Source organism: Marinobacter sp. MBR-99, from assembly GCF_040547575.1.
GTDB lineage: Bacteria > Pseudomonadota > Gammaproteobacteria > Pseudomonadales > Oleiphilaceae > Marinobacter.
Genome location: NZ_JBEPPY010000020.1, coordinates 1 through 56436 on the forward strand (window position 1 = coordinate 1; position 56436 = coordinate 56436).

Sequence of the window (56436 nt, forward strand, 5' to 3'; positions counted from 1 at the left end):
ACGCCCTTGCCATTCGGATTGTCTTCCCCTCAGTCGGGGTGACTCCGCCCTCTTTCAGGCGGACGGGTTTGCCGGCTTCGCCGGGCAAACAAAAAGGCAGGATGGGTGTTGCCCATCCTGCCTTCCGATAATACAAATCGCTAATTAGGCGAACCGATTAGATAAGACCCAGTAGATCACCAAGTAATGGAATGTCGCCAAACAGATCCTCGCTACCCTCATTCAACTCTACCAGTGCTGATAAGAGGTCAATAACTACAGGGACCTCGCTCAAGTCAAAACCAGGAAGCCCAGTATGTGGTGCCTCGCCGGCAATAACGCCAACTAATTCTGATAACACCGGGACAGATTGCAGCTCATCAACCCCAGGAAAATCATCGAAACCTGGCAGCCCCTCCCCACCATCTGGAAAATTCGCAATGAGATCGAGTAAGACAGAAAGCGGGTTGTCACTCTCGAACGGTAGGCCGTTCAGCAGATCTCCTACCGGCAAAGCCCCAAGCACGTCATTGCCGTTCACAGACATTAAAGCATCATCTCGAATCAAGCTTAGCTGGGCCTTGGATTCAAGACTATTTGTGCCAACGACCATCCCGCCAGAACTGCCCAAGGTCCAGCCCACGGGCGATAACTTCCTCCTCTACACACTCACGCATGGCCCGGTAGATTGGTTCCCCTTTCTGCTTTTGCTGCCAGAAAACCGTGGCAAGGCGGCGGGCGAAGAATGGACAAGCGGCCTCTGGCTCCGCAAATTCATAGCTCATTACCCTGGATGCCCCGAACAAAGGCGCCAGCTGGCTCAGCTTGAAGTCCGGATCTTCCTGCTGGATGGCATCGAAAATGTCACGACCAGAGGCCGGTACCGGCATGAACAGATCGATATCGTCCGGGTAGCGGAACAGATAACGCAGGAGAATAGAGGTAGGGGCATCGATACGCTGGTTCGCCCGCTGGCGGAATCGATAGAAGGCTTTTACCTGAATACCAAATACCCAGTATGCCTCGGCACTGGTGAGGCCAAAGCTTTCCCGGAACAATGAGAAGGGGCTGTCACTGCGACCCAGAATCGGGCGTTGGGCGCGGCTATAGGAGGCCAGTTTCTGGTCAGACACCTCTTCGGTGTTGGTCCATTTACCTTTCTCGATCGCCTGCTCAGGACTGGTATCCCGTGAGGCGGCCTCGTCTTTCAGAATGCCAAGGTATTGATCGTTGAACCAGACCTGAAAGCGCTGATTCACGTCGTTTTCGAAGTTCAGCAGCAGTTCATCATTCATCCAGTCCGTTAGTGAATCCCGCTCGCGGAGCAGGGCCCAGACATTCAGGTTCTTTGCGGTGGCCAGGACATCAGCGGGCACCTCTGGGGTTTTGCTGGCCAATGCCGCGAGTGCGTCTGCGAATGCACGGGCATACTTTGCCACCACCAGTCGCTGCAGGCGAATGATGGGCAAACCGGCCCCTTGGGAGCCGTCAGCGCTCTCTGACAGCAGTTTGTAGGAAGAAATATACGAGCGGCCAAACAAAGGCGCAAAGCCCGCCTTGTTGGGTGTTCTGCCATCCGCCCCCGGCATAAACGGCTGCAGCAGGGAAAACACTTCCGGGTGGGAGGGGCGCAACGGAATGGGCACCCACTCCGGGTGTTTCAGCAGCAACCGCACCAAAATGGCCTGGCTTGGCCGCAATCCGGGAAGTTCGGCCACCGCGTCGTCGTCATCGGCCAGGCCCAGGGTTTCATCGGGCGTTACGTCTCGCCCGACCGTTTCGATAGAGCTTTTCGCTCGCTTAAGCTGGCTCAACCGATTCAACGGGACGTTCATCAGCATGGCCAGATCAAGATCACGGACTTCGCCGCCACCAAGGTAGCTCTCCAGCACTGCTTTGAGGCTCATCAGGGATTGGCCGTTGATCGGTTTTGACGGGTGAGTGAGTTCGCTTCTTGCCATGCTTTGCCTTTATCCTTTAATACTCATTGATAATATCCACACTGAATCACAAATGGCACGCTTTCGTTTTTGTATAATATTTTTCAATGTTACCATACGAAGCTGAACAGTCTGGGTGCTTCTGATGGACATTGAGCAAACGCTCTGAGGTGCAGAAAATAGTGCGCTGACCATTACCCAGGCTTTCATCATGCTGATTTTCCGGAGTGTAAAGCCACCGTGTCTGCCATTGGTACCAAAACGTTCTTCTTCTACGAGGGCGAACAGCAACCTGCAGAATACACCATCTGCCAACCTGACTATTTTCAGGGGCCGGATTTTCAGCTTCCCCGTAAAGGCATTACCCTCCTCTATGGCAACAAGGGCCCTGGCAGTCTGATCGGCGCTGCCGTTCGTGAAAGCGCATCGACAGGCTTGGGCGTCTGCTTTGCCGATATCAAAGTCGATATTGGCGATTGGGACAGCAATAAGCAGAAGCTGTCTACCTTCAACGCTTGCCGCTTCCTCAACTTGCCCCTGCGGGCCAACCGGGAAGTGCTGGACGACGTTAACCGGTTATGGAACCAGTGGCTGGACGCAGAATGCGCTCCCCGTGAGGATTTCCCCCGCAAGCCTTCCAACCGGATGGACCTGCTGGACAAACTGGTGGAGCTGGCCCCATATCGGGAGTTAACGGCCATTGCCTATGACGCCGTCACCCGCTTCGGTACCGCCAAGTTCGTCACCATCTACAACCTGGACGCCATTCTGGACGACCAGATTACCGTGATCCCACCGCAGACAACGCTTCGCTTCTCCCTGCCCGAAAACGCCTGACCCAATTGTTTATTTTTTCAAGCAAACCCTCCAAATTCTTTCTATAACTGTACTTGAACACTTCCTTACAACTTGATCTCAGATAAATCGGAGGCAGCGCCGACATTGTTTGATGGACATTCCCTATAACAAAATCGCGGAGTGCTTATGCGAAAGAACCTTCCTGTTACCAACACCGAGCGCACCTTCTCGCCCAGCCAGAAGTTGATTTCTTCCACCGACCTGAAAGGCAAGATCCGGCACTGTAATAAAGCATTCGTTGACGTCAGTGGCTTCAACCGTGAAGAGCTGATTGGCCAGCCCCACAATATTGTTCGCCACCCGGATATGCCGCCGGAGGCCTATGCCGAGATGTGGGGGTGTCTGAAAGCCGGTAAGCCCTGGATGGGATTGGTCAAGAACCGGTGCAAGAACGGCGATTTTTACTGGGTGAGCGCCTACGTCACACCAGTGACCGAAAACGGGGAGATCATCGGGTACGAGTCGGTTCGCTCCTGCCCTGCCCGGGAGGATGTGGCGCGGGCAGAGAAACTGTACGCGGGCATTCGGGCGGGTAAGCCAGCACTGAAACTTCGGGGTTATGCATCCGCTATTCCGCATATCCTTGTGGGCATTGTACTGGTCGCGGCAGGTCTCCTTTACGGTGCTGGGCAGGTTGCCGGGGCCACGGGCTTACTGGCATTCGTCTTTGTTGGGCGGCATGTCTGGGCAACGGTGTCACAATCGAATCTGATCACCTCCGTAATGGAACAAATGGGCAAGACCTTCACCAGCGATCTGGCGGCCCGGAGTTACACCGATGAAATGCTTGGCCTTGGCCGGCTGAAAGTGGCGGTGATGGCGCAGAAGGCGCACCTGGACGCGGTGCTAACCCGGCTTGAAGATTCATCTGCTGCGATGAGGTCGCACACCACGCGGGACCTCGAGATTGCCTACGACACGCAGCACACCATGCAGAAACAGCAGCAGGAAACCGAACAGGTGGCGGCTGCCATTCATGAGATGTCGGTGACCATCGGTGAGGTTTCACAGAACGTGCAACTGACTGCCGACAAGGCGGACAACGCCCGCCAGGCGTCTGATCAGGGTGTTGCCACCATCAACTCTACCCGGGCCGCCATCGAGAATTTGAAGCAGACCGTACACAACATCGGCCAATCGGTTAACGATCTGGCCCAGCAAACCCACCGGATTGCCTCTGCCGCGAAAATTATCGAAGACATCGCCGAACAGACCAACCTGCTTGCCCTGAATGCCGCCATCGAGGCAGCACGGGCTGGTGAACACGGCCGGGGCTTTGCGGTGGTGGCCGATGAAGTGCGCAACCTGGCCCGCCGAACCCGGGAATCGACCAAGGAGATTCATGGTGTGGTTTCCGAACTCATTGGCAAATCCGAGCAATCGGTGCAGGTCGCCGAAACCGGCGTGACAGCCGCTGATAATGGCCTGGAAAAGATGCTCGAAGCCCAGGCAAGCCTGTCAGACATAGCCGAGTATGTGGTCACTATCGCTGAAATGGCCCTGCAGATGGCTACCGCCGTTGAAGAACAGGCGCAGGTGTCTGATCAGATCAACGAACAGGTAGAACGCATCTCAAATATGGCGGAACAGAACCTGGTCAAGGGCGAGGAATCCACCCAAAGCGTGCGCGAGATGGGCGACATCGCTAAAGACCTGCACGAGCTGGTCGTCCGCTTCAAGTAAGAGTTGAACTTAAACTCATTAGCCTATCGCACTTCTTCAGCCCACTGCCTGATTCAGTATGGTTTATGTAATGATAAAAAGAGAAATGTGAATTCGCGTAATAGCGCACACTTTACGTTGGAAAGTTAGCTGCGAATAACAGAAACCGGCACCTTTACCTGCTGCTGTTTCTGCATGAAAGTGATAAGAACGATGGCCCGCTCCTCCCCATCGTAGGCCTGGAAGATAGCGCTGATACCCTTGAACGGCCCTTCGTCCAGCTCAACCGGCTGGCCCGGCTTGATACCGCCCTGCTCCGCAACTTTATCCAGGCTGACTTTGATGTGTTCAATCACCTCATCGGCGATGGCGGCCGGCTTGTTGGCAAACCCCACGATACGAGCAACACCCCGCGTGGAGCGAAGCTTCGACCACATGGGATCGGTCTGCTCCAGATTCACAAACAGATAACCGGGGAACAACGGCTCCAGCTTCCTGATCCGTCTACCCGCCTTGATCTTCTCCACTTCGACCTTCGGGTAGAAGCAGGCCACCTCCTGATTCTGCAAATGCTGCAGCGCCCGATCCCCTTGGGCCGGTTTGTGTTGTAAAGCATACCAAGTCATGAAAAATCCATCTTTGCATCTTTGGGGTCAGACCCCAGAACATTTGATCAGGTGAAATGTCTTGGGGTCTGACCCCAATTTCAAAAATACCAGCTACCCGCCGCAATGAAATGCGGATTCAGCACATCTTCCTTGCCGTATTTCAGGGGTTCGCCCTGGGGAGTTTGCACGCTGCCGCCAGCGGCCAGGAGGATGGCGTGAGCGGCGGCGGTGTCCCATTCGCTGGTGGGCCCCATGCGGGGATAGATGTCGGCATGGCCCTCCGCTATGCGGCAGAACTTCAGGGAGCTGCCCGCCTGCACGGTTTCGTGGGGGCCGAGGGTATCAATGAAGGCGCGGGTTTCATCGTTCAGGTGGTTCTTGCTGGCCACCACTCGCAGGGTCTCTCTGGGTTCGGCCACGCGAATGCGGTGTATGCGGCCAGTGCGATCACGCATGCTGGCGCCCTCGCCTTTGATGCCCCAGAAGGCTTCTTTCAGTGCCGGCGCGGTAACCACGCCCATCACCGGCTCGCCGTCTTCGATCATGGCGATGTTGACGGTGAACTCCCCTGTGCGCTGGGTGAAATCCTTGGTGCCGTCGATGGGGTCAATCAACCAGAAGCGACGCCAGTGTTTGCGCTCTTCCCAGGGAATCTCTGCGCCTTCTTCCGACAAGATCGGTATATCCCGCGTGAGGTTACGCAGCCCCTTCACGATAATGTCGTGGCTGGCCGTGTCAGCAGCGGTGATGGGTGACTGATCTTCCTTGTAATTCACCTTGAAGTCAGACTGGTAGATATGCAAAGCCTTCTCGCTGGCTTCATCTGCAATTCTGATCACTTCCGGAAGAATCGAGCTGTAATACATGTTTGCATCCCGCTGGCCGTATCTATCGCAATAATAGCAAATTTTGGGGTCAGACCCCCGGACATTTGATGGGGCGAAATGTCTTGGGGTCTGACCCCAACTTGAATTTTTGGGCCGGTTGCGGCAGATTGTTGCGGTTACAAATCAATTCACAAGGACTGTGAGATGCCCCGCCGACCACGGATTTGCCCGGCCGGGATGCCCCAGCATGTAATTCAGCGGGGGAATAACCGGCAGGAATGTTTTCAGGATTTGGCCGATCGCGCCACTTATGCGACCTATCTTTCCCGCTATCAACGGGAATTTCAGGTGGATATTCACGCCTGGGTACTGATGAGCAACCATACCCATCTGTTAGTGACGCCCAACGTTGAGGGCGCGCTTTCGAGCCTTATGAAGGCGGTTGGTCAGCGCTATGCCCAGTATTACAACCACAAATATGACCGTACCGGAACCTTGTGGGAGGGGCGGTTCAAGTCTTGCCTGGTGGATACCGACCAGTACTTTCTGCAATGCCAGCGCTATATCGAACTGAACCCGGTGAAGGCGGGCATGGTGGAGTATGCCGGGGACTATCAATGGTCCAGCTATAACTGCCATGCCTATGGGATGCGCTCGGGCATGCATACGCCGCACGACTGCTATCTGAACTTTCAACCCGATGCCGAGAGGCGCTTCATCAGCTACCGCTCGTTCGTCGCCAGTCCCAGCCCTGACGGAATGGATGAGCAGATTCACTATGCGGCGATCTCCGGCAAGCCGCTCGGTTCTGAAGAATTTCGGGAGCGGATCAAGGCGAAATTCGGAGAGTTCTAATTTGGGGTCAGACCCCAGGACATTTGAGGAGGTGAAATGTCCGGGGGTCTGACCCCAAATGGAATACGGTGCCTTTTTTGGCAAAGATTGCCATAATGGCTGTAATGGAGGATTTGATTATGGCAACCATGAACATATCTCTGCCCGATGCGATGAAAACCTGGGCGGAACAACAAGCGGAATCCGGCAGGTATTCCAATACCAGCGATTACGTTCGGGATTTGATTCGCAAGGACCAGGACCGGCGACAAAAGATCGAGCAGTTGCAGGCTCTTGTTTCGGCCGGAATTGCTAGCGGCGAGGGGACTCGTTCGATGGATGAACTCAAGGCTGCTGCAAGGCAACTCGCCATGGATGGAAAAATCGATGAACTACATTCTCAGCAGGAAAGCTGAAGAAGATATTATCTCTATATACCTCCACGGACTGGAAAACTTTGGCGACATTCAGGCCGACGCCTACCACACTAAATTACAGGCGTGCTTTGAGTCCCTTGCTCAAAACCCGCTGTCTGCAAATGAACGCCTGGAGTTGTCTCCACCGGTGAGGATTCACCCGGTTGGCGTGCATATCGTGATTTACCAACTCATTGACGCCCACAATATTTTTATTATCAGGGTGCGTCACGAGCGCGAAGACTGGCTATAGCAATTTGGGGTCAGACCCCAGGACATTTGATGAGGTGAAATGTCCGGGGGTCTGACCCCAATTTTATATTTCGACTTCTTCGAAGAGTTCGGGGACTTCGGCGGGCCAGCCGAATTTCTCGGTGATGCGTTTGCGCATGGTGTCGCTGGCGACGGGTTCGCCGTGGGTGACGTAGACTTTTTCTGGTTTCAGGGTGCCCTGCTCCAGCCAGGCCAGGATTTCGTTGTAGTCGCCGTGGGCGCTCATGGAATCGAGGTTGTGGATTTCAGCTTTCACTGGCCAGTATTCGCCGTGGATCTTGACGGATTCGACACCGCGTACGAGTGCATCACCACGGGTACCCGGCGCCTGGAAGCCGGCAAATACGACGCTGTTGCGGGGATTGGGCAACAGGGTTTTCAGGTGGTGCAGCACGCGGCCACCGGAGGCCATGCCACTGGCGGAGACAATCACGCAGGGGTAGCGCACGGCGTCCAGCTCGATGGATTCCTCAACGGTGCGGACGAATTCGGTTTTCTCATCCATCAGCTCACATTGGGCGCGGTTGAGTTTGTGCTCTTTGTGGTGCTGGCAGAATATTTCTGTGGCTTTGATGGCCATCGGGCTGTTCAGATACACCGGCAGTTTCGGGATCTTGCCCTGCCCCATGAGTTTGTGGATAACGTACAGAAGCATCTGAGCGCGGCCCACCGCGAATGCGGGCATTAGTACGATGCCACCGCGGCCGGCGGTTTTGGTGATGATGTCGGCCAGGTCGCCTTCCGGGTCTGATTCTCCGTGGGTACGGTCGCCGTAGGTGGATTCGCACACCAGGACGTCCGCATGCTGCAGGGGCTCGGGCGGCCGCATGATGAGATCATCCTGACGCCCCACATCACCGCTGAACACCACCGTGCGGGCGGCACCTTTGTGGTGAACGTGCACGCAGGATGAGCCCAGGATGTGCCCCGCCGGAGTGAAGCTCACTTCAAAGCCTTTCACGGGTTCGAACTTCTCGTGGTAGTGCATCGACTCGAAATGTTTGAGGGCTTCCCGGGCGTCTTTTTCGGTGAACAACGGCTCGGGTTTTTCGTGCTTGGAGAATTTCTTCCGGAACGCGTACTTGGCGTCTTCTTCCTGCAGGAAGCCGGCATCTGGCAGCAGCACTTTGCACAACTCGTGAGTTGCCTTGGTGCAGTAGATTTTGCCCTTGAATCCGTTTTTTACCAGTGCCGGCAGGTAGCCGGAGTGGTCAATGTGGGCGTGGGTGAGCACCACGGCATCGATGGTTGACGGATCTACCGGAAACGTGGCCCAGTTGCGCCGCCGCAAGGTTTTTACCCCCTGATACATGCCGCAATCCACCAGCAGGCGGTGGTTTTCATCAGAGAGCAAGTAGCGAGAACCGGTGACGGTGCCTGTGCCGCCGAGGAAGCGAAGTTTCATAGGCGTGTAAATCCTTGTCTGGTGGATATTATTTCCAGCTTAGCGCAAAAAGCTCCGAGGGTCTGTCCTCAGGGTCTGTCCCCGAACGGGGACTGACCCACCTTTGCCCGTCCGTTGCACTAAACAGGAGCCCATTGGTTCCAAAATGGGTCAGTCCCCGTTGGGGACAGACCCCGGGGACAGACCCTTAAACAGCGCCTTTAAACCCCTTGCCCACCAAATAAACCTCACGCGAGCGGGCTCTTGAGGAGTCGGGTTTTCTGACGACGACTTTGGTGAAAACGTCGCGCATGGCTTTGACGTAATCGTCATAGCCTTCGCCGTGGAAGACTTTGGCGACGAAGCTGCCTTTGGGTTTGAGGATCTGGCAGGCCATGTCCAGGGCGAGTTCCACCAGGTACATGGAGGCAGCCTGGTCGGCAGCGTTGACGCCGCTGATGTTGGGGGCCATGTCTGAGATGACCACATCGGCCCTGGCGCCATCCAGCGTGGCCATGATTTGATCAAATACTTCCTGCTCGGTGAAGTCACCCTGGATGAATTCGACGCCAGCGATGGCGTCCATAGGCAAGATGTCAGAGGCCACTACCCGACCTTTATGGCCAACCAGCTTGGCGGCGACCTGAGACCAGCCGCCGGGTGCGGAGCCCAGATCCACCACCAGATTGGTGGGCTGGATGAGGCGGTCTTTCTCGTTGATTTCCAACAGCTTGTAACTGGCGCGGGAACGGTAACCGTCCTGTTGCGCTTGTTTCACAAAGGGGTCGTTAACGTGCTCTTCGAGCCAGCGGTTACTGCTTTTGGAACGGGCCATGGTTTGCTATCTGCGTTCTTGCGGGAAAACCGCATTGTACGCTGCCACCAGCATCGCCGCAAAAGCACCGGCGCCTGACAAGCACCCGTCTCCAAAGTACAATGGCGGTCATTCTGACTTTCATTCCAACCCTAATCCGCCGGGCAGTCGCCGGGCGGCCTGGACACACCATGATTCGCGTTACCGAACTGGCTTTACCCCTTGACCACCCCGAGGCTGCCCTGAAAGCCGCGTTGCTGCATCGCCTGAAACTGAAAGACGATGAGCTACTGGATTTCACCGTGTTCAAGCGCAGCTACGACGCCCGCAAGAAGAACACCGAAATCAAGTTTGTTTACATCATTGATCTGGAAGTGCAAGACGAGGCTGCCGTGCTTGCCCGTTTCGCCAACGACACCCACGTTCGCCCCGCGCCGGATACCGCCTATTACCCGGTAGCGCAGGCGCCTGCTGGTTTGGAAGAGCGGCCGGTTGTGGTCGGCCTTGGCCCCTGCGGTTTGTTTGCGGCTTTGTTGCTGGCGCAGATGGGCTTCAGGCCGGTTGTTCTGGAGCGGGGCAAGGATGTACGCCGGCGCACCAAAGACACCTGGGCGTTGTGGCGAAAGAAACAGCTTTCGCCGGAATCCAACGTGCAGTTTGGCGAGGGCGGCGCCGGGCTGTTTTCCGATGGCAAGCTGTATAGCCAGATCAAAGACCCGAAGTTTTACGGCCGCAAGGTGATGGCGGAGTTCGTCAAAACGGGCGCGCCGGAAGAAATTCTGTACGTGAGCAAGCCCCATATCGGCACCTTCCGGCTGACTGGCGTGGTGTCAAAAATGCGCGAGGAGATCATTCGCCTGGGTGGCGAGATTCGCTTCGAACAGAAAGTCACCGACCTGCTGGTGGATAATGGCCAGGTGAAAGGGGTGGAACTGGCCAGTGGCGAGCAGCTGATGAGCCGGCATGTGGTGATGGCTCTGGGTCACAGCGCCCGGGAGACGTTCCGGATGCTGCACCGGCGCGGCGTGTTTCTGGAAGCCAAGCCCTTCGCCATCGGGTTTCGGATTGAGCACCCGCAGAGCCTGATAGACCACGCCCGGCTGGGCAAATACGCCGGCCACCCGGAACTGGGTGCGGCGGACTACAAGTTGGTTTACCACGCCAGCAACGGTCGTGCGGTGTACAGCTTTTGCATGTGCCCCGGCGGCACCGTAGTGGCGGCCACTTCCGAACCGGGGCGAGTGGTTACTAACGGCATGAGCCAGTATTCCCGCAACGAACGCAACGCCAACTCCGGCATCGTGGTGAATATCGACCCCGAGCAAGACTTTCCAGGTGGCCCGCTGGCCGGCGTCGAACTGCAGGAGCAACTGGAAGCCAATGCCTACAAGCTGGGCGGCAGCGATTACTGCGCACCGGGGCAATTGGTGGGGGATTTCATCGCGGGTAAGCCGTCTGAAAAACTCGGCGAGGTGGTTCCGTCCTACAAACCCGGTATTCGATTAGGCGACTTGGCTCCTTCCCTGCCACCCTATGCCATCGAGGCTATCCGCGAAGCTCTGCCCGCGTTCGGCCGGCAGATTCGCGGCTTCGACCGGGCCGATGCGGTGCTAACCGGCATTGAAACCCGCACCTCCTCCCCGGTGCGCATCACCCGCGACCGGGACACCCTGCAAAGCCTGAACACCCGCGGCCTGTACCCGGCCGGAGAAGGCGCAGGTTACGCAGGTGGCATTTTGTCTGCCGGGGTGGATGGCATCAAGGTAGCCGAAGCGGTTGCCAAAGCCATAATGGCTGATCTGGAAACCGCCGGGAGCAATCCATCGTGAAGCTGGACGACATAAAGAAACTACACCAGAAAAAATACCGCCAGGCCTTCGGGCATTTTCTGGTAGAGGGGGAGCATCTGGTATTGGAGCTGGAAAAGGCTTGTGGTCAGGCGCCTTCCACCTGGGGACAAGCGCAGCTCTATGTCACCAGCGCCTACGAACACTGGAACAGCCCCTGGCCGAAGCACCTGGTCAGCGCCCGGCAAATGGCCCTGCTGGCAGACACCAAAACGCCCCAGGGTATTCTGGCGGTGGTACCAATGCCGCCGGCGCCAGCCGAAAGCTCAGCGCCTGGTCAAAAAGCCGTTTACCTGCACGAAGTCCAGGACCCCGGCAACCTGGGCACCATCTTGCGCACCTTGGCCTGGTTCGGTGGCATGCGCTGCCTGCTCAGCCCTGGCAGTGTCGACCCGTTCAACCCGAAAGTGGTTCGTGCCAGCATGGGGGCGATTTTTCACGTGCCGATTGAAACCGAGGTTTCACTGGACACTCTCGCCGACCGTTATCGTCGCATCGCCTGCCTGGATATCGGTGGCGACCCCATCGCCAATCCGGCTTTCGCAGAACACGACTGCTACCTGTTCGGCAACGAAGCCCGCGGCGTGCCGCAGGAAGCTTTGAACGAGCTAGCTGCCCAGCGCTTCACCATTCCCGGAGCGGCGAAGATCGAGTCCCTGAATCTGGCCTCTGCGGTAAATATGGCGGTTTACGAGCTGAACCGGGGCGCCATCGCGAGCGTTGCATCCCCCTTCGAGGCAAACCAATGATTCGTAATTACGTGATCGGAACCCTTTCCCTCGGAGTATTCCTGGCCTTCATCCTGGCCATGGTGCTGATGGTGCAACTGCACCGCTACGGCATCGCCGTGGATGTCGCCCGCCTCGAAAACCTGCAAACCTGGGCCGGCGACGACGAACAGCGACAGGCGCAGATGCAGAGATACTTCGAACGCTGCATCTCCAACCACCGGGACCCGGAAGACAAACGCAGCCCGGAGCACATTCGCGCGTTGTACCAATGTGCCGAAGAGCACGGCTCCCCCGAGATCGCCCAGGTGGTGCGGCAGGCGCCAAACACCGTAAAAGCCCCGGCACCCCTGCGCTGGTTCTGGTAATCCAGGTTGGGGTCAGACCCCAGGACATTTGATGGGGTGAAATGTCTTGGGGTCTGACCCCATCATTCCTTCATGATTCGCACGGCCCGTTCATCCATGCAGCTTCGGACAAACGAGTTCATCGCCTTCTGGTCACCAGATTCGTAAAAATCCAGCATCAGTTCATTGAACTCCAGCTGACGTGAAGCAGGGATATTAATAGCGGGGTATCCGTTATTCAGCAGGTGGCCGTTCATTATAAACCGGCCCATGCGCTTATTAACATCGTAGAAGAACTGGCAACGGGCCATGGTCAGGAAGATGTGAATGGCCTGGTCATAGACATCCTCATATTGATGCATCGCGTCAATCATGCGCTCGAATAGACCCGGAAGCCCACTTGCCGGCGGCGGTTCGTAATCAGTACCCGCAATCAGCACAGAACCGGTGCGAAAGCATCCCCACTCCAATGCTTCTTCCTTGGCTGCAATAGCGTGAAGTTCCGTAGCACACTCTTTGGTCAGTGCGAACTGCCCTGCCCTGATCATCTGAAACAGCCGTTTCCAGGCGTCTCCCTGGTTGACGGCGATTTGCTGATCACTCAGTTTATGCCCACCCACGGTGATGCCTTGCAGCAGGGTCTGCACCTCGGGAAGTGTGAAATTAATACCCTCCAGCCGCACGGCATCGTATACAAAAACCGACACGGCTCGCTGGGCAAGCATGAGCGCCTTATCGCGGTTTGGCTTCATCGACCAATGCACATCAGTTGGGAAAGAAGGCTGGCGCCCGCTCATGACTGGAACCTCAAGTAGCCAATGTACAGAAAACGTACCTTTGTTGGACGTTCCAGTATTACGTGATTGCCGGTATCAAAACAAGGTAGCCTTGGCTAAGCGAACGGAACGTCGGGTTTCCCGTGAAGTTGGGGTCAGACCCCGGAACATTTCAGGTCACCAAATGTCTTGGGGTCTGACCCCAAATTTAAACGGGAGCTATTCGTTATGGCACGCCTCTTTCTTCTTGCCCTCTCCATGGCCACAAGCGCTGCTCTCTCGACATCGGCCAAAGCTGATGAAACACGAGACTGGACGCTAACGGTCGAAACCGGGCCCGTCTGGCTTTCCCGCAACGATGTTCAGATACCCAACGACAATGCCGGGGATCGCTTTGATCTGCTGAAACTGACCGGCCAAGGAGCCGACCCGTATTTGCGTGCGCACCTGGCCTACCAGCTATCTGACAAGCATTCCGTCAGCCTTCTTTATGCCCCATTACGCACTTATGGCCATGGCACGCTGCCCGACGATGTGCGCTTTGCTGGGGAAACATTCGAAGCAGGAAGCAGCGTAAAAGGCGTGTATAAATTCAACACCTACCGGCTCGGTTGGCGCTATCACTGGCCTGAACATGGCGACTGGAAACTAAGCGCCGGCGCCACGCTGCTGGTCCGCGATGCCAATGTTCGACTCAGCCAGGGCACCACAAGCGCCGATGACCCAGACCTTGGCGTAGTCCCACTGCTGTCTTTTCAGGCCCGCCGGGCACTGGCCCAGCGCTGGGCTCTGGAGTTTGACGTGGAGGGCCTTGGCGCGCCCCAGGGCCGGGCGATTGATGCCGCCGTGGCCGTAACCTATCAACTGTCGCCGCAACTGGAAGGCCGGCTCGGCTACCGAACTCTGGAAGGCGGAGCAGATAACGACACCGTCTACACCTTTGCCTGGGCCCACTATGGCTTGCTGGGATTAAGCTACCGCTTTTAGAGGTGCGCGGTTGGCCATCCCAATTTGGGGTCAGACCCCAGAACATTTGGTGGGGTGAAATGTCTTGGGGTCTGACCCCAGATGATCAGCCGTGGTATCCTTGCCGCCCTGTTTCCAGCACATCCGTTCATGTCCAAATAGCTTAGGCTTTATTATGCGAATGATTATCCGAGCTTTTTTCCGTCTGCTTCGGTTGGTTCTTACACCCTTTATGTTGCTTTCGGAGAAACTCAGCACCCCCAAGGCCATCAGCCGCTCGCCTGAGCAGCAAGCGGCGATTGATAAAGCCACCGAAAACCTGGCGCTTTACCAGTTCCGGGCCTGCCCGTTTTGCATCAAAGTTCGTAAAGAGATGGCCCGGCTGGGGCTGAATATCGAGCTGCGTGATGCACAACATGACCCGGCGCATCGTGAGGATCTTTTGAATGGCGGCGGCGCCGTTAAAGTGCCCTGCCTGCTGATCACCAATGACCAGGGTGAGAAGCAATGGATGTATGAATCTGGTGATATCAACGCCTGGCTCAATCGGCAGTTTGGATAAATAAGGGGTAATGACCATGTTAAACGTAAACGAATACTTCGACGGCAAAGTAAAATCCATTGCCTTCCAAGGTGAGTCTCTGCCTGCAACCGTAGGTGTGATCAGTTCCGGTGAGTACGAGTTCGGCACCAGTAAAAAAGAAGTGATGACCGTTGTCAGCGGCGCATTAACCGTTCAGCTTCCGGGTAGCGATAGCTGGACCCGCTACGGAGCCGGTGATGCCTTTGAAGTAGCGGCCAACACTAGTTTCAAGGTAAAGGCTGACGTAGATACCGCCTACTTCTGCACCTACGAATAATAACATTGGGGTCAGACCCCAGAACATTTGGCGGGGTGAAATGTCTTGGGGTCTGACCCCAAATTCACAAATTCACTCACCCTCGCCGTTGTGATCGGATAAACGGCCAGATTGTGCTGACTGGTGAGTTCGTTCCATTTCCCGCTCCAGAAAGTAGCTCAGCACCACCCTGATCAGCACAACAGCACCGAGCATGGCAATGTGCTCCCATGCGGGTGCTATAACGCTTTTGATGATGTCTGCGCCGATAAAAATATCCAGCGCCAACAGAAGATGAGCACCCAGGCGCTCACGAATACGAGCAGTTTTTCTCACCAGCTTCGCGTGAGCGCCCCTGTGGCCAGCCAGCAGTGTGAGGAAACGAATTACAGCCTCCGCGACACCCCAGGTAACCACAGCCACACCCAACAGGCTTATCAGGTAGAACAACGTCGTCACGATACGGACAGTCAGGTCTTCGAGCATGAAGTCTCCAGGTGTGTGGGCATGAGATGCTGCCCGTAGAACAGCATCTCATTCAGATTGTAGCTGGTGGAAAACGTTGTCGCCGTGCGAGTTGGAGTGACGACTATTTGGTTCGCTTACTAATGGCCTGATTTCAGTGATATGTTTAATGGCTATTGACGGCGAGAGTCCAGCTTGCTGATGGTTCTGAGACACGGGTAATGATCAGCGGGCCCGGTCTTCAGCCCGGGCAGAGCATCCAACTGATTGAGCAGCGATTTCCCGATGGGACTCTGCGTTACAGCTACCCCAGGGCAGAGCTATAGTAGCCAGTACAGGGGGAGGCAGTTGCCCATGATCATAATGGCTTTGTTTGTTCTGACACTGGGCGTTGTAAGCGTTGCCTCACTGGTAACGGGGAAGTTCACGCCGTGGTCATCACAGCCGGTCTATTTCCGGCAACGCCCGGTTGTTTTTTTGGCGTGCGTTGCCGCCTGTTTGATCGTTATGGTTTGCCTGATGGCCATGCTGTGGGCGTGGTTTTGGTAGCTTGTTGAGTGATCTTAGAGCCTGTCCATGACCAGGCCCCCTGTCCAGCATGAGAGCAACTCCTTTTGGCGGTTGATAGGAATTATAAATACAAAATCTCGATGCCCTTCCTTCTCACAAGGTTCAACAATTTCAGCGATGCTCCGGCAGGCTTTTTCTCACCCGTCTCCCACTTCTGAACGGTTGAAACACTCACATTAAGAATGGCAGCAAACACAGCCTGACTCATACGGGTCTGGCTGCGAATATTCCGGATTTCTTCCGGCGGGAGCTCTCTACTGTCAGTGCGACACAGCTCTTCGTATTCGCCGAGTCGCCGTTTACCTATTAACCCAACGGCATGGAGTTCCAATGCTGTTTCTCGAATTTCATTCAACAGCCGGTTGTCTCTTTCAGTGGTTGCCATAAGTAATCTCTTTCAACACTTTGCTTATGTGAGCTTTCTGCAGCTCCTGGTCTGAATACTGCAACAAATCTGCTGCCAACGCCTTTAGTGCTCGCAACTCCCTGGCCGACAGGTCTGAACGTTCGTTCTTGGCAAACCCAAACACAAAGAACCAACGGTCACCCAAGTTGGTGGCAACAAGCGCTCTCGAGCCACCTCTCTTGCCATGACTGTGCGATGCAATCCTTTTCTTAAAAACTCCACCACCAAGATCCGCATCTATCAGACCTTCATTCATTTCCATAACTGCCTGGCGGAGATCATCATCGCTCACTCCGTTTTTCCGCATCCATCGATAAAACGTTTTCGTTCTGAAGATCCTTATCATACGCAAACCATACCACTGAGTGGAACACCCGAACCAATAACATTTATAAGCCAGTTATATCCGGCAACAAGGTGCTGTACATATATACAGCTTTTAATTATTGATGCATGATATGACCATGTCAACAGTCACGGAAGACAAGGCCCCCACCATGCCCAAAGCCAGAGCAGAACTGGTCAGCGTTTCAGACACCCCCTTCTACCACGTGATCTCACGCTGCGTGCGCCGCACCTTCCTGTGTGCGGGCAAGATCGCGCCACCGGGCGCTGTTATGAGCACAGGCGAGGATGGATTGAAGAGCGAATCCGGCTTCTGGCATCGGTGTTTGCGCTAGATGTGGCCGCGTATGCGGTGATGTCGAACCACTACCACCTGGTGGTGAAACTCAGCCCGGATGAGGTGGAGCCGTGGAGCATGGATGAGGTGCTGGCGCGCTGGTGCAGCCTTTACAAGGGGCCACCACTGGTGCAGAGGTATCACCGGGGCGATGAGCTATGCGCTGCAGAGCTTCGGCGAGTGGAGGAGTACGCTGAAACCTTCCGGCAGCGGTTGGCGGATTTGAGCTGGTTTATGAAATGCCTGAATGAGCCAATTGCGAGGCAGGCCAACCGGGAAGATGAGTGCACGGGCCATTTCTGGGAGAGTAGATTCAAATCCCAGGCTCTGGATACCGAGGAGGCCCTTCTCTCCTGCATGGTCTACGTCGATCTGAACCCAATCCGCGCTGCCATGGCAGAAACACCGGAGACTTCCGACCACACAAGCATTAAAGAACGCATTCACCCAACCTTTGATCTAGCGGAAGCTATTGCACGACAAACGGAACAGCGGGCGCTGAATGAGTTTTCGGTGCCGTTAAAACCGCTGCTAGGTTTTGAAGGCGTGATTCGAAACGGCTTCCAGCGAGGCATCCTGTTCAGCTTTGAAGATTACCTGGAACTGGTGGATTGCACCGGGCGGATCAGCCGAAGCGACAAACGGGGCGCTATTGATGAAAAGGCGCTGCCGATTCTGGAACGATTGAATCTGGACCCGGAACGATGGTGCCGCCGGGCGACCGCGTTTGAGGACAGTTACCAGGATTACCGAAATCCTGGACGGCGACGACGAGCGGCTTAGGCTCCCTCCCCTTCTTTCTTACTCAGGCTAGTGTCTGTCCATAATGGTTTAGTGCCTGTCCATAATGGTTTATTGGTTTATGGTTTTCAGGCAGCGTGCGGCTGTATCTCCTTAGCAATCTTAGCTTCTTTGCCCATCTGAGCCTGGCGCAGCTCAAACTCAGTTTGCAGGTTCAACCAGAACCGCGCACTGGTGCCAAAGTAACGAGCGAGTCGCAGCGCTGTGTCTGCGGAAACGCCCCGGTTCTCACGAACGATCTCGTTCATCCGCGTCGCAGGAACATTCAAGGCCTTCGAGAGCGCATTTACGCTCATCTCCAGCGGCTCCAGATACTCTTCCCGTAGAATCTCTCCAGGGTGAATGGGACGCATACCATTGCTAATCATTGTGCGACCTCCTCAGTGGTAATCAACAATTTCTGCAGGCTAGCGCCTGTCCATGGTTACGCGATGGTTACGAACTTCAGAGCACGGCGCAATTTGCTGGCGTGTAGCTGGCTCGCCATTGGCTAGCGGCTGATGTATCGATAACACAGCGCCATTCGCCGGCCACAGTGCGCTCGAATCGGAGAATGACGCCTGCCAGGTTCGGGTGTGCATTGCCCCCCATGGTCACTTGCAGGTGACCAGATCCGTCAGCGTTCAAGGTGCCTATTTCGGTAGCAATATCACCTGTGGTCAGGTTTGACGGGCTATAACCGAGAGACTGGTTATTGATACCAGAAGTACCCGTTGTGTTGGACTCGAATCCTGAGCGATAGGCACCCAGTTCGCTAACTGCGCGCCCAACCTGGGTTTTAACAACATACCCCTGATACACCGGGATAGCAGCCGCTGCCAAAATGCCGATGATCGCAACAACGATCATTAACTCAATAAGGGTGAAACCTTTGGTGTGGTTGGGCATTGCTCTGTCTCGCTGAGTGGTCACTAGGACATGTCCAGCAAGATGGGGGCCATGTTTAATGAGGTTGTGCTTGCCCCTGATGGTTTGCATCCGCCACTACCGGTTAATACGGATACTGTGCTGACCTTCCCGGTCGCCATTCAACGCTTCAAGCCGGTGAACAGGTGTTTTTTTTAGATCATCCAGTTCTGAAGCTGCTTGCAGCACTATCAACTTACGCTCTGCTACAGTAGCTTGGTTAGCGCAGTAAATTCCCTCGATTGTTGTGCATTATCCCAACCTCTCAATATCGGACTGACTGTGAGTTCTCAGATACTCCTGAAGCGCCTTGTCCATTCGAGTTTGCCAGCCGCTGCCTGTGGCCCGAAACTGTTCAACGACCTCCGGTGAAAGTCTGATAGTTATCCGTTCTTTAGTGGTTTCCGCTTTGGGCCGACCAACCGGACGCAACCGGCGGAACTCTTCGTCCGTGAGCTCGCGTGTATCTGCGTCTTCTGCAATCCCCTCGTTAATGCCAGACTCTTCATCACTCGAGGGCAGCGTAAACGCCCGACCAGATTTAGATTTTGTCTGCATAAAGCCTCACCTCCCGACGATTTGCTTTTCGAAGACTGATTATGCGGCGGATACCTTTTCGTTCTGTGTAAACAACACAGTAGACACGATCGGCTATAGGGCCATATCCAATCATTCGACGCTCACCATAATCATTACGAAAATCCTCTAGAGCCCACACCCAATCCCATTCGAGCCTGGCGGCATCAGCTAACGAAACACCGTGCTTTTCAGTGTTTTTCTCATCCTTCCTTGGATCGAATTCAATATTCATCTTAATTTATTGTACATACAAAAATAGAGTTTGAGAAATGGCAGACTTAAGAGGAACACACTAAAACAGAAAATGCTGTACATATATACAGATTAGGATTATTGATGCATGATAGGAACATGTCAACAGTCAAGGAAGACAAGGACTTCACCATGCCCAAAGCCAGAGCAGAACTGGTCAGCGTTTCAGATACCCCCTTCTACCACGTGATCTCACGCTGCGTGCGCCGCACCTTCCTGTGCGGGCAAGATCGCGCCACCGGGCACTGTTATGAACACCGGCGAGGATGGATTGAAGAGCGAATCCGGTTGCTGGCATCTGTGTTCGCGATAGATGTCGCCGCTTATGCGGTGATGTCGAACCACTATCACCTGGTGGTGAAGCTCAGCCCGGATGACGTGGAACCGTGGAGCATGGATGAGGTGCTGGCGCGCTGGTGCAGCCTCTATAAGGGGCCACCACTGGTACAGCGGTACCATCGGGGTGATGAGTTGTGTGCGGCCGAGCTTCGGCGAGTGGAGGAGTACGCAGAAACCTTCCGGCAGCGGTTGGCGGACTTGAGCTGGTTTATGAAATGCCTGAATGAGCCGATTGCGAGACAGGCCAACCGGGAAGATGAGTGCACCGGTCATTTCTGGGAAAGCCGCTTTAAGTCCCAAGCCTTAGACACCGAAGAAGCCCTGCTTTCCTGCATGGCCTATGTGGACCTGAACCCCATACGAGCTGCCATGGCAGAGACGCCAGAAACTTCTGAACACACCAGCATTAAAGAACGCATTCATCCTATCTTTAACCTGGCGGAAGCAATAGCAAGGCAAACAGAGCAGCAGGCGCTGAATGACTTTTCAGTGCCACTGAAACCGCTGCTGGGATTTGAAGGCGTGATTCGGAACGGCTTTCAGCGAGGCATACTGTTCAGCTTTGAAGATTACCTGGAACTGGTGGATTGTACCGGGCGGATCAGCCGGAGTGACAAACGGGGCGCGATTGATGAAAAGGCGCTGCCGATTCTGGAGCGACTGAACCTGGACCCGGAACGATGGTGCCACCGGGCCACGGCTTTTGAGGACAGTTATCAGGATTACCGGAATCCTGGACGGCGACGAAGAGCAGCCTAGCTTCCCCCCCCCTTCTTGAAATTCTTGTATCGGCATGCCGGCCGAGAACGTCGCTCGCCTGAAATTGGTGGGTTTCCAGGATTCTCCACGGAATGCCGCTGCCGTTTTGTCATAACCCCGAATTACACGATGCCAAAACGACAAAAGCCCGGGAGTCGAAACCGCCGGGCCTTTGGGGATCTAGTCAGGCTAGTGCCTGTCCATGATCAATCAGGCCAGCAGTCGGGGCTTGCTGAAGTGGGAGTCGCCCCGGAATACGATCCGGGTCTGTGGCCAATACTGGCGAATAAATCGCACCAGCAGCGCCAGAATGGCCCAACTGTGCCGGGCATCACCCCGATTGCTGGTGCGCAGGTAGCTCACCAGCAAGTGCCGGCCGCAGAAGACGTAAAGCGGGAAGTAGCAGTGATGGTCGTAATACCGGTTAAAGAATTTACCCGGCTGATCCCCATGCACCGGGATATCGGTGCCGTCAAAATCCAGCACGATTTCCTTCGGCGGCTCTTCGTGTTGTTCAATAAAGTGGTGCCAGAGCAGCTCATGGGCCTTCACAATGGTTTGCCGGTCCATTGCCTGTTCCATTCGGCACAGCGTGGATTTGCCAGCCAGAGCGGAGGCGTTACCCGTGGCGGTTTGTAGCGCCTGATCAAAGCGCAGGGCTTCATGGTCATTCAGATCTTCGTAGCCACCGGCCACACCGTAGACCCGTTGCCGGACCAGGGACTTGAGCTCATGACGAATCATCCGGGGATCCCGCTGGTCGGTCAGAGTCTCGGCCAGCCGTTGGGTTAACCGGTGTTGTTTGTCGACTTCGCGCAGTAACAACACACCGGCATCCGAGGTGATATGGCCTCCGGAGAAATCGGCTTCAATCTGGCGGCGGGAGAGTGGCGAGAAGGTCAGTTTTTGAGGTACCATTCTGGATGCGGCTACTGGTGCTTGGTGGATTGGTTAGGTTCTTGAAACCATAGCACTTTTAGTCGCTTCTTTTTATCCCTTCATGAGAAATCCGGGCTAGGGTCGGGCTAGTGCCTGTCCATGATCAACCATGAACGGCCAGAAACAACAAAGGCCCGGGGTCGAAACCGCCGGGCCTTTGGGGAGCTGGTCAGGCTAGTGCCTGTCCATGATCAGTTATGGTGCCTGTCCATAAGGTTACATGTCCAAGATCAGCTAAGGAACGACAAAGGCCCGGGGTCGAAACCGCCGGGCCTTTGGGGAGCTGGTCAGGCTAGTGCCTGTCCATGATTACTCAGCCCGGAACGATGGTGCCACCGGGCCACGGCTTTTGAGGACAGTTATCAGGATTACCGGAATCCTGGACGGCGACGAAGAGCAGCCTAGCTTCCCCCCCCTTCTTGAAATTCTTGTATCGGCATGCCGGCCGAGAACGTCGCTCGCCTGAAATTGGTGGGTTTCCAGGATTCTCCACGGAATGCCGCTGCCGTTTTGTCATAATCCCGAATTAGACGCAGTGGAACCGAAAGCCAGAAACGACAAAGGCCCGGGGTCGAAACCTCCGGGCCTTTGGGGATCTGGTCAGGCTAGTGCCTGTCCATGATCAACCTTTCGGCTTGTGCCTGTCCATGCTCAATTACTTTCCAGTTAATTTGCTTCATGGGAGGAGTCTAGCAGGCCGTGTGCCTATTGGCATCTCTCTCACATTTTTGTTTAGCAGGCCAGTGCCTGTCCATGATCCTTGTTTCATGATCATTCAGAAACGACAAAGGCCCGGGGGCGAAACCTCCGGGCCTTTGGGGATCAGGTCAGGCTAGTGCCTGTCCATGATCACTAATCAAGGCTAGTGCCTGTCCATGATCAGCTGTCAATTACAACCGGTCGGAATCAGGTTCGCAGGAACATTGGTTGTTGCACAGATCCAGCTACCATCAGTCTGACGGGTCCAGGTCAGAGTCGCACCTGCATCAGTCAGCACTGCAGATGCATTATTTCCAAAGGTTGCAGTAATAACAGATGTAGATGTCAGAGGATCTGGAGAAACCTGCGGAACACCAGTGCCAGTCGGCAGAGTGTAGCTGGTTTGAGATGCACCCGTTACCAGGTTAGAACCTGTCGCGCCCGGATCACACTGGCCAGCGGCATCACCAATTGCAGTACGGCCGTCCAGAATACAGTTTTCGACAGCGGTCCGGATTTGTCCAGCTTCAGCCATTACCCGGCTGACCTGAGACTTGGAGATGTAGCTCTGATACTGCGGAATAGCCACAGCCGCCAAAATACCAATAATCGCCACAACGATCATCAGTTCGATCAGAGTAAAACCCTGCTGACCTTTGTTCATCTGAATCTTTTGCATGTTATCAACCTCAAGAGTTGTCATTTTTCGTTTATCCAGCTCCGGGGCGGTGGAGCTTTGCCACGTATCCGCGCTGAGCGTGGTGTAACCTAGGCAGTTACCATGCCAATTGCAAGATAATGTTAAAAACAAACGCGCATTCAGGGCGTTGCAACCCTTTGTGACACGCATCACATAAGGCAAACCTGTAAAAACCTCGCCCCACCACGTCCAGGAGTGACGTTTTTTGTCACCCAACCCAAGCATAAGTCGACAAGCACATTTCAACGACACGTCTTTGAGAAAGATCAAACCTGAGACCTACCCCGCTTTCCAAACCCCGGTCATGCATCTAAACTCTGTGTTCATAAACACGAGATTCAGCCACTTACAAGACTTTTCTCAGAGCATTTATGGCGAGCAGCAACCGAAACGTGACCCTGACGGGCCTGGCCCGTCGATTTGTGGAAGACGGGCTTCTGGATGAAGATACCGCCAAGGATGCATTCCTACAGGCCTCCCAGAACCGCATCCCACTGATCACCTACCTGACCCAGAACCACCTTGCGGACAGTTCCAAGCTAGCGTTCTCTGCTGCCATGGAGTTTGGCGTCTCGGTACTGGATTTGGATTCCTTCCTTCCGGAAATGATGCCGGAGAAGGTGGTTGACGAGAAGCTAGTGCGGAAGCATAACGCCCTGCCCCTGTATAAACGAGGCAACAGGCTGTTCATCGCTGTATCAGACCCGACAAATATTCAGGCACTGGACGAAATCAAGTTCAACACCGGCCTGAGCACTGACGCTATTCTTGTGGACGACGCGAAGCTACGGGCCGCGATCGACAAGTATCTCGAATCCCAGGACACCACCATGGGTGACCTGGACGATGCCGACCTGGAGGGCGTCGAAACGGAGGGCGGCGACCAGGACGACGACGGTGCAGTCAGCGCTACCGAAGTAGATGACGCCCCGATTGTTAAGTATGTGAACAAGATGCTGCTTGATGCCATTCGCGGCGGCGCTTCCGATATCCACTTCGAGCCTTATGAGAAAATCTATCGAGTTCGCTACCGGACAGACGGCATCCTCAAAGAGATCTCCCGCCCCTCCATCAAGCTCGCACCAAAAATCTCCGCTCGCGTAAAGATCATGGCGCAGCTGGATATCTCGGAGCGCCGGATTCCTCAGGATGGCCGAATTAAAATGAAGCTATCCAAGACCAAGGCCATCGACTTCCGGGTGAACACCCTCCCCACCCTGTGGGGTGAGAAGATCGTTCTGCGGATTCTGGACCCAAGCCAGGCCAAGCTGGGCATCGACGTATTGGGCTACGAGGAGGATCAGAAGCAGCTATATATGGATGCCCTCGCACAACCCCAAGGGATGATCCTGGTAACCGGGCCAACAGGTTCCGGTAAAACCGTATCTCTGTATACCGGCCTGAATATTCTGAACACTCCAGGCATCAACATTTCCACGGCAGAAGACCCGGCGGAAATTAACCTGGAAGGCATCAACCAGGTTAACGTAAACACCAAAGTGGGCCTGGGATTTGCCGAAGCGCTTCGAGCCTTCCTGCGGCAAGATCCGGATGTGATCATGGTAGGTGAGATCCGGGATCTGGAAACCGCGAACATTGCGATCAAAGCAGCACAAACAGGGCACTTGGTTCTGTCTACCCTTCACACCAACAGCGCTGCGGAAACTCTGACTCGAATGATGAACATGGGCGTGCCTGCATTCAACATTGCCACGTCCGTGAGCCTGATTATTGCCCAGCGCCTTGGCCGGCGCCTGTGCAGCTGCAAACAGCCTGCAGACGTACCCAAAGACGTGCTTTTGAAGGAAGGGTTCACACAAGAACAAATTGATACAGGCTTCACGTTGTACCGCCCCAAGGGCTGTGATAAATGCACTAATGGATACAAGGGCCGCGTCGGTATTTACGAGGTGGTGAAGATTACCGAAGAACTGGCGAGCATGATTATGGAAGAGGCCAGTTCCATAAAAATTGCAAAACAAGCGCAGGCAGAAGGCTTCCGCAACCTGAGGCAATCCGCCCTTCTGAAAGTAATGGAAGGGGTGACCAGCCTTGAGGAAGCCAACCGCGTGACGAAGGATTAAGCATGGCAGAAAAAGCGCAGAAGCTGGAATCGTACGTTTGGGAAGGCAAAGACCGGAAGGGCAATAAGACTAAGGGAGAGCTCACGGGCTCAAACTTGGCTCTTGTTAAAGCCCAGCTACGTAAGCAGGGCATTATCCCGGACAAGGTTAAGAAGAAGCCCAAGCCGTTGTTTGGTGGCAGCAAGAAGATCACGCCGTTTGATATTGCGATGCTGACCCGCCAACTGGCCACTATGATGAAAGCAGGCGTACCGTTAGTTCAGAGCTTCGATATTGTGGCGGACGGACTTGAAAATAAAGGCTTGCAGGAACTGGTGATGAGTATCCGGAACGATATCTCGTCGGGCACGGGTTTTGCCGCAGCGCTACGTAAACACCCAAAGTATTTTGACGATTTGTACTGCAACTTGGTGGATTCCGGCGAAAAGGCTGGCGCTTTGGAGCAAATGCTCGACCGAATCGCGACCTACCTTGAGAAAACTGAATTACTCAAGAAGAAAGTCAAGAAAGCGATGACTTACCCCGTTGCGGTCATCATTGTTGCAATAGTGGTAACAGCAATTCTGCTGGTCAAAGTTGTCCCTCAGTTTGAAAGCCTTTTCCAGGGATTTGGGGCTGACTTGCCGGTGTTCACTCAAATGGTAGTAAGGCTATCCGATTGGCTGCAGACCTGGTGGTTTGTTGTGCTGCTTGGCATTGTGGGTACCATTTTCCTATTCAAAGAATCCAAACGCCGCTCCCAGAAATTCTCTGACATTGTGGATAAATATGTCCTCAAGCTGCCAGTTGTTGGCGAGATCCTGGATAAATCTGCGGTTGCCAAGTTCGGCCGAGTTCTCTCCACCACCTTCGCCGCCGGTGTTCCACTGGTCGACGCACTGGACTCCGTAGCCGGCGCCACCGGTAACGCGGTATACCGGGATGCCATCATGAGAATCAAAAACGATGTCTCAAGCGGCACGCAACTACAGGCTACGATGCGTCAACAGGATATCTTCCCGGTAATGGCGGTGCAGCTCACCGCCATCGGCGAAGAATCCGGTAACCTGGACGAAATGCTGCGCAAAGTCGCCGAGCACTATGAGGCCGTGGTGGACGACATGGTTGACAACCTGACTGCCCTGATGGAGCCCATGATTATGGCGGTTCTGGGTGTACTGGTAGGCGGCTTGATCATCGCCATGTACCTGCCAATCTTCCAAATGGGCCAGGTTGTTGGCTAAGCACCCGCCCTTTCCTGCTCCCCGCCCTTTTCGGGGAGCAGGCACTCAATCAATCTTATCAATGAGTTTTTGAATGCCCTCTCTAGACCAATTCCTCTCCACCCCCTGGCTCCTATACCTAACCGTCACCCTACTCTCCCTCTGCATCGGCAGCTTCCTGAACGTAGTCATCTTACGCCTGCCAAAAATGATGCAGCAGGAATGGCGTTGCCAGTGTGAAGAATTCCTGGAAGTACCGGAGAAGCAGAGAAAGCAGGAGACACCAATCTCCCTTTCAAAACCCGCATCCACCTGCCCCTCCTGCGGCCACCAGATTCGGGCCTGGGAGAATATCCCGGTGATCAGCTGGCTAGTACTGCGAGGCAAGTGCTCCTCTTGTGGAACGTCGATTTCACCGCGCTACCCGATTATTGAAGCCATCACAGCGATCTTCTCAGCGGTGACCATCGCTTTGCTGGGGCCGACGGAAGCGGCGCTTTGGGCCTTGCTGCTGGTTTGGGCCCTGGTGGCGCTGACGATGATCGATTTCGACACGCAGCTGTTGCCAGACAGCATTACCCTGCCGCTAATGTGGCTGGGGCTGGTGTTGAATTATTTTGGCGTACTGACGGACTTTAACAGTGCCTTTTGGGGTGCCGTTGCCGGGTACTTGTCGCTGTGGTCTGTGTACTGGCTATTCAAGCTGGTGACTGGCAAGGAAGGCATGGGCCACGGGGATTTCAAGCTGTTGGCGGCTCTGGGCGCCTGGCTGGGGTGGCAGTTGTTGCCGGCGGTGATTTTGCTGTCGTCCCTGGTGGGGGCGGTGGTTGGTATTGCGCTGATGGTGTTCAAAAAACATGGGCGTGAGGTGCCTATTCCTTTTGGGCCTTATCTGGCGGCAGCTGGGTTGCTTTGTTTGTGGTTTGGGGTGGAGATTCAGGCGATTTGGTTTGGTTTTTTGGGGGTTTAGGGTGTCGCGGCTTAGGTGATTGGCTCGGGCAGAAGGGTGGGGTCTGACCCCATTCGGGGTCAGACCCCTTTGTAGACTGGTTGGTTTGGTGTCCGTTCGGGGCCAGGCCCCTTTGTAGACTGGTTGTTGGGGTATTTATTTGAAGATTGTTGGTTTAACTGGCGGGATTGGTTCCGGGAAGTCTACGGTGGTGCGTATCTTTGGGGATTTGGGCGTGCACTGGGTGGATGCGGATGATGTGGCGCGGGAGGTGGTTGAGCCTGGAACGGCTGGGTTGGCCGCGATTGCTGAGCGCTTTGGCCGCGACATTCTGCAGGCAGACGGCGCACTGGACAGGGCAGCGCTTCGGCAGCGGGTGTTTGAGAACCCAGAAGAGCGAAACTGGCTCGAACGCCTGTTACATCCGGTCATCCGCGAGGAGCTAGTCAGGCAACTGAAATCACCAGAAGTCCCCAATTCCCAGCCTTATGCGCTGCTGGTTTCGCCATTACTCCTGGAAACCGACCAACATGAACTGGTGGATCGCGTGGTGGTGGTTGATGTGCCCGAACACATTCAGATTGAACGCACCATGGCCCGGGACGATAATAGCCGGGTTCAGGTAGAGCGCATTATGGCTGCGCAGATGGCCAGGGATGAGCGGCGTTCACGGGCAGACGCTGTTATCGACAACAACCGCCCTTTACAGGATGTGGAGCGCCAGGTTTGTGAATTGCATAATCGGTTCCTGTTTGAGTTTCGTTAAGGAGCCCCGGCCGAGACATCTGGCCGCCCCGCTTTTACTTTATACGTTGCTGGTCTCATCGCTCGCTCATGCAGCAGAGCCCGTGTTTACGGTAAGAGATTCCGCCATTCCGGATGTGCTGGCACCGGAATCACTCCCGTATTCGTTCTACACGTTTGAACCCGATGAATACTGGGCGGAACCAGAAGACTCCTGGTGGATGAACTTCAGCAACTGGGTCATCCGACAGGAGCGCATTCATGGCAGCACGGTCCAGAACTTTGGCGCCTGGACAGATCGCACTTTGTCCCGATCTTCTCATTCGCTTCCAAACAATGAGAGTTATCTGAGAGTCGGGTTTGCGGCAGAATCCGAGTACAGTGATCCGGCGCAATTCAAACCGGAGCTGAGGTTCCGGCTGGACGTGCCCACCACCCAGAAAAAGTTGCGCCTGGTCATCGAAAGTGAAAGCGATGAGCTGATCCCGCTTGGTGAAAGGGAACGGGACCGACAACTCACAGAGCCCAACCGTACCGATACGGAAACCACCGGCGCCCTGCGTTTCCTTTCACAGGTGGGCGACGCCATCAACCTGTCCACCGATGTGGGCGGCCGCCTGAGATTGCCACCGGAAATGTTCTGGCGAACCACCGCCAGCAAGGGCTGGCAACTGGATGATGCCTGGGCGCTGAATGTACAGCAGCGGGTATACTACTACCATACCCGGGGATGGGGCGCGCGGTCATGGTTCGGCGCAGACCGGTCACTTGGCAACGGCTGGCATTTCTACACGTCATCGGAGCTCGAGTGGTTGCACCAGGACCGCAAGTTTGAGGCAGCACAAATCTTCAGTACGCGTAAACGGCTCAGCCATCGTTCCGTCCTCACCCCCAGGCTGGGGGCCCTTGGTGAAAGTCAGCCATCGTGGCGAACCACGTCCTACTTTGCCGATCTCACATGGCGTTATCGCTTGTACGAAGATTGGCTGTTTGCGGAACTGATTCCAGCCCTGGAGTTTCCCAGAGAAGAGGGTTTCAAAGATCAGGCCTCGGTGGTGTTCCGTATCGAAATGTACTTCTCAGGAACCATTGACCGGCAATGATATGACCAGACCACGCCACAAATCCCGACCGGCAGACCAGGCTCTCACCCTCACCCCCATTGCCATTACCCACTCTTGCTTCAAAGACAAGTTCGGGGTGCCACGCCAACCGGGGCTTACGCGCCATGCCCATGCTGAGCTGCTGATCCAGAGCCCGTTTGACCGGGAGGACGCCTTTCGGGGCCTGGAAACCGCCAGTCATCTGTGGCTTACGTTTCAGTTCCACGAGGCCATTCGTGCCGAGTGGCGGCCAGTGGTTCGCCCCCCACGGCTAGGCGGTAACAAAAAGATCGGCGTCTTCGCCAGTCGCTCGCCTTTCAGGCCTAACAGCCTTGGTTTGTCAGTGGTCAGGAACGAAGGGTTGATTCGCAAAAACGGGCAGCTGGTTCTGCGCATTAGCGACCACGACCTGATCGAAGGCACGCCAATATTAGATATCAAACCCTATTTGCCGTTTGCCGATTCGGTGCCGGAGGCTTCGCTCGGCTGGGCGGAATCTGCGCCAACTGAGCGCGCCGACGTAGTGTTCAGCCCACAGGCCTCAGAGCAGCTCGCGGGCCTGCCACCCGATGACTATCCAGATGTACGGGCATTAATCGAAGACGTGGTGAGCTACGACCCCAGGCCATCCTTTCGCCGTGGGCGAGACGAGGAGCGAATCTACGGCGCCAACCTTTACGATCTGAATGTGCGTTTTCGTTTCGTGAACGATGATTCAAAGATACGTGTGGAAGTGATATCCGTCTGTTAAACTGCTTCTGGTGATTTTGTAGTCGACACAGGGAACTTGTGCCTTGCTTTCCAACCGGTTTTTAAAGCGTTTAGGTGTTCGCCCGCTGGCTCTCCGCCTGCTGGGGTGGGTGCTGCTTTACAGCCTGATTCTCTCCCTCGTGGCAACTGGTGTTCAGATGATTGGCGAGTTTGATCGCCAGAAAGCAGAACTTCGGTCGAGCCAGGGGCGGGCCGTTGAGCTGATATCCGGGAGCATGGGCACCAACCTGTGGGTAATGAACTTCAGCGAGGTGGCCAACAGCCTTGACGACATGCGAACCGTGCCGTCGATACAATATGCCCGCGTGATCACCACCACGGGCGAAGAATTCAACACCGGCCAATACCCCGAAGGCCGGGTGATTTCCCAGACCTTTCCCCTTGAGTTCAATCGCTCCACGTTTGACCAGCCCCGGCGAGTCGGGGAGCTAACGGTGGTCTCCTCCGTTGAGCAAATTTACGACAATGTGCTGGATCAGGCTTTGATGAACCTGTTGTTCCAGTCCATTGTGGTTATGTTCGGCACGCTGGGGTTACTGCTGATTGTGCGGGTGACCTTGTCCCGCCACCTGGAAACCATGGCAGACTACGCCGCCAAGCTAAACCTCGATGCCCTGGTTGACCCACTTCAGTTACGCCGGAAGCCGCCCCGCCGGCCGGATGAGCTGTCAGAGCTTGAGCAGGCTCTCAACAAGATGCGCCTGCAGATTCTGGAAGACACCCGCTCACTGCGCCAGACCACGATCAAAACCCAGGGCGAGCGCGATGAAGCCATTCGGGCCAACCATGCCAAAAACCAGTTTCTGGCCAATGTCAGCCACGAGCTGCGCATTCCGCTGCAGTCTGTGTTGGGTTACGCCAACCTTCTGACCGACACCCCTCTGGACCAGGAGCAGCGGGAGTATGTCAGCACACTGCTTAACGCGTCTGAAAGCCTGTCGGCCATTATCAATGACCTGCTGGACATCTCCAGTATGGAAGCCGGTAAGCTGGAACTGGAAGCCATTCCGTTCGACCTCAGGGAAACCCTCAACGATCTGATTCACATGCTGGGTTCGCGGGCCAGGGAAAAAGGCCTGGCTCTTGAAATACGGGTTGACGAGAACCTGCCCTGGGCCATGGTGGGCGACCCGGTGAGATTGCGCCAGATATTGCTCAACCTGCTTTCTAACGCCATCAAATTTACCGATTCCGGCCATGTGCTGATCAGCATAGAGGTACTCGGCCGGAAGGAAGGCAATGTCCGTTTACGACTCGCTGTTGAAGATACCGGCGTAGGCATTAACCCCGAAGACATTCCGCTGGTGTATGAACCCTACGTGCAACTGGGCCAACGTTTCCAGCGGCAACTGCCTGGCGCGGGCCTGGGGCTTACCATTTGCCGCCAACTGGTTGATCTGATGGGTGGCTCCATGGACCTGGAAAGCCGTCCCGGGCAAGGCTCCACGTTCTGGGTGGAGCTAACCCTGCAGGCGGCCGGAGATGCCTCAACCCGAATTCGGCCAGATTCCCACATGGTCCGGGGTCGAAAGATTCTGGTGGTGGATTCTTATGAGCTGTCACGCAAGATCACGCTGGAAATGTTGTCCCGATACGAGGTTCAGATCGAAGCAGTGAAAGCCGCCGGTGAAGCCCTGACGTCGCTACGCCAGGCCTTCGATGCCGGCGACCCATACCATGCCATCATTCTTGATGGATTTGTGCCGGATATGGACAGCGATCTCTTATGCCGACAGATTCGCAGCAACCCGCAGTGGGCCGACATGCGGCTACTGATTCTCTCGTCCAATCCACAGCGCGGTGATGCTGAACATTTTCGACAGGCGGGCGCGGATGCTTTCCTGAGCAAATCGCTGCGGGAATCCTACCTGATTCCCATCCTCAACCAACTGTTTCTGGACGTTGAAAAACAGGAGCGCCGCTTCCTGACCCGTTTCTCACTGCAGGCCATATCGGATGTCACCATAAAGCATCGGGAAATCCCATGTGGCCGCATGCGGGTGCTCCTGGTTGAAGACAACCCGGTAAACCGCACCCTCACCCGTCGGCTGCTGGAAAAGCTTGGCTGCGAGGTAATGACCGCCAACGACGGCCAGGCCGCGTCTGCCCTATGGCAGTGGCACCAGTTTGACCTGATCTTCATGGATTGCGTGATGCCACGTATGGATGGTTTTGAGGCCACCAGACGGTTGCGCCGCTGGGAAGATGACCACCACAGGGCCAGGGTACCGGTGGTGGCGCTAACCGCCAGCGCCATGGAAGAAGACGAAGAAAGATGCCGGGCGGCGGGTATGGATGCGTTTGTTGCCAAGCCTGTCAACCTTGAAATGCTGCGGGCAGTACTGGAACAATACTGTCAGGCCGTTGCTGAATCCTGAGTACCGGCATGTTACCCACAGCCCGGATCCTGATATGAACGTTGAATGCCCCACCTGCAAAAAGTCCGTCGAATGGACGGAATCCAATCCGTATCGCCCTTTCTGTTCTGAACGATGCAAGCTGATTGATCTTGGCGCCTGGGCCAATGAGGAATATCGGGTGCCGGCCGAGAACGTTTCTCCGGATGATCTAGACCAGATCGAAGACGCCACCCGGCACTGAACCGGCAAGGCCGCATCAGCCCGACTGACAACCCTTTCCAACGACTTACGGGCATTTAAGTTGTGATGCGGTTGGCAGGTCGTTACCATCCTCTCAGTCATAACTATCGCTGATGCCGGCAGTTCCAGCCGGCCCGAATCAACACGACAGCAACAAAGGTGTAAACATGAAAGTAACCCGCATCTCCGCTCTGGCGCTTTCTCTGGCAGCTGCCCCGGTATTTGCCGCTGATCTGGATCTGAGCCTGACCAACAACTCTGTGAAGGGCCAGGTCAACTTTTTCGGTGCGCAAAACGACATTCAGCTGGGTACAGGCTACACCTACCGTGACAGCCGTCGCCATATTGGTAATGTCGACTTTCACGCACAGGGCCGCACGTCCATTGGCAACCTGCCAACCACCGCGGGCGTTGGCCTGAAGGGCGTCTTCTATGATGAGCGCCGCCAAAACGTGGATGGTGGCGCCGTTGGTCTTGGTGGTTTCGCCACCGTGAATGTTCCGGACGTACCCGGCCTGTCATTCAGCGGCAGCCTGCACTACGCCCCAACCATTCTGTCTTTCGGTGATTCCGACGACATGACCAGCCTGGAGCTGCGGGGAAGCTACCGCGTGATTCGCAATGCAGAGGTGTTTGCCGGTTACCGCTACCTGAACACAGAGCTGGACTTTGCCGGCTCCCCAGACATCAATCTGGATGAAGGTGTGCTGGCAGGGATCAAGATTTTCTTCTGACCGACCCACACCGGCAAAGTATTCGCTGCCCGGCATGCTCGCCGGGTAGCGGATTCGTGCTACTCCTCACGCTCTCACCCGCTTTTTGTTGTTAGGCTTCCCCGATACTTACTAACGGATTGCCTGGCATGAGACTGAACCTCCCCACCCTTCTGGCCGCCACCCTGATACTCACCGCCTGCAGTGGCGACAGCGCTATTGATGGTGTCAAGGAGATCCCGAACCGGTTCGGCAATGCCGTCAATGCCCTGGATGATTTCAGCCCTGGCAGCACCGGGGACTCCAGCAACGCCCGCGGGCTGAGGCCGAATGAGGTCCGGGTGACCATGGAAGTGCCTGCCAGTCTTGCGCCGCAAGGTGAGCCTACCCGCAGAAACCTTAGGATCGTAGTGCCCGATCGTGTTGAGGTTTACCGTACGGACTATACCCTCAGGAAAGACCTTGGCACGGTGCGTTTTTCAACTGCCACGGACGATGATGGTTACCTGATCATTGCGTTTGAGGATGGGGTCCCCATTGGGCCCGATGTGGTTATCGAAGCCTCCTATCGCGGCACAACGCTCAAAGCCCTTGCCTCCGACTCGGACCGGGATGTGAAGGTAAACCCCTTTTCCCATTACCTGGTTGTGGAGGGGCTGGGGAACTACGATGCCGTCGATTTTCAGACGGTCATGAATTGTGTCAACAGCAGCCTGTGCCTGAATAAGTATGTCTGGGGCACGGTCGCGGACCAGGTGCATGACTTCGAGATCGATATCGCCAGCAATGCGAGTATCGCCAGCGCCCTCAAACGCCTTGATGACCGGGCCGATTTCAAAGCCTATGTGGCTGCCATGGCAGATTATGCCCTGCTGGGCCAGGATAATTCAGACACCGTCCGTGCCAGTTCAGCCGATTACAATTCGATATTCCTTGGGCTTGAGCTTGGTCAGACCTTCAGGGAATCCAATGCGCTCGGTGCCGGCCAATGGGGGGTCCGTACCGCCCAGGAAGAGGCGCTCACAGCCACCGGCAGCGCCTATCTTTACCCAGCGCTCACACTTACGTCATTTGAAGCGTTCAATATCAATGTCACCTCTTTGGCCACCGACATTCCATATGATCGGCAAACACTGATTCACGGTTTGGACAACGGCGGCGCCCAGACTTTCTTCAACCGGAGTTCAGATCTTTGGGCCCGCAACAGCCATTCAAGCGCTCCTGGGGCAGCAACACTGACCCCACCCCGAACCGACACCCAGAGCGCTGATGCGTTCGATCCCGCGCGGTTACTGGCGGGGCGTGCCTTGTACCAGAGCGTGACCGATCGCAATAGCAGCAGAATTACCGGGTGGACCCGAAATCCCTATTACCTGGATGCCTTCACCTCCGCGCCGGCGGACCAGGACAGCAGCCCGGACCGCGTGCTCACCAGCTATTTCTCGGCCGGCAAAGCCATTGAACTGTTGGAAGAGGGCGGCAAACTCAAACGTCAGGATACTCTGGAGGATCACTACCTTTCTGTGTTTGAGCTCCACCTGGAGCGCAGCAGCGATTTCAGCTTGTCCACACTGGCAGAGCAGCGCTATAACCTGGTGTATATCGCGCCCCGATTCGGCAATGAAGATGACCCATTGGTTTTTGAAACCGGGCACGGCATCTGGAACACTCAAACCTCTGACGGAAACCGGCTCATCGCCGATGTGGCACTTGAGCAGTTCAGGCTTGTCAGGGCCAGTAACGGTCAGGTGCGAACAGAGGCGAACCCCGGAACCGGTGACTGGAATCTGGCAAACCGATTGTCTCGCTTGAGCCAGTCAGACCAGCATATCGGCAGGCTGACCCTCTATGAGGACCAGCCAGGCGATGAGTTTGGAACACCGGATATGGGCCTTGGCGCCGCCACCCCGGACGGCTCACTGATGGCCTTCAACCTGGACGACAGTTACCTTGGCGACGGCCTGGTGATTGCAGGGCAAGCTCCCACTGACTCACTGGTGCCGGCCCGCTACAGGCTCCAGGGGGTTATACTCTCAATGACCGATCACACCAGTCGGATGCACCAGATCCAAAACGGCATACTGGAACTGGACAACACCAGCAGCGCGACCATTAACGCTACTGGCTTTGAAATTCACCACGACATCCCATCAAGTATCATCTCTGAGCCGAAGCAAGCGAGCCTGGCGTCCTCACTCGGCGTCACTGCCTCGGAAAACGGTGAGATCACCCTCAGCGGCGGCGAACTCACACTCGCGGGATTCTATACAGGAGTCGGTGACCAGATATTTCTGACCTTGCGTGACGACACCGGCCCCGAGTTTCAGACCGGGTTACTGATCGCCACGATGATCCCGGAAGCGGACTGACAGAACCAATCATCAGGACGCGCACGTATAACCTGTTATAATTTCTGCCATATCGCCTGATATACCCATAAATACGAGAGGTTTTATGACTGCAGTTAACCGGGCGCTGATGCTGCTTGTATCTTTGGTTTTGTTTGCTCTTGCCGGTGCCCTCTACGTCCCACCTGACAGTTCAGATGAAGATGGTGAGGTGGTTCTGGCATCCTTGCCCCGCCTGCCGGCCTGGGCCCAGGGTGACCTGCCTGACTTCTCTGTCTATCGCGACACCACCGAGCGTAAAGTTGCCTTCTTCTCGTTCCTGTACCCGCGGATTGTTCTGGCCAACTCTCGAATTCTGCTTGAGCGCGAATACCTTGAGTCACTTGCCAGCAAAACCGAACTTTCAAATCGGGAGGAGAAGTGGCTGGCAGAGCAGGCTCAGCGTTTGAGGGTTGATGCCGTACCAGGAAGCGATGAGCAATTCGCGCTGTTACGAAAGCGCCTGGATGTGATTCCGCCGTCCCTGATCCTGGCACAGGCGGCTAATGAATCCGCCTGGGGCACCTCCCGCTTTGCCACCGAGGGAAACAACCTGTTCGGCCAGTGGTGCTTCAGCAAAGGCTGTGGGCTTGTACCTCTGAGCCGTGTTGAGGGAGCTAGCCATGAGGTGGCCAGATTTTCCTCTCCCTATCAGTCCGTGCGCTCCTATATCCAGAATCTGAACCGACACCCCACCTATCAACTGGTCAGGGAACTCCGGTTGCAGAACCGACAGGCAGACAAGCCACTTTCTGGCCTTGAGATGGCGGAAGGCCTACTCGGCTATTCCGAGCGGGGTGAGGAGTATATAAAAGAGATACGTTCCATGATTCGGTACAACAACCTTGAATTCTATGACCATGAATTCCGGAAACTCTTGGGAAACCGCACTCTCAATACATTCGAGCAACTGGCCTCGACAGACGCGGATACCACACTGCTACCCGGCGCGGAAGGCAACCTGGCCAGTCCGTTTGAAGGCTGACACAACAACCTGAACGTACAGAGATAGTACCCATGCTCAATTTTCTGCCCGCCCCGTTGAAAGGGGTTTTGGTGGTTCTGCTTATTTTGCTTAATACCGTTATTTTCCTTCCGTTCCTGCTGCTGTTTGCGATCATCAAACTGGTGATTCCGGTGATCGCCGTGCGCAAGGGCTGCACGGTGATCGTCAATGGCATCGCCTGGTACTGGATCGGGTTCAACAACACACTGGTTAAACTGTTCCACAAGGTTGAATGGGACGTTCGTGGCACCCAGGAGCTAAGTCGCAGGCATTGGTACTTCGTGACCTGTAACCACCAGAGCTGGACAGACATCCCCGCAATCCAGTACGTGCTGAACAGCAAGATCCCCTTGCTGAAGTTTTTTCTCAAGAAGCAATTGATCTGGGTACCACTGTTGGGCGTTGCCTGGTGGGCGCTGGATTTTCCGTTCATGCATCGCCATACCAAAGAGCAGATCGCCAAACGTCCTGAACTGAAAGGCAAAGACATCGCAGCCACCCGAGCTGCCTGTGAGAAATTTCGCTACACGCCAGTGACCATCTTCAACTTTATGGAAGGCACCCGCTTTACACCAGAAAAACAGGCCCGCCAGAATTCACCCTATAAAAACCTGCTGAAACCCCGCGCCGGTGGAACGGCGTTTGTATTTGGCGCCATGGGCGAGATGATTCACACCATGCTGGATGTGACCATCGTGTACCCCAACGGCAAGCCGGGCATCTGGGACTACCTGTGCGGCAGGGTAGACAAGATCATTATCGACATTCGCACCCGGGAGGTACCAGAGCGATTTCTGGGTATGGATTATGAGGGTAACCGGGAACTGCGCGTGGACTTCCAGCGTTGGATAAGCGAGATATGGGCGGAGAAAGATGCCCGGATTGAGGAGCTGAAGGCCGGGGGCTGACTAAAGCAGCCCCAACTCCCGGGCCCGCACAATCGCCTGGGTTCTGGACTTCACTTCCAGCTTGGCATTGATTCTGCGGGCATGGGTTTTCACCGTATGCAGGGAGATGTGCAGCTTGTCTGCGATTTCCTGGTTTGACAGGCCCTTGGCAATCAACTCAAGAACACCCTGCTCCCGGTCACTGATTGGCTCCGCGAGCGCATCGGCAACCACCACTGCACCCTCGATACCAAACAGCTCGCCCAAGGCACTGGTGAAGGGACTCTGTTCCATCCCTCTGAAGGTCTTCTCCATAAGCGGGCGCAGCTCTTGCATCAGTTCGGCGAAAGGACTGATAAAGTGCTCTCTGGCAGCCTCTCTGATGACACTTTCCAGCTGCCGCCTGCCCGCTGGCAGTCCTTTTTCTTCTGCCAGCAGAACGGCGTCCAGCAACCCCGCGTGCAATTGAAGCCCCCTCGGCAACGCATCTTCATAGCGTTGGTATACGGCAGAAAGGTGCTCTCGGGCTCGTATCAGGTCACCGTTCACCAGGTCAATCCTCACCTGCAAACAGTCCAGCAGGCCTGGAATCATCGGGAACAGTTCGGGTACACAGCCGTCCTTTCGGTAAGGTGCCAGCTTGGCCATGGCCTGAACAGCGCTTTCCGGTTGGCCGCAGGCCAACCAGCAGCTCGCTTTCAGCGCCTCAAGCACCGGCAAATAGACAGCCTCATCAACCTGCCAGGAATGCATGGTACGTTCAGCACGACCAATCCACACAAATGCATCATCCATCCGGCCCTGAGCCCGACACATAAGAACCCTCAACGCCATTGCCAGCAGCAGGCCCAGATCCCGGGTTTGCTCCGCATGCCGTGCACAACTCACCAGCAGGCGATCGGCCTCTTTGATGCGCCCTTTATGCCAGAGCACCAGAACAAGGTTCAGTTGTAAGCGGGTTTCTCCAATCCGTGCAGGCCGGCTGAGCTCCTGCATCGCGGTGTCCAGCCCGGTCCGTAAAAGCTGCTCGGCATGGCCCAGCGCCCCCTTTCCCAACTCGATTCTCGCGTGGGCATAGACTGCCAGGGCTTCAGAACCAGAGTCACCGGCTTCCCTGGCCAGCTTTGCAGCCGTTCTGTTGGCATCCCGCGCTTCCTGAAAGTATCCACCAGCGCATAACGCGCTGGACCTGACAATCTGAGTCACCAGTTGCGCCTGAGTAGACAAACCGCCAGTCGCCAGCGCCTTGTCAGCCATTTCAAGCGCAGGCCCGACGAAGCCCTCACCGCGCAGGATGAACGCCTTGAGGGCGTATATTCGGGCTTCCTGTTCCCTTAGATCTGACACACTGAACGATTCGAGCAACTCTCGCGCCTGGCGGAATTGGCCACCAATCGCATGAACCCAGCCGTAGACAATTCGCAGCCTGGCACTCCGCTCCAGCAACTGGGCAGGCAGGCTTCGTCGCAGCGTCAGCAACGAAGCCGTGTCTTGCCCCAACAGCAGTGCCTCGGTGCCCTCGGACGCGATGCGTATGACTTCATCATTTTCACCCGCCAGCAAGGCGTACTTGAGCGCCTCCGGAAACTGCTCCCTTTGCCCAAACCAACGGCTTGCCATCAACATACGGGTGGCATAACCGCCCATCATGGGCGCCTGTAACCAGGCTTGGAGCAATGGGTTCAAACGATACCAACGCCCCCTCCCCGGCACCTGCTTTAATGGCAATCCGCGTTCCGCCGCCGACGATGGCGGCATATCTGGCTCTGCGGTGGTGCCCTCCAGTGTCAGGAACAGCTCATCTGAACAGCTTTCAAGCTCCGCCATCACTCGCAAACTGCGAACCTGTGACTGCGCCAGCGGCGCAAGCACGGTGCTCTTGATAAACCGTTCCACGGACTCGGTTTCGTGAACCGGCTTTCTTTCATCGCCACGAGCGAGCTCACGAAAGTACAGGGCCAATGGGGTTGGCCAGCCTTCCGTCAGATTGTACAGGTGGTCGATGGCCACACTGGTAATCAGGCGTTCATCACGTGCTTGCTGAAAAAACTCGAACGTTTCCGACCGGGAGAACTCGAGGCGATCCACAGATAAGTGCTGGTAGACACCCTGCAGATCCAGCGTGTGGCTTTCAAACGGCAGGGGTAAACGTGATGCCATCACCACCGCCAGGTTGCCAGGAATGTTCGTGGCCAGTTGGTGGAGTAATCCCACCACAGCCGGGTTCGTCAGATGATGAAGATTATCCAGAACCAGTACATCCCGATTGGACTCCTTCTTTCGGGCTTTGGTGACCAGAAGAACAGAAAGATGATCCTGGAAAGTACCGCCATTTGGCGCTGAGACGTCAGACAGACCAAGGGCCGTGGCCAACAGTGAGAGAAAACGAGAAGGGGCGTTGTCACCGCCGTTAAGTGTAACCCAACGAATACTGGCATCCGGCGCAGCATTGAGCGCGCTGACCAGGGAGTGGGTTTTGCCATAACCACTGGGCGCCTCCAGAAACAACAGATGCCCTGGCGACATAGCGGCCAGGATCTGCTGGTCCAGCTCTGGCCGGATTAGCCTGGAGACAGGAATTGCCGGCATCTGAAGCCTTTGCTCCAGAAGGTCTCGCACAAGCTCTCCATGCACAAGGCCATTGTTGGCGGACTGAAATTCATCGTTGGCTGCACAGCCATCATTATAGGATTTCACGCACTGCCCCATTTGAAACCGGCTTCCTGCTATTCGCAGGCCGGCGTAAAAAGAACCTTCTTTTCACGGATTCTGGCTTGGCGTCCTGCATCGGGTACGCCTTTAGTATGAGTCGCTTACCGGAAGGTTAAACCAAAGGTGGGGTGAGCTGCAAAATTTTGACGTGTAAAAAGTTTGTCAGTGGCAGATTTTTAACACCAAAAGTTCGGTTGCCACTACAAAAAACGGCGGGCCAATGGCCCGCCGTTTTTAACTACTGCTATACCTGTCCGTTACCGGGTACCTGCCCGGCGCAGGGCGGCCGGCGTGTAATCCCGGGAATAGCGCTCTACCCCGAAGCTGTATGGGTTGCTTTCTTCGTTGGTCAGCCCCAGTGCAAGGTAGCGGCCAGACAACAGGTCATACAGTACTTCGAGGGCGTACCAAGGCACGTCCTGGTCGTAGAACTGCATGGAATGGGCTTCCGCGACACGCCAAAGCTCACCACGACCATCATAATGATCGATCACAGCTGCCTGCCAGGTGTCCTCATCGATGTAGAAGTCGCGCTGTGCGTACACATGGCGCTCACCATCTTTCAGCGTCGCACGCACATGCCATACTCGGTGTAACTCATATCGAGTCAGATTCTGGTTGATATGGCCCGCTTTGATGATGTCATCGTAGCTGAGGTTACGGTCAACCAGCTCGTAGGAGTTGTACGGAATGTACATCTCTTTCTTGCCAAGCAGTTCCCAGTTATAGCGATCCGGAGCACCGTTGAACATGTCGAGGTTGTCAGAGGTACGCATGCCGTCAGACGCTGTACCCGGCCCGTCGTAGGCCACCTGGGGGGCGCGACGAACACGGCGTTGACCAGCATTGTAAACCCAGGCCCGGCGAGGCTCCTTCACCTGATCCAGAGTTTCATGTACCAGCAGTACGTTACCCGCCAGGCGGGCCGGCGCGGTAATCGCCTGCTTGAAGTAGAACAGTACGTTATCGTCCTGGCCAGGCTCATAGTCCGCCAGGTAACGGTTCCAGGTCAGTTCGTCCTGGAACTGAACCACCGAGTATGCCCCGTTGGCAGTAGGCGTCACCTGGCCAATGTTGCGCTGAACCGAGCCACCACGGTACCGGGTGATGTGGTTCCAGATTACTTCCAGCCCATTTTGCGGGATCGGGAACGGCGTTGCATTCTCGTAATTTCCGATACCGTTACCGTTCTGAATCAACTCGGAACGAGTCGCATTCTTCACCGTTTCATCCATGATGTTCTGGGGATAGACCGCCGTACGGTGAGTCGGGTAGACCGGCATTTTATAGTTCGGATACTGGCGGATCATGGCGATCTGACCCGGAGACAGCTTGTCTGCATACTGATCAACGTTGCTCTGATCGATCACAAACTTCGGCTGCTCGTTCGGGAATGGATTGATATAAATACCATCACCCTTGTAACCCTCCGGCGGTGTTGTCATCCCACCTGTCCAATCAGGAATATCACCACCGTTACCGGCGCGCTCTGCGCCCATCGGCGTGAGCGTGTCGCCCAGCTTGGCTGCTTCTTCAGCAGAAACCGCGCCCCAGGCCTGACCCGCAAAGAGACTTGCAGCCAGTACGCCGGTGGCCAGTAGTTTCTTGTTCAGTTTCATTTAAATTACCTCGTTGAACGAATTCTTTCCGGTTCAGAATGAGTAAGAGACACTGGCTGCCACAAAATCACGGTCGGTCAACTCGTTATACGGTTTGCCACCGAAAAAGTTTGTGTAACCGATGTTGCCGGTGATTCTGTTCTGGTATACCGCCTCCAGAGACAGACCGATGGCTTTGTTGCCCTCGTTGAAAGCACCACCGGGTTGAGGCGCATAACCTTTTACATCGTGGCTCCAGGCCAATTGCGGCGACAGGTTAATGCCCGCGAATACGTTGGGGTAGTCCCAAACCAGGCGGGAACGGTAACCCCAGGAGAAGGACGTGGTAAAGCCTTCGTTGTTACAGTAGTTGCTGTTGAGGTTTGCGCCAAGCGCGCAAAAATCAGCGCCGCCGAGGGAAGCCAGAGGAAGCTCACCAATACCAAAGGTACCAGAACGACCGTAACGAGCCTCTGACGAATCCGGCAGATCGTGCACGTAGGTCGCCCCAAACTCAGTTATCAGGGACATACGGCTCGCCCCCATCACCTGATCAAAGAACTTGATTAATGTGAACTGCGCCTGTGAGACCTTGAAGCGATCATAGCCTTCAACGGCCTTACCGGCCAGGTTCGCTTCAGGATTTTGTGCTCGGACTTGTGTCTCTAGCTTACTCAGAACTTCGCCATTAGGCCCACGTTGCTGCAAACCGCCGAAGATCAATTCAAACGCGTTCCACTGCAAAGGTACGTTATCGCGGAAGCTATATTCTGCGCCCAAGGACCAGCCACCCGGAGTGGTGGTGTTGACACTGATACCGTATAGATTAATGTTCTCGGGATACTCGATATAGTAGCTCGGGAAAGTGGAGTTCGGCAGATTGGGATCATTCTGCTGCGTTGTAGTTGGAGAGGCCGGGTTATTTACCAGACCGCTAACGTACGGCAGGCGACTGTTGTATTTGATGTAATAGAACCCGAATTCGGAATCGTTCAGCGCCGGCACGTACCAGCGCAGCGCAACACCGAACTGGTCTTTGGAATCGGCCTCTTTATCAGCCAGCCGGGGCGCGATAAAACCCTGAGCCAAAGCCTGTGAGTCCGGCAACTGGCCGGCAAGCAATATCGGGCCACAGCCGTCGGCAACAAAATCGTTCGTTGAGAAGAAGGTGCCGCAATCGTCAAGGCGAACTGGCTCCCAGTCTGCCTGAACGAACGCTTCTACCGTAATGGTATCGGTGAGGCCAGCAGACACATAGAACATTTCGACCGGCAGCAAAGCATCTTTCAGTTCGGAACCCGGAGCCCTGAACGCTGGGACGTCAATCGGGTTAATAACATTGACGCCACCCTGAATGAAGGTGCTTTCTCCCCAGCTGACAACCTGTTTACCGTAACGGGCACTGATCGGAGTGTTACCCACATACCAGTCGGTAAAAATATAGGCATCCAGGATCTCACCACCGGAGGCATTACCTTTCGCCTTGCTGTTCAGTTCGCGCCGCTGACCTACATCATCAACGGCACGGCTTTCATCTTTCAGCTCGAAGTCGTACCAGTAACGGCCGCGAACCAAACCACCGACACGAGTCAAGAGGTTGCTGTCTACCGCATAATCGAGGAAAAGCTCACTGTTGCCTTTGACAATCTTGGAATAGGTATCGCCCTTTTCAAAGTTCAGGTTGCCGTCGTCATAATTGTTGGTGGATGAACCAATGTTGTCGAATGGCTGACCAGGCGCATATTCAGGGCCCAGGTTGCCCGGAGCGATCAGGCGCCTGTCCCGGTCCTGCGTCCTCCAGCCCACACCAGCTGACAACGTGGTATTGAACTGCGCGTCAACATCTCCCACGTTAAAGGAGATAGCAGAGGCCGGGGCGGACACGCCGGCGGCTATGGCGACGGCAAGCGGTAACTTGGTCCAACGCTGCCACGGTTGAGTTTTTCTTGTCATTGGAAGGCTACTCCGTTGTTGTTCTGAGTCGCTGCTCGGTTGTTCTGATTTTGGTGTCTTGGCGGCTGTGCATACAGTGCCGTGATGCTTGCACTATAGCTAAGGCCTTTGGGGGCTTTGATCAGTCAAAAGTATGATTTTGCTGTCACTCTCCGTTTAGCCGTGTTCTCGCACTCCCTCACTATAGACAAGATTCGGGAGTGCAACCACTTTGACTGTATTACAGAACTTCGATGGCCATGGCGGTGGCTTCACCGCCACCAATACACAGCGCCGCAACGCCTTTTTTCTTGCCATAGTGCTTCAATGAATGCATCAGCGTGACAAGCAGGCGGGAACCGGTGGAGCCTACCGGATGGCCCTGGGCACAGGCGCCGCCGTGCACGTTCACCTTCTCCGGGTCCAGGCCGAGTTCTTTAATCGGCATCATGGCAACCATGGCGAAAGCTTCGTTAATTTCGAACAGATCAACGTCGTCTTTGGTCCAGCCGGTTTTCTCGAACAGAGTTTCAATGGCTCCTACCGGGGCGCAGGTGAACTCACTCGGGTGCTGGGACTGGGTGCTATGGGCCACGATACGTGCCATCGGCTTCAGGCCGCGCCTCTCAGCTTCGGACTCGCGCATCAGAACCAGAGCGGAGGAACCGTCAGAAATAGAAGAAGCGTTTGCGGCGGTCACGGTACCATCTTTGGCAAATGCCGGGCGCAGGGTCGGGATCTTCTCGATATTGGCAGCGTGTGGCTGCTCGTCATCTTCAACAACTACCTCACCTTTGCGGGTTTTCACGGTGACGGGGATGATTTCTTCTTTAAGCAAGCCTTCCTCGATGGCTTTCTTGGCGCGAGTCAGGGACTGGATGGCGTACTCATCCATATCTTCCCGGCTGTAGCCCTTTTTGTCCGCCATTTCCTGGGCAAAGGAACCCATCAGGCGACCGGTTTCCGCATCTTCCAGACCGTCCAGGAACATGTGATCCTGCGGAGCCTGCCCGGGACCCATGCGATAGCCCTGGCGGGCGCCAAGCAGTACATAGGGTGCGTTGGACATACTCTCCATACCGCCTGCAACCATAATGTCGTTGGTACCAGCCTTGATCAGGTCGTGGGCCAACATGGCCGCTTTCATGCCGGAGCCGCACAGCTTGTTGATGGTGGTGGCTCCGGTGCTGTCCGGCAGACCGGCTTTACGCATAGCCTGGCGTGCCGGGCCTTGTTTGAGACCGGCAGGCAGAACGTTGCCCATGATGACTTCCTGGATATCGGCAGGCTGCAGGCCAGCGCGTTTGACGGCTTCGGCGATGGAAATAGCGCCCAGTTCAGGAGCTGAGACAGGGGCAAGGCTGCCCATAAATCCGCCCATGGGGGTGCGAACGCCGCTTACGATGACTACGTTGTCTTGGCTCATATTGTGATCTCTCTTGGTAACGGGTCTGCCCCCGCAGGGGGACTGACCCTCTTTTGTGGAGTTGGGTTCTAAAGTGGGCCAGTCCCCTGCGGGGGCAGACCCTGTACCCGCTCGTATTTTTTGGAGCTGGAGTCCAAAATGGGTCAGTCCCCGTGCGGGGACAGACCCTATGGCTTATGAGGCGCTTCCAGGTATTCCCGGGATTGCATTTCCAGCAGGCGGGATTCGGTGCGCTCAAATTCGAAGCTCAGGCGGCCGCCGGTGTAGAGTTCGGTGATGGGGGCGGCAGCCGAAATGATGACTTTGACGTTTCGGTCGTAGAACTCGTCAATCATATTGATAAAGCGGCGCGCCTGATCGTCGTTGTTTTTGCCCAACTGCGGCACGTTGCTGATGATAATGGCGTGAAACTGGCGCGCCATTTCAATGTAATCGTTCTGACTGCGCGGGCCATCACAGACAGATTTGAAATCAAACCACACCACGTCATCTGCGTGCGCTTCTGCGGGTATTTTTCGCCCGTTGATTTCCATGGTTTTACTGTGCTTGCCTGCCTCGACTGCAAGGCCATCAAAACTGGTGCGCAGGCTCACATCGGCCTGATCGTCCAGCGGGCAATGGTAAAGCTCTGCCTGTTCGAGAGTTCTCAACCGGTAGTCCACGCCGCCGTCGACGTTCACCACATCGGTATGCTTCTTCACCAGCTCGATAGCCGGCAGGAAACGGGCCCGTTGCAAGCCATCTTTATAGAGGCCATCTGGCACGATGTTCGACGTGCATACCAACGTAACACCACGGCCAAACAATCCGTCCATGAGAGTAGCGAGAATCATGGCGTCACCGATATCGGAGACAAAGAACTCATCAAAGCAGATAACACGGGTCTCATCGGCAAACTTTTTCGCCACCCGGTCCAGCGGATTTTTCTCGCCTTTGAGCTGTTTCAGTTCGTTGTGAACCCGCTGCATGAAGCGATGAAAATGCACTCGCATCTTGCGGTCAAACGGCAACGCTTCGTAGAAGGTATCCATCAGGTAGGTCTTGCCGCGGCCGACACCGCCCCAGAAATAGAGCCCCTTGACCGGCTCCTCCCGGCCCTTTTTCAGTTTACGGCGCAGTTTCGCCAAACCTTTATTTCGCTCACTTTCGGCATCGACCAGTTTGTCGTACAGTGCCTGAAGGCGACGGACGGCATCCTCCTGGGCCGGGTCTTTATGAAAGTCCGGGCGCTCAAGGTCCTTTTGGTAACGCTCCCAAGGGCTCAGGTTCGCGACGGTTTCAGAAGACATGGCTGCTGTCATCAGGGTTTCCCGGGATTGTAATGGTGTTTGATTTTCGGCGCGGTATTGTCGCTTATTTCGCACTTTTTCGCCACGCCGGGTGGGCACTGGGGCAATACGACGATTGGCTCAGTGTTTGGCCATGGGCTCAATCAGCCAGGGGAGTTATACTCTTTGAATGAGGATTAGCTCACTCGCATGCAACGAAAGGACGTTTTTATATGACAAACCTGATTCTGGCGGCAGTAGCCGCGTTGGTGGTTGGCATTGTCATCGGGATTTTGGTCGGCCGCTCAGGCCAGGGAGCAACGCTCCGGCAGCGCCGGGCAGAGCAGCAAATTGAAGAATTGCGCAGTGAGTTTACTCGCTATCAGGCACAGGTGAATGAGCACTTTATGGAGTCTGCGCATTTGCTGCGCCGGTTTAATGATGCTTATCGCGATGTGAATCAGCATATGGCGCGCGGCGCGAACCGGCTTTGTAATGATGAGGACTGGCTGGAAGAGCTTGGACAGGACGGTTCTGGACGGCTGGAGCACGGCAGTGATGAAAACTCAGAGCCACCACGGGATTATGCGCCGAAGGCTGATCCTGAGGACAAAGGCACACTGGCCGAGGATTATGGCCTGAATGCGGATGGTACCAAGCGGTCTGCTTGATCACCGAGGTCTTCAAGCACGGTACAAGCCATCTGCCAGCGGAGTTTGGTTGGGCTGGGGATGGCTTTCCAAAAACCGCTACGAGCACATCCATGTGCGCTTCTCTCAGGCCATCCATGGCCTTCGAAATTTTTGGAAAGCCATCCCCAGCCCAACCACCAGATCCCTCAGCGAGCCTCTACCCTAATTACGATGTCTCTGCTCTCCAGTGATTAAGCCGAGAAACTAGACCGGATTATCACAGTCAATAAACTGGTGCTTCACTTCAAACTCCCTGGCTAGCGCCTCCCCCAACGCCTGAACACCATAGCGTTCTGTGGCGTGGTGGCCCGCTGCAAAGTAATGGATTCCGCACTCTCTGGCAGTGTGAGTGGTCGGCTCTGAAATTTCCCCGCTGATGTAAGCATCAACACCCGCATTCAAGGCTATGTTGATGAACCCTTGGGCGGCGCCGGTGCACCAAGCTACCGTTTTGATTTTCTCTGGGCCGTCTCCTACATGAAGGGGCTGACGGTGAAGAGCCCTGGCGATGTGGAGACCGAAGGCTTCTGGCGATATCGGCTCAGGGAATTCGCCCTGCCAAACCAGTCCGCCGATCGGCGTGGGGTTCTGGATATTCAGGACATTGGCGAGTTGGCGGTTGTTGCCATATTCGGGATGGTCATCGAGCGGCAGGTGGTAGGCCACCAGGTTGATGTCGTTATCCAGCAGCTGCTTGATGCGGTTCTTCTTCATGCCGCGGATGGCCTGGTCTTCGCCTTTCCAGAAGTAGCCGTGGTGGACCAGAATCATATCGGCGTTTTGTTTTACAGCTTCGTCGATCAACGCCTGCGATGCTGTTACCCCGGACACGATAACGCTTACGTACTCACTACCCTCTACTTGCAGGCCGTTCGGGGCATAGTCTTGGAAATTTTCCGGCTGGAGCCACTCGTTGATTTTGGCGAGGATTTCGTTTCGGTTTGCCATGTATACCCCCTATCTCGCTAATATTCAGGGTTGATTCAGCGCGCACATAAGCTTGGGGCGAGGGGCTGGAAAGGCTTTCCAAAAATGTGCGGAGCCATGGATGGCGGAGCCCAAGCGCCACAGGGATGTGCCGCAAGGAGCGTTTTTTGGAAAGCCTTTCCAGCCCCTTGCGATGCGCCATACCTAAAGCGCTGACCCTCTCACAAGTCTGCTGTCAACTTAGAGAGAATCAAGGCCCTTGATCAACGCGTTATTTTGATCGCTCGTACCAATAGTAATTCGCAGGAAGTCGCTAATGCGCGGCTTGTTGAAGTGACGAACGATAATGCCCTGCCCTCTCAGCTTGGCGGCAATATCGGCGCCCGCGTGCATCGGGTGACGAGCAAAAACAAAGTTTGCTTTTGAAGGCAAGACATCAAAGCCAAGCCTCTCAAGTTCCGCTTTCACCTTTTCGCGCTCTTCGATCACACCGCCGCAGCATTTCTCAAACCACTCGCTATCTTCAAACGCCGCGATCGCACCGACCAACGCCAGACGATCGAGCGGGTAGGAATTGAAGCTGTCTTTAACTCTATTCAAAGCCTCAACCAGTTCCTCATTACCCACGGCAAAACCTACTCGAAGGCCGGCCAACGAACGAGCCTTGGACAGAGTCTGGCTGACCAGAAGGTTCGGGTATTGATTGACCAATGAAATAGCCGTCTCACCACCGAAGTCTACATAGGCTTCGTCAACCACCACCACGCTGTCCGGATTCGCCTTCAGGATTTCTCCCACATGCTCCAGCCCAAGATACCGACCGGTAGGCGCATTCGGATTCGGGAAGATGATGCCGCCGTTGGGGCGCTTGTAGTCTTCCGGATTGATTTCGAAGCTTTCGGTCAGCGGGATGACATCGCTTTCGATCTGATACAGACCGCAGTACACCGGGTAGAAGCTGTAAGTAATGTCCGGAAACAGGATCGGTTTGTCGTGCTTGAGCAAGCCCTGGAAGATGTGGGCCAGAACCTCGTCTGAACCGTTACCTACGAACACCTGCTTGGCGGAAATACCGTAATCCGCATGATAGTCAGCGATCGCCACTTTCAGCGCAAGCCCTTCCGGGTCCGGGTACAGGCGGAGGTTGTCGTTCAGTTCAGACTGAATGGCTGCAATCACCTTCGGGGATGGCCCGAAGGGATTTTCGTTGGTGTTCAGCTTGACCAGGTTGGCCATTTTCGGCTGCTCACCCGGTACATAGGGTTGCAATTCGCTGACCAGCGCGCTCCAGAACTTACTCATTGGCAGGGTTCTCTTTAATGCGATATTCGGCAGAGCGGGCGTGGGCCGTCAGGCCCTCACCCCGTGCCAGCACTGAGGCTACGCGCCCCATCCGGTCGGCACCCTCAGGGCTGAAGCCGATCAGGGAGGAGCGCTTCTGGAAATCGTAAACGCCCAGCGGCGAGCTGAACCTTGCCGTACCGCTGGTAGGCAGTACGTGGTTCGGGCCGGCACAGTAGTCACCGAGGGCCTCGGCGGTGTAACGGCCCATGAAAATAGCACCGGCGTGGCGGATGTCGTCCAGCATGGCCTGCGGATCTTCCACGGACAGCTCCAGATGTTCGGGAGCGATGCGGTTGGAGACAGCCGCCGCTTCTTTCAAATCGGCCACGTGAATCAGCGCACCACGGCCAATCATGGACGTGCGAATAATCTCATCCCGTTCCATGGTCGGCAGCAGCTTGTTGATGCTGGCTTCCACCGCATCCAGAAAAGCCGCATCCGGGCTGATCAGAATACTCTGGGCCTGTTCGTCGTGCTCGGCCTGGGAGAACAGATCCATAGCGATCCAGTCCGGGTCGGTTTTGCCATCGCAAATCACCAGGATCTCAGACGGGCCGGCGATCATGTCGATACCCACAACCCCGAACACTTCCCGCTTGGCTGTGGCCACAAAAATATTGCCGGGGCCCACAATCTTGTCCACCGCCGGTATAGTCTCGGTACCATAGGCCAGCGCTGCCACAGCTTGCGCGCCCCCGAGCGTAAACACCCGATCCACTCCGGCAATCGCAGCCGCCGCAAGAACCATATCGTTCACCACACCATCCGGCGTCGGAACCACCATGATCAACTCACCAACACCCGCCACCTTCGCCGGAATGGCATTCATCAGCACCGAAGACGGATACGCCGCCTTACCACCGGGCACATAAAGTCCGGCCCGATCCAGAGGCGTCACCTTCTGCCCCAGAATCGTCCCATCCTCATCTTCATACTGCCAGGACTTCTGATCCTGCCGCGCATGATAATCCCGAACCCGCTCAGCCGCTTTCTCCAGAGCCACCCGCTGATCCTGAGGAATCCGCCCCAACGCTTCCTGAAGACGACCCTTGTCCATCTCCAACTCCGCCATGGAACTGACCTTCAACCGGTCAAACTTCTCGGTAAACTCCAGAACCGCCGCATCGCCACGGGTTTTCACCTCACGCAGAATATGCCGAACCGACTCATTCACCTGATGGTCAACACTGTCATCCCACGCCAACAGCTTGGCCAGCGCACCATCAAAGTCGCTCTGGGTTGTCGTCAGTCTGGTGATTCTGTCGTTCATCTCGTTAATCCTGCGTTGGATTGAAAACTTACAACCGCTGGATTACCCGCCAGCGAATCGGGGAATATTCAACAAAGCTCAGGGGCTTCCAAGCTCAAAAGCACGCGAAAGCCATCGGGTAGGCCTTTCCAAAAATTTCGAAGGCCAAGGATGGCCTGAGAGAAGCGCACATGGATGTGCTCGTAGCGGTTTTTGGAAAGGCCTACCCGATGGCTGACATGCACCAAAAAAGAAGGAAGCCTTACTCCGAACCCGAACCACGACGGCGATCCACAGCAACCGCCATCTTCTCTATGATGGGATTAATTTGCCCATGCTTCATCTTCATAGAAGCCCGATTAACCACTAACCGCGAACTGATGTGATCAATCAACTCCCGAGGCTCCAGGCCATTAGCCTTCAGAGTATTCCCCGTATCCACGATATCAACAATCTCATCCGCCAGATCCAGAATCGGCGCCAGCTCCATCGCCCCGTAGAGCTTGATGATATCCGCCTGCCGCCCCTGGGCCGCATAATACCGCCGAGCAAGGTTTACGAACTTGGTGGCCACCCGGATTCGCCCGGCCGGTGGCTGCTCACCTTTCTTGCCCGCCGTCATTAGCTTGCAACGGGAAATGTTCAGATCCAATGGCTCATACAACCCTTCCCCACCATGCTCCATCAGCACATCCTTGCCCGTGACACCAAGATCGGCGCCGCCGTACTGCACATAGGTCGGCACGTCCGTGGCGCGGATGATCAGAATCCGCACGTTCGGGTCTGTGGTCGGGAACACCAGCTTGCGGGACTTTTTCACGTCGTCGACCAGCTCAATACCGGCCTCCGCCAGCAGCGGCAAGGTCTCTTCGAGAATTCGTCCCTTCGACAAGGCGATGGTGATGGAATCTGTCATGGGTCTTTCCGGGTCCCGTTGGTTCATTATGCCGGCAAACGGCGAATGCTTGCGCCCAGCAGCTGCAGTTTTTCTTCAATACATTCATAGCCGCGATCTATGTGATAAATACGGTCTACGATGGTGTCACCATCCGCCACCAGTCCGGCGATGACCAGACTGGCTGAGGCGCGCAGGTCCGTGGCCATTACCGGCGCACCGGTCAGGTGCTCCACACCCTTGATGATGGCCGCGTTACCCTCCAGGGTAATATCTGCGCCCATGCGAATCAGCTCCTGCAAGTGCATAAAGCGGTTTTCAAAGACCGTCTCAACGATGGTGCCCGTGCCCTCGGCCACAGCATTCATCGCCGCAAACTGGGCCTGCATATCGGTCGGAAACGCGGGATATGGGGCCGTACGCAAGTTAACCGCCTTCGGGCGTTTACCCTTCATATCCAATTCAATCCAGTCAGGCCCGGTAGTGATATGGGCACCAGCTTCTTCGAGCTTCAGCAACACCGCTTCTAGCAGGTCTTCACGGGTGTCTTTAACTTTTACCCGACCGCCTGTAGCAGCCGCAGCCACCAGATAGGTGCCGGTCTCGATACGGTCCGGAAGCACGTTGTAGTGGCAACCATGCAGGCGCTCTACCCCGTTGATCTCGATAGTGGCGGTACCATGACCCTTGATGTCAGCGCCCATGGCAATCAGGCATTCGGCCAGGTCGACCACTTCAGGCTCCCGAGCGGCGTTTTCGAGGATCGTTTTACCCTCAGCCAGGGTTGCGGCCATCAGCAGGTTTTCGGTGCCGGTTACCGTCACCGTGTCCATAAAGATATGGGCACCTTTCAGGCGGCCGTTGGTTTTGGCCTTGATGTAACCATTCTCAACCTTGATATCCGCGCCCATCAGTTCCAGGCCGTGGATGTGCAGGTTGACCGGGCGGGTACCAATGGCACAACCGCCAGGCAGGGAAACTTCTGCCTCACCAAAATGCGCCACCAGCGGGCCCAGTACCAGAATGGAGGCGCGCATGGTTTTCACCAGCTCATAGGGCGCATGAAAATGCTTGATGGTGTTGGCGTGAACCTCAACACTCATCTTTTCGTCAATCAGCAGCTCGACACCCATCCGGCCAAGCAGTTCGATCATCGTTGTGATGTCGTTCAGGTGCGGCAGGTTGCCAACGGTCACCGGCTCATCCGCCAGCAGGGTAGCTGCCAGAATCGGCAGCGCCGCGTTCTTGGCACCGGAGATGCGAATCTCGCCATCCAGAGGCTTGCGCCCCCTGATCAAAAGTTTATCCACAATATCTGTCCTGTTCGGTTCAGGCGTTGGCCTGCCGCTCGGCCCACTCGCTCGGGGTGTAGGCCTTCGGGTGAAGGGCGTGAATGGTGCCGTCCATGATGTGCTGGAACAGTACCTTGTTAATCATTTGCTGCCGTTTGATGGTTGGCAGGCCTTCGAATACCTCACCCACCGCGACCACGAGGTAATGGTTGCCATCAACCTGCACCTGCACCTCGCAATCGGGCAGTGCTTGTTTCACTAGATCGGTAACCTGGGCGGCGTCCATAGGGATTCCTCGGCTGTATTGAAATCAGGGGCGGAATTGTAACCAATTCCCGGGCGCCGGTCAGCTGTGTGAGGCAAATCCGGGAATCTGATCTTTAAGATTGCTGAGTGCAGCCAGCGACAATAGGCGGTCGCTGGCGCCTTCAAAGGTAAGGGATACTTGCCGACTGAGTGCCAGCCGATGCCAGCAAAGGAGCATAGAGAGCACCACGCTGTGGGCGGTGCCCAGCCCGGCAAGGTCGACCGTAAGCGAGCTCTGGGCACCCTTGATTAGCTGTTCACCCTGTTTGCGCAACGGAATCACCGAATCGGCATCAACCGATCCGGTTACCCGCAAAGTAGTGCCATCCAAAATGACCGCAGGCGCGTCACTGGTCATGACTGGTCAATTTCCTCGTCCAGGTTCAGCGATTCCACCGCGTCGCTCCAACCATCGATGACCAGTTGAATCTGGCCCCGATTAGCCTCCATTTCCTGGGCAAAGCGGTCGCGGAAAGCCAGGCCGATATTGATACCCTCAACGATGACGTTTTCCATCATCCACCGACCTTCGGAATTGCGGTACATGGAATAGGTGACGGGATAGCGATTACCGGAAGAGGTGACGACTTCCATCTGCACGGTTGCGCGATCGTTATTCTGGGCCATGATGGACGCCTCTTTCACCTGGATAGTGAAATCATCGGCCGACACCAGCGCCTGGGCATAACTGTCAAACAGGCTGCGCTTGAACTTCTCGACAAAGTCATCGCGCTGCTCTGGCGTCGACTGCCGGGCGTAGCGGCCCATTACCCGAGCCGCAATGCGACGGAAATCCACGAACTGGTCAAGGGTTTCATCCATGCTCGCGTAAAAGGCTTCCGGGTCGGATGCGTAGAGGCCCTTCTCCGCCTGAAGCTTTTTTACCAACTTCTGGGTATTGTCATCCACATACTGCCTGAGCTCTTCTTCCGGCCCTGCCCAGGCCTGGCCGAACCCTACTGCAAACAGGGCGAGTATCAGTATAAGGCGTTGTTTCAAAACAAGCATTGCAGTCTCCTGTGCGTTTATTCCCGTTGCCTCACCGGCCCGAGGCAAAATTGCTGATCATCCGTTCCAGATTCATGGCAGATTGGGTGGAATAGAAGGTATCGCCTTCTTTCAAGGACTCAAGATCCCCACCAATGGAGATATCAATGTACTGCTCCCCCAGAATTCCGGATGTACGTATTACTGCTGCACTGTCCGCCGGGATGTTATCCACGTCTTTGTGGATAGACATGGTCACCCTGGCCTGAAAGGTTTCCCGGTCCAGAGTGATCGACTCAATGGTGCCTACCGTCACACCCGCCATGGATATCCGGCCCCGGGGCGCCAGCCCGCCAATATCGTTGAAGTTTGCATGGAGCCTGTAGGTAGCGCCAGCGGCCTTGGGGGACAGGCCACTGACCTGCAACGCCAGGAACAGCAAGGCAGCCAGCCCGGCGATAATAAAAAGACCGACGATGATTTCTGTTGTTCGTTGTGCCATGAGAGGCTCCCGGAATACCTGTTAGAAATTTCCAAACATGACAGCGGTCAGCACGAAATCCAGGCCGAGAACCGCCAAAGATGAATACACCACAGTTTTGGTAGTGGCCGAACTGATCCCTGCCGAGGTGGGCACACAGTCATAACCCTGGTACACCGCAATCCAGGCACAGACAAAACCGAACACCACACTCTTGATCAGCCCGTTGAGAACGTCATCCACAAAGTCCACTGAGGCCTGCATATTGCCCCAATATGAGCCTTCGTATACACCTAACCATTCAACACCCACCAACATGCCACCCCAGACGCCAACCACCGCGAATATCATGGCCAGAATGGGCAGTGAAATAAAACCCGCCCACAACCTTGGGGCGATCACCCGGCGTAACGGGTCGACCCCCATCATTTCCATGCTGGAGAGTTGCTCAGTCGCTTTCATCAGACCGATTTCGGCGGTTAACGCAGAACCAGCACGGCCAGCAAACAGCAGTGCCGCCACCACTGGCGCCAGTTCACGCACCAGGGTCAATGCGATCATCTGGCCGATGGCCGCCTCCGAACCAAAATCGCTGAGAATAGTGTACCCCTGAAGACCAAGCACCATGCCGATGAACAAACCCGACACCACCACAATGGCCAGCGACAGCACACCGACTGCATATAACTGCTTTACCAGGAGCGGAAAACCTACAGAGGGCTTCGGTACGCCCCCGACAACGCCCGCCAGAAACTGACAGGCCCGCCCCAGTGACGCAATAACATCAAGACCCGTTCGCCCCAGGGCAGCTATGCGATCCATCATGCGCCACCCCCGCAGATACCGAAATCAGACGCTGCATCGCTGTTCGGGTAATGGAACGGCACCGGGCCGTCGGGCTGGCCTTTGAGGAACTGTTGAACCCGCTCGGAGGGGTGCGCCCTGAGTTCATCCGGAGTTCCCTCACCAATGACCTTGCCATCCGCAATGATGCACGCGTAGTGGCAGATACTCAGGGATTCCGGCACGTCATGGGAAACGAGCACACTGGTCAGGCCCATGGAGCTGTTCAGATCGCGGATCAACTTGACCAGAACCCCCATGGCAATGGGATCCTGCCCGGCGAAAGGCTCGTCGTACATGATCAGCTCGGGGTCCAGCGCGATACTACGGGCCAGCGCCACCCGGCGTGTCATCCCCCCGGACAGTTCCGAGGGCATAAGGTTGCGGGCACCACGCAGGCCCACCGCTTCGAGCTTCATCAGCACGATGTCCCGAATCATATCTTCCGGCAGGCGGGTGTGAACCCGCAAAGGAAAGGCAACGTTCTCGTAAACACTCAGGTCGGTGAACAGGGCGCCACTCTGAAAAAGCATGCCCATCTTTTCCCGCAGCACGTACAATTCCTTGCGCTTGAGCTTTGGCACCTCACGGCCTGCCACCACCACCTGACCGGAGTCGGGACGCAGCTGGCCGCCAATCAGTCGCAACAGCGTGGTCTTACCGGTGCCACTGGGGCCCATGATCGCGGTGATCCGCCCCTTAGGAATATCCAGCGAGACACCATCGAATATGCGCCGGCCGGAGCGGGAAAACACCACGTCGTTAAGACTTATGTATGCAGATGACGCCATAATCCATCCTGATTAAAGAGCGCCTACATTATGACATGCGCCGCTTCAGCTC

General features: G+C 55.6%; 58 protein-coding genes and 1 pseudogene. 27 read left to right on the forward strand and 32 right to left on the reverse strand.

Going from position 1 to position 56436, the window contains the following annotated elements; genetic code table 11:
- Positions 1-157: 157 nt before the first annotated feature.
- On the reverse strand, positions 158-526 hold the full coding sequence (locus ABIE59_RS15715) for a hypothetical protein (RefSeq protein WP_354448400.1): 369 nt from the start codon (positions 524-526) through the stop codon (positions 158-160).
- Positions 527-572: 46 nt separating this feature from the next.
- Positions 573-1940, reverse strand: a complete 1368-nt coding sequence (locus ABIE59_RS15720) for a hypothetical protein (protein WP_354448402.1) — start codon at positions 1938-1940, stop codon at positions 573-575.
- A 219-nt stretch (positions 1941-2159) separates the two neighbouring features.
- Here ABIE59_RS15720 and ABIE59_RS15725 point away from each other — a divergent pair, with 219 nt between their 5' ends.
- Together ABIE59_RS15725 and ABIE59_RS15730 are read left to right on the forward strand one after the other, a co-directional pair.
- Complete coding sequence (locus tag ABIE59_RS15725; protein ID WP_061331476.1) at positions 2160-2756, forward strand: hypothetical protein; 597 nt, start codon at positions 2160-2162, stop codon at positions 2754-2756.
- A 147-nt stretch (positions 2757-2903) separates the two neighbouring features.
- Positions 2904-4460 (forward strand): methyl-accepting chemotaxis protein, encoded by a 1557-nt coding sequence (locus tag ABIE59_RS15730; protein ID WP_354448404.1) that lies wholly within the window; start codon positions 2904-2906, stop codon positions 4458-4460.
- Between the two features lie 125 nt (positions 4461-4585).
- Here the strand turns inward: ABIE59_RS15730 and rfaH are convergent, their stop codons facing one another.
- The gene (rfaH, locus tag ABIE59_RS15735; protein WP_354448406.1) at positions 4586-5065 is read right to left on the reverse strand and encodes a transcription/translation regulatory transformer protein RfaH; all 480 of its coding nucleotides are present in this window, start codon (positions 5063-5065) and stop codon (positions 4586-4588) included.
- An 80-nt stretch (positions 5066-5145) separates the two neighbouring features.
- The gene (cysQ, locus tag ABIE59_RS15740) at positions 5146-5913 is read right to left on the reverse strand and encodes a 3'(2'),5'-bisphosphate nucleotidase CysQ (RefSeq protein WP_286922177.1); all 768 of its coding nucleotides are present in this window, start codon (positions 5911-5913) and stop codon (positions 5146-5148) included.
- A 198-nt stretch (positions 5914-6111) separates the two neighbouring features.
- Here cysQ and ABIE59_RS15745 point away from each other — a divergent pair, with 198 nt between their 5' ends.
- From ABIE59_RS15745 to ABIE59_RS15755, 3 genes are all read left to right on the forward strand, one after another.
- Positions 6112-6729 (forward strand): transposase, encoded by a 618-nt coding sequence (locus tag ABIE59_RS15745; protein ID WP_354448524.1) that lies wholly within the window; start codon positions 6112-6114, stop codon positions 6727-6729.
- 119 nt (positions 6730-6848) lie between these two features.
- Entirely contained in the window at positions 6849-7124 is a 276-nt protein-coding gene (locus ABIE59_RS15750; protein WP_354448408.1) for a type II toxin-antitoxin system ParD family antitoxin, read from the forward strand.
- Positions 7096-7377: a type II toxin-antitoxin system RelE/ParE family toxin gene (locus ABIE59_RS15755; RefSeq protein WP_354448410.1), complete on the forward strand. Its 282-nt coding sequence runs from the start codon at positions 7096-7098 to the stop codon at positions 7375-7377. The genes ABIE59_RS15750 and ABIE59_RS15755 overlap by 29 nt, the downstream gene beginning before the upstream one ends.
- A 63-nt stretch (positions 7378-7440) precedes the next feature.
- Here the strand turns inward: ABIE59_RS15755 and ABIE59_RS15760 are convergent, their stop codons facing one another.
- Together ABIE59_RS15760 and rlmE are read right to left on the reverse strand one after the other, a co-directional pair.
- Positions 7441-8802, reverse strand: a complete 1362-nt coding sequence (locus tag ABIE59_RS15760; RefSeq protein WP_354448412.1) for an MBL fold metallo-hydrolase RNA specificity domain-containing protein — start codon at positions 8800-8802, stop codon at positions 7441-7443.
- Between the two features lie 187 nt (positions 8803-8989).
- Positions 8990-9616: a 23S rRNA (uridine(2552)-2'-O)-methyltransferase RlmE gene (gene rlmE, locus ABIE59_RS15765; protein WP_354448414.1), complete on the reverse strand. Its 627-nt coding sequence runs from the start codon at positions 9614-9616 to the stop codon at positions 8990-8992.
- 170 nt (positions 9617-9786) lie between these two features.
- Here rlmE and ABIE59_RS15770 point away from each other — a divergent pair, with 170 nt between their 5' ends.
- From ABIE59_RS15770 to ABIE59_RS15780, 3 genes are read left to right on the forward strand one after another with little or no spacing between them, the layout of a single operon-like run.
- On the forward strand, positions 9787-11424 hold the full coding sequence (locus ABIE59_RS15770) for an NAD(P)/FAD-dependent oxidoreductase (protein WP_354448416.1): 1638 nt from the start codon (positions 9787-9789) through the stop codon (positions 11422-11424).
- Positions 11421-12191 (forward strand): TrmH family RNA methyltransferase, encoded by a 771-nt coding sequence (locus ABIE59_RS15775; protein WP_354448418.1) that lies wholly within the window; start codon positions 11421-11423, stop codon positions 12189-12191. The genes ABIE59_RS15770 and ABIE59_RS15775 overlap by 4 nt, the downstream gene beginning before the upstream one ends.
- Entirely contained in the window at positions 12188-12538 is a 351-nt protein-coding gene (locus ABIE59_RS15780; protein ID WP_354448420.1) for a hypothetical protein, read from the forward strand. Before ABIE59_RS15775 ends, ABIE59_RS15780 begins: the two co-directional genes overlap by 4 nt.
- A gap of 62 nt (positions 12539-12600) precedes the next feature.
- Here ABIE59_RS15780 and ABIE59_RS15785 read toward each other — a convergent pair whose 3' ends face one another.
- A complete protein-coding gene (locus ABIE59_RS15785; protein WP_354448422.1) occupies positions 12601-13314 on the reverse strand; it encodes a Fic family protein in 714 nt (237 codons plus the stop codon).
- 207 nt (positions 13315-13521) lie between these two features.
- Between ABIE59_RS15785 and ABIE59_RS15790 the strand changes: the two genes are divergently transcribed.
- The 3 genes from ABIE59_RS15790 to ppnP all read left to right on the forward strand — a co-directional run bounded on the left by ABIE59_RS15790 (position 13522) and on the right by ppnP (position 15119).
- Positions 13522-14280, forward strand: a complete 759-nt coding sequence (locus tag ABIE59_RS15790; protein ID WP_354448424.1) for a hypothetical protein — start codon at positions 13522-13524, stop codon at positions 14278-14280.
- Positions 14281-14434: 154 nt separating this feature from the next.
- Positions 14435-14821, forward strand: a complete 387-nt coding sequence (locus ABIE59_RS15795) for a glutaredoxin family protein (protein ID WP_354448426.1) — start codon at positions 14435-14437, stop codon at positions 14819-14821.
- 16 nt (positions 14822-14837) lie between these two features.
- On the forward strand, positions 14838-15119 hold the full coding sequence (gene ppnP, locus ABIE59_RS15800) for a pyrimidine/purine nucleoside phosphorylase (protein WP_286250885.1): 282 nt from the start codon (positions 14838-14840) through the stop codon (positions 15117-15119).
- Positions 15120-15191: 72 nt separating this feature from the next.
- Here ppnP and ABIE59_RS15805 read toward each other — a convergent pair whose 3' ends face one another.
- The 3 genes from ABIE59_RS15805 to ABIE59_RS15815 all read right to left on the reverse strand — a co-directional run bounded on the left by ABIE59_RS15805 (position 15192) and on the right by ABIE59_RS15815 (position 16885).
- Positions 15192-15584, reverse strand: a complete 393-nt coding sequence (locus ABIE59_RS15805; RefSeq protein ID WP_354448428.1) for a DUF1622 domain-containing protein — start codon at positions 15582-15584, stop codon at positions 15192-15194.
- Between the two features lie 610 nt (positions 15585-16194).
- On the reverse strand, positions 16195-16518 hold the full coding sequence (locus ABIE59_RS15810; protein ID WP_354448430.1) for a helix-turn-helix domain-containing protein: 324 nt from the start codon (positions 16516-16518) through the stop codon (positions 16195-16197).
- A complete protein-coding gene (locus ABIE59_RS15815; protein ID WP_269063700.1) occupies positions 16505-16885 on the reverse strand; it encodes a type II toxin-antitoxin system RelE/ParE family toxin in 381 nt (126 codons plus the stop codon). The genes ABIE59_RS15810 and ABIE59_RS15815 overlap by 14 nt, the downstream gene beginning before the upstream one ends.
- A gap of 118 nt (positions 16886-17003) precedes the next feature.
- Here ABIE59_RS15815 and ABIE59_RS15820 point away from each other — a divergent pair, with 118 nt between their 5' ends.
- Positions 17004-17219 (forward strand): hypothetical protein, encoded by a 216-nt coding sequence (locus tag ABIE59_RS15820; protein WP_354448432.1) that lies wholly within the window; start codon positions 17004-17006, stop codon positions 17217-17219.
- A 2-nt stretch (positions 17220-17221) separates the two neighbouring features.
- Positions 17222-18004 carry a transposase gene (locus ABIE59_RS15825; protein WP_354448434.1) on the forward strand — a complete coding sequence of 261 codons (783 nt, stop codon included), beginning with the start codon at positions 17222-17224 and terminating at the stop codon, positions 18002-18004.
- 86 nt (positions 18005-18090) lie between these two features.
- Here ABIE59_RS15825 and ABIE59_RS15830 read toward each other — a convergent pair whose 3' ends face one another.
- From ABIE59_RS15830 to ABIE59_RS15850, 4 genes are all read right to left on the reverse strand, one after another.
- Entirely contained in the window at positions 18091-18390 is a 300-nt protein-coding gene (locus ABIE59_RS15830) for a HigA family addiction module antitoxin (RefSeq protein WP_197463813.1), read from the reverse strand.
- Between the two features lie 76 nt (positions 18391-18466).
- Positions 18467-18910, reverse strand: a complete 444-nt coding sequence (locus ABIE59_RS15835) for a pilin (RefSeq protein WP_354448436.1) — start codon at positions 18908-18910, stop codon at positions 18467-18469.
- A 270-nt stretch (positions 18911-19180) separates the two neighbouring features.
- Positions 19181-19486 (reverse strand): BrnA antitoxin family protein, encoded by a 306-nt coding sequence (locus tag ABIE59_RS15845; protein WP_354448438.1) that lies wholly within the window; start codon positions 19484-19486, stop codon positions 19181-19183.
- Positions 19470-19739 (reverse strand): BrnT family toxin, encoded by a 270-nt coding sequence (locus ABIE59_RS15850; RefSeq protein WP_354448440.1) that lies wholly within the window; start codon positions 19737-19739, stop codon positions 19470-19472. Before ABIE59_RS15850 ends, ABIE59_RS15845 begins: the two co-directional genes overlap by 17 nt.
- A gap of 119 nt (positions 19740-19858) precedes the next feature.
- Here ABIE59_RS15850 and ABIE59_RS15855 point away from each other — a divergent pair, with 119 nt between their 5' ends.
- A complete protein-coding gene (locus ABIE59_RS15855; RefSeq protein ID WP_354448442.1) occupies positions 19859-20857 on the forward strand; it encodes a transposase in 999 nt (332 codons plus the stop codon).
- Between the two features lie 213 nt (positions 20858-21070).
- Here ABIE59_RS15855 and ABIE59_RS15860 read toward each other — a convergent pair.
- Both ABIE59_RS15860 and ABIE59_RS15865 read right to left on the reverse strand, forming a co-directional pair.
- Positions 21071-21775 (reverse strand): annotated as a pseudogene (locus tag ABIE59_RS15860) (IS1380 family transposase); the annotation flags it as partial.
- A gap of 907 nt (positions 21776-22682) precedes the next feature.
- Complete coding sequence (locus tag ABIE59_RS15865; protein ID WP_354448444.1) at positions 22683-23465, reverse strand: pilin; 783 nt, start codon at positions 23463-23465, stop codon at positions 22683-22685.
- A 101-nt stretch (positions 23466-23566) separates the two neighbouring features.
- Between ABIE59_RS15865 and pilB the strand changes: the two genes are divergently transcribed.
- The 12 genes from pilB (at position 23567) to yihG (ending at position 37662) form a co-directional block, all read left to right on the forward strand.
- Entirely contained in the window at positions 23567-25279 is a 1713-nt protein-coding gene (gene pilB, locus ABIE59_RS15870; RefSeq protein WP_354448446.1) for a type IV-A pilus assembly ATPase PilB, read from the forward strand.
- A 2-nt stretch (positions 25280-25281) separates the two neighbouring features.
- Positions 25282-26502 carry a type II secretion system F family protein gene (locus tag ABIE59_RS15875; protein WP_354448448.1) on the forward strand — a complete coding sequence of 407 codons (1221 nt, stop codon included), beginning with the start codon at positions 25282-25284 and terminating at the stop codon, positions 26500-26502.
- 73 nt (positions 26503-26575) lie between these two features.
- Positions 26576-27451 carry a prepilin peptidase gene (locus tag ABIE59_RS15880; protein WP_354448450.1) on the forward strand — a complete coding sequence of 292 codons (876 nt, stop codon included), beginning with the start codon at positions 26576-26578 and terminating at the stop codon, positions 27449-27451.
- A 139-nt stretch (positions 27452-27590) separates the two neighbouring features.
- Positions 27591-28196, forward strand: coding sequence for a dephospho-CoA kinase (gene coaE, locus ABIE59_RS15885; RefSeq protein ID WP_286922194.1), 606 nt, complete (start codon positions 27591-27593; stop codon positions 28194-28196).
- 82 nt (positions 28197-28278) lie between these two features.
- The gene (locus tag ABIE59_RS15890; RefSeq protein ID WP_286922195.1) at positions 28279-29277 is read left to right on the forward strand and encodes a hypothetical protein; all 999 of its coding nucleotides are present in this window, start codon (positions 28279-28281) and stop codon (positions 29275-29277) included.
- Between the two features lies 1 nt (position 29278).
- Complete coding sequence (tsaA, locus tag ABIE59_RS15895; RefSeq protein WP_354448453.1) at positions 29279-30028, forward strand: tRNA (N6-threonylcarbamoyladenosine(37)-N6)-methyltransferase TrmO; 750 nt, start codon at positions 29279-29281, stop codon at positions 30026-30028.
- A 43-nt stretch (positions 30029-30071) separates the two neighbouring features.
- Positions 30072-32426, forward strand: coding sequence for a hybrid sensor histidine kinase/response regulator (locus ABIE59_RS15900; RefSeq protein WP_354448455.1), 2355 nt, complete (start codon positions 30072-30074; stop codon positions 32424-32426).
- Between the two features lie 34 nt (positions 32427-32460).
- Positions 32461-32649, forward strand: a complete 189-nt coding sequence (yacG, locus tag ABIE59_RS15905) for a DNA gyrase inhibitor YacG (protein WP_354448457.1) — start codon at positions 32461-32463, stop codon at positions 32647-32649.
- Positions 32650-32815: 166 nt separating this feature from the next.
- Complete coding sequence (locus ABIE59_RS15910) at positions 32816-33382, forward strand: YfaZ family outer membrane protein (RefSeq protein WP_354448459.1); 567 nt, start codon at positions 32816-32818, stop codon at positions 33380-33382.
- Positions 33383-33510: 128 nt separating this feature from the next.
- Positions 33511-35730 carry a hypothetical protein gene (locus ABIE59_RS15915; RefSeq protein WP_354448461.1) on the forward strand — a complete coding sequence of 740 codons (2220 nt, stop codon included), beginning with the start codon at positions 33511-33513 and terminating at the stop codon, positions 35728-35730.
- Positions 35731-35815: 85 nt separating this feature from the next.
- Positions 35816-36733: a glucosaminidase domain-containing protein gene (locus tag ABIE59_RS15920; protein ID WP_354448463.1), complete on the forward strand. Its 918-nt coding sequence runs from the start codon at positions 35816-35818 to the stop codon at positions 36731-36733.
- A 32-nt stretch (positions 36734-36765) separates the two neighbouring features.
- On the forward strand, positions 36766-37662 hold the full coding sequence (gene yihG / locus ABIE59_RS15925; RefSeq protein WP_354448465.1) for a 1-acylglycerol-3-phosphate O-acyltransferase, YihG family: 897 nt from the start codon (positions 36766-36768) through the stop codon (positions 37660-37662).
- Here the strand turns inward: yihG and ABIE59_RS15930 are convergent, their stop codons facing one another.
- The 5 genes from ABIE59_RS15930 to zapE form a co-directional block, all read right to left on the reverse strand.
- On the reverse strand, positions 37663-40350 hold the full coding sequence (locus tag ABIE59_RS15930) for a helix-turn-helix transcriptional regulator (protein WP_502915378.1): 2688 nt from the start codon (positions 40348-40350) through the stop codon (positions 37663-37665). It lies immediately after the preceding gene.
- Positions 40351-40610: 260 nt separating this feature from the next.
- Positions 40611-41972, reverse strand: a complete 1362-nt coding sequence (locus ABIE59_RS15935; protein ID WP_354448469.1) for a DUF1329 domain-containing protein — start codon at positions 41970-41972, stop codon at positions 40611-40613.
- A gap of 33 nt (positions 41973-42005) precedes the next feature.
- Positions 42006-43904: a DUF1302 domain-containing protein gene (locus tag ABIE59_RS15940; RefSeq protein WP_354448471.1), complete on the reverse strand. Its 1899-nt coding sequence runs from the start codon at positions 43902-43904 to the stop codon at positions 42006-42008.
- Positions 43905-44124: 220 nt separating this feature from the next.
- Positions 44125-45309: a thiolase family protein gene (locus tag ABIE59_RS15945; protein WP_354448473.1), complete on the reverse strand. Its 1185-nt coding sequence runs from the start codon at positions 45307-45309 to the stop codon at positions 44125-44127.
- A 167-nt stretch (positions 45310-45476) separates the two neighbouring features.
- Complete coding sequence (zapE, locus tag ABIE59_RS15950) at positions 45477-46574, reverse strand: cell division protein ZapE (protein ID WP_354448526.1); 1098 nt, start codon at positions 46572-46574, stop codon at positions 45477-45479.
- A gap of 236 nt (positions 46575-46810) precedes the next feature.
- Between zapE and ABIE59_RS15955 the strand changes: the two genes are divergently transcribed.
- Positions 46811-47248 carry a Z-ring associated ZapG family protein gene (locus ABIE59_RS15955; protein WP_058092005.1) on the forward strand — a complete coding sequence of 146 codons (438 nt, stop codon included), beginning with the start codon at positions 46811-46813 and terminating at the stop codon, positions 47246-47248.
- A 225-nt stretch (positions 47249-47473) separates the two neighbouring features.
- Here the strand turns inward: ABIE59_RS15955 and ABIE59_RS15960 are convergent, their stop codons facing one another.
- The 11 genes from ABIE59_RS15960 to ABIE59_RS16010 form a co-directional block, all read right to left on the reverse strand.
- Positions 47474-48217: a Nif3-like dinuclear metal center hexameric protein gene (locus ABIE59_RS15960; protein WP_354448476.1), complete on the reverse strand. Its 744-nt coding sequence runs from the start codon at positions 48215-48217 to the stop codon at positions 47474-47476.
- A 219-nt stretch (positions 48218-48436) separates the two neighbouring features.
- A complete protein-coding gene (hisC, locus tag ABIE59_RS15965) occupies positions 48437-49498 on the reverse strand; it encodes a histidinol-phosphate transaminase (RefSeq protein ID WP_354448478.1) in 1062 nt (353 codons plus the stop codon).
- Entirely contained in the window at positions 49491-50810 is a 1320-nt protein-coding gene (hisD, locus tag ABIE59_RS15970) for a histidinol dehydrogenase (protein ID WP_354448480.1), read from the reverse strand. The genes hisC and hisD overlap by 8 nt, the downstream gene beginning before the upstream one ends.
- 241 nt (positions 50811-51051) lie before the next feature.
- Positions 51052-51705: an ATP phosphoribosyltransferase gene (gene hisG / locus ABIE59_RS15975; protein ID WP_138437228.1), complete on the reverse strand. Its 654-nt coding sequence runs from the start codon at positions 51703-51705 to the stop codon at positions 51052-51054.
- 26 nt (positions 51706-51731) lie between these two features.
- On the reverse strand, positions 51732-52994 hold the full coding sequence (murA, locus tag ABIE59_RS15980; RefSeq protein WP_058092010.1) for a UDP-N-acetylglucosamine 1-carboxyvinyltransferase: 1263 nt from the start codon (positions 52992-52994) through the stop codon (positions 51732-51734).
- Positions 52995-53013: 19 nt separating this feature from the next.
- Positions 53014-53262, reverse strand: a complete 249-nt coding sequence (locus ABIE59_RS15985) for a BolA family protein (RefSeq protein ID WP_061331522.1) — start codon at positions 53260-53262, stop codon at positions 53014-53016.
- 60 nt (positions 53263-53322) lie between these two features.
- Positions 53323-53640 (reverse strand): STAS domain-containing protein, encoded by a 318-nt coding sequence (locus tag ABIE59_RS15990; RefSeq protein ID WP_152438670.1) that lies wholly within the window; start codon positions 53638-53640, stop codon positions 53323-53325.
- Positions 53637-54290, reverse strand: coding sequence for an MlaC/ttg2D family ABC transporter substrate-binding protein (locus ABIE59_RS15995; protein ID WP_354448484.1), 654 nt, complete (start codon positions 54288-54290; stop codon positions 53637-53639). The genes ABIE59_RS15990 and ABIE59_RS15995 overlap by 4 nt, the downstream gene beginning before the upstream one ends.
- Before the next feature lie 31 nt (positions 54291-54321).
- Entirely contained in the window at positions 54322-54771 is a 450-nt protein-coding gene (gene mlaD / locus ABIE59_RS16000) for an outer membrane lipid asymmetry maintenance protein MlaD (protein ID WP_152438672.1), read from the reverse strand.
- A gap of 21 nt (positions 54772-54792) precedes the next feature.
- Entirely contained in the window at positions 54793-55575 is a 783-nt protein-coding gene (gene mlaE / locus ABIE59_RS16005; RefSeq protein WP_058092015.1) for a lipid asymmetry maintenance ABC transporter permease subunit MlaE, read from the reverse strand.
- Complete coding sequence (locus ABIE59_RS16010; RefSeq protein ID WP_152438674.1) at positions 55572-56384, reverse strand: ABC transporter ATP-binding protein; 813 nt, start codon at positions 56382-56384, stop codon at positions 55572-55574. Before ABIE59_RS16010 ends, mlaE begins: the two co-directional genes overlap by 4 nt.
- Positions 56385-56436: the final 52 nt, after the last annotated feature.

Coding starts and splice junctions, on each gene's coding strand:
- ABIE59_RS15995 (WP_354448484.1), bottom strand. CDS start 54,290: ATGCTTGTTTTGAAACAACGCCTTATACTGATACTCGCCCTGTTTGCA.
- yacG (WP_354448457.1), top strand. CDS start 32,461: ATGAACGTTGAATGCCCCACCTGCAAAAAGTCCGTCGAATGGACGGAA.
- ABIE59_RS15780 (WP_354448420.1), top strand. CDS start 12,188: ATGATTCGTAATTACGTGATCGGAACCCTTTCCCTCGGAGTATTCCTG.
- ABIE59_RS15990 (WP_152438670.1), bottom strand. CDS start 53,640: ATGACCAGTGACGCGCCTGCGGTCATTTTGGATGGCACTACTTTGCGG.
- ABIE59_RS15745 (WP_354448524.1), top strand. CDS start 6,112: ATGCCCCAGCATGTAATTCAGCGGGGGAATAACCGGCAGGAATGTTTT.
- ABIE59_RS15830 (WP_197463813.1), bottom strand. CDS start 18,390: ATGATTAGCAATGGTATGCGTCCCATTCACCCTGGAGAGATTCTACGG.
- ABIE59_RS15750 (WP_354448408.1), top strand. CDS start 6,849: ATGGCAACCATGAACATATCTCTGCCCGATGCGATGAAAACCTGGGCG.
- ABIE59_RS15715 (WP_354448400.1), bottom strand. CDS start 526: ATGTCTGTGAACGGCAATGACGTGCTTGGGGCTTTGCCGGTAGGAGAT.
- ABIE59_RS15795 (WP_354448426.1), top strand. CDS start 14,435: ATGCGAATGATTATCCGAGCTTTTTTCCGTCTGCTTCGGTTGGTTCTT.
- hisD (WP_354448480.1), bottom strand. CDS start 50,810: ATGAACGACAGAATCACCAGACTGACGACAACCCAGAGCGACTTTGAT.
- ABIE59_RS15935 (WP_354448469.1), bottom strand. CDS start 41,972: ATGAAACTGAACAAGAAACTACTGGCCACCGGCGTACTGGCTGCAAGT.
- ABIE59_RS15910 (WP_354448459.1), top strand. CDS start 32,816: ATGAAAGTAACCCGCATCTCCGCTCTGGCGCTTTCTCTGGCAGCTGCC.
- hisC (WP_354448478.1), bottom strand. CDS start 49,498: ATGAGTAAGTTCTGGAGCGCGCTGGTCAGCGAATTGCAACCCTATGTA.
- mlaE (WP_058092015.1), bottom strand. CDS start 55,575: ATGATGGATCGCATAGCTGCCCTGGGGCGAACGGGTCTTGATGTTATT.
- ABIE59_RS15835 (WP_354448436.1), bottom strand. CDS start 18,910: ATGCCCAACCACACCAAAGGTTTCACCCTTATTGAGTTAATGATCGTT.
- mlaD (WP_152438672.1), bottom strand. CDS start 54,771: ATGGCACAACGAACAACAGAAATCATCGTCGGTCTTTTTATTATCGCC.
- ABIE59_RS15810 (WP_354448430.1), bottom strand. CDS start 16,518: ATGGCAACCACTGAAAGAGACAACCGGCTGTTGAATGAAATTCGAGAA.
- ppnP (WP_286250885.1), top strand. CDS start 14,838: ATGTTAAACGTAAACGAATACTTCGACGGCAAAGTAAAATCCATTGCC.
- ABIE59_RS15815 (WP_269063700.1), bottom strand. CDS start 16,885: ATGATAAGGATCTTCAGAACGAAAACGTTTTATCGATGGATGCGGAAA.
- cysQ (WP_286922177.1), bottom strand. CDS start 5,913: ATGTATTACAGCTCGATTCTTCCGGAAGTGATCAGAATTGCAGATGAA.
- pilB (WP_354448446.1), top strand. CDS start 23,567: ATGGCGAGCAGCAACCGAAACGTGACCCTGACGGGCCTGGCCCGTCGA.
- ABIE59_RS15880 (WP_354448450.1), top strand. CDS start 26,576: ATGCCCTCTCTAGACCAATTCCTCTCCACCCCCTGGCTCCTATACCTA.
- ABIE59_RS15915 (WP_354448461.1), top strand. CDS start 33,511: ATGAGACTGAACCTCCCCACCCTTCTGGCCGCCACCCTGATACTCACC.
- rfaH (WP_354448406.1), bottom strand. CDS start 5,065: ATGACTTGGTATGCTTTACAACACAAACCGGCCCAAGGGGATCGGGCG.
- ABIE59_RS15785 (WP_354448422.1), bottom strand. CDS start 13,314: ATGAGCGGGCGCCAGCCTTCTTTCCCAACTGATGTGCATTGGTCGATG.
- ABIE59_RS15770 (WP_354448416.1), top strand. CDS start 9,787: ATGATTCGCGTTACCGAACTGGCTTTACCCCTTGACCACCCCGAGGCT.
- ABIE59_RS15960 (WP_354448476.1), bottom strand. CDS start 48,217: ATGGCAAACCGAAACGAAATCCTCGCCAAAATCAACGAGTGGCTCCAG.
- yihG (WP_354448465.1), top strand. CDS start 36,766: ATGCTCAATTTTCTGCCCGCCCCGTTGAAAGGGGTTTTGGTGGTTCTG.
- ABIE59_RS15945 (WP_354448473.1), bottom strand. CDS start 45,309: ATGAGCCAAGACAACGTAGTCATCGTAAGCGGCGTTCGCACCCCCATG.
- ABIE59_RS16010 (WP_152438674.1), bottom strand. CDS start 56,384: ATGGCGTCATCTGCATACATAAGTCTTAACGACGTGGTGTTTTCCCGC.
- ABIE59_RS15760 (WP_354448412.1), bottom strand. CDS start 8,802: ATGAAACTTCGCTTCCTCGGCGGCACAGGCACCGTCACCGGTTCTCGC.
- ABIE59_RS15850 (WP_354448440.1), bottom strand. CDS start 19,739: ATGAATATTGAATTCGATCCAAGGAAGGATGAGAAAAACACTGAAAAG.
- ABIE59_RS15955 (WP_058092005.1), top strand. CDS start 46,811: ATGACAAACCTGATTCTGGCGGCAGTAGCCGCGTTGGTGGTTGGCATT.
- ABIE59_RS15790 (WP_354448424.1), top strand. CDS start 13,522: ATGGCACGCCTCTTTCTTCTTGCCCTCTCCATGGCCACAAGCGCTGCT.
- ABIE59_RS15875 (WP_354448448.1), top strand. CDS start 25,282: ATGGCAGAAAAAGCGCAGAAGCTGGAATCGTACGTTTGGGAAGGCAAA.
- hisG (WP_138437228.1), bottom strand. CDS start 51,705: ATGACAGATTCCATCACCATCGCCTTGTCGAAGGGACGAATTCTCGAA.
- ABIE59_RS15755 (WP_354448410.1), top strand. CDS start 7,096: ATGAACTACATTCTCAGCAGGAAAGCTGAAGAAGATATTATCTCTATA.
- ABIE59_RS15845 (WP_354448438.1), bottom strand. CDS start 19,486: ATGCAGACAAAATCTAAATCTGGTCGGGCGTTTACGCTGCCCTCGAGT.
- ABIE59_RS15720 (WP_354448402.1), bottom strand. CDS start 1,940: ATGGCAAGAAGCGAACTCACTCACCCGTCAAAACCGATCAACGGCCAA.
- ABIE59_RS15985 (WP_061331522.1), bottom strand. CDS start 53,262: ATGGACGCCGCCCAGGTTACCGATCTAGTGAAACAAGCACTGCCCGAT.
- ABIE59_RS15920 (WP_354448463.1), top strand. CDS start 35,816: ATGACTGCAGTTAACCGGGCGCTGATGCTGCTTGTATCTTTGGTTTTG.
- ABIE59_RS15930 (WP_502915378.1), bottom strand. CDS start 40,350: ATGGGGCAGTGCGTGAAATCCTATAATGATGGCTGTGCAGCCAACGAT.
- ABIE59_RS15805 (WP_354448428.1), bottom strand. CDS start 15,584: ATGCTCGAAGACCTGACTGTCCGTATCGTGACGACGTTGTTCTACCTG.
- rlmE (WP_354448414.1), bottom strand. CDS start 9,616: ATGGCCCGTTCCAAAAGCAGTAACCGCTGGCTCGAAGAGCACGTTAAC.
- ABIE59_RS15855 (WP_354448442.1), top strand. CDS start 19,859: ATGTCAACAGTCAAGGAAGACAAGGACTTCACCATGCCCAAAGCCAGA.
- tsaA (WP_354448453.1), top strand. CDS start 29,279: ATGACCAGACCACGCCACAAATCCCGACCGGCAGACCAGGCTCTCACC.
- ABIE59_RS15730 (WP_354448404.1), top strand. CDS start 2,904: ATGCGAAAGAACCTTCCTGTTACCAACACCGAGCGCACCTTCTCGCCC.
- ABIE59_RS15820 (WP_354448432.1), top strand. CDS start 17,004: ATGTCAACAGTCACGGAAGACAAGGCCCCCACCATGCCCAAAGCCAGA.
- ABIE59_RS15940 (WP_354448471.1), bottom strand. CDS start 43,904: ATGACAAGAAAAACTCAACCGTGGCAGCGTTGGACCAAGTTACCGCTT.